The organism is Actinoplanes sp. ATCC 53533 (assembly GCF_003947245.1).
The window spans coordinates 170,270-227,940 of record NZ_QHHV01000046.1; the positions used below are offsets into that span (position 1 = coordinate 170,270).

Annotated in this window: 41 protein-coding genes and 2 pseudogenes (2 of these 43 running past the window's edge); 27 read left to right on the forward strand and 16 right to left on the reverse strand. The window is 70.1% G+C overall.

All coding sequences use genetic code 11. The features are described 5' to 3' along the window. The 5 genes from DMB66_RS16705 to DMB66_RS16725 all read left to right on the forward strand — a co-directional run. Positions 1 to 123, forward strand: the 3' end of a protein-coding gene (locus DMB66_RS16705; protein WP_125804994.1) for a sugar ABC transporter ATP-binding protein. It extends 1,419 nt beyond the left edge of the window; only the last 123 of its 1,542 coding nucleotides appear in the window; its start codon lies beyond the left edge, outside the window; its stop codon occupies positions 121 to 123. After that, entirely contained in the window at positions 116 to 1,075 is a 960-nt protein-coding gene (locus tag DMB66_RS16710; RefSeq protein WP_125804995.1) for an ABC transporter permease, read from the forward strand. Before DMB66_RS16705 ends, DMB66_RS16710 begins: the two co-directional genes overlap by 8 nt. Positions 1,076 to 1,160: 85 nt before the next feature. Further along, positions 1,161 to 2,165 carry an ABC transporter permease gene (locus DMB66_RS16715; protein WP_125804996.1) on the forward strand — a complete coding sequence of 335 codons (1,005 nt, stop codon included), beginning with the start codon at positions 1,161 to 1,163 and terminating at the stop codon, positions 2,163 to 2,165. Beyond that, positions 2,162 to 3,205: a Gfo/Idh/MocA family protein gene (locus tag DMB66_RS16720; RefSeq protein ID WP_125804997.1), complete on the forward strand. Its 1,044-nt coding sequence runs from the start codon at positions 2,162 to 2,164 to the stop codon at positions 3,203 to 3,205. The genes DMB66_RS16715 and DMB66_RS16720 overlap by 4 nt, the downstream gene beginning before the upstream one ends. 473 nt (positions 3,206 to 3,678) lie before the next feature. Further along, a complete protein-coding gene (locus DMB66_RS16725; protein WP_125804998.1) occupies positions 3,679 to 4,689 on the forward strand; it encodes a glycoside hydrolase family 11 protein in 1,011 nt (336 codons plus the stop codon). A gap of 76 nt (positions 4,690 to 4,765) precedes the next feature. On the opposite strand, the gene DMB66_RS16730 is transcribed toward DMB66_RS16725, so the two are convergent. Then, positions 4,766 to 5,815, reverse strand: a complete 1,050-nt coding sequence (locus DMB66_RS16730) for an LCP family protein (RefSeq protein ID WP_199752411.1) — start codon at positions 5,813 to 5,815, stop codon at positions 4,766 to 4,768. On the opposite strand from DMB66_RS16730, the gene DMB66_RS16735 reads away from it, so the two are divergent. The 3 genes from DMB66_RS16735 to DMB66_RS16745 all read left to right on the forward strand — a co-directional run bounded on the left by DMB66_RS16735 (position 5,814) and on the right by DMB66_RS16745 (position 8,583). Beyond that, positions 5,814 to 6,251, forward strand: a complete 438-nt coding sequence (locus tag DMB66_RS16735; RefSeq protein ID WP_125804999.1) for a hypothetical protein — start codon at positions 5,814 to 5,816, stop codon at positions 6,249 to 6,251. The two genes, DMB66_RS16730 and DMB66_RS16735, sit on opposite strands and share 2 nt — an antisense overlap. Positions 6,252 to 6,458: 207 nt before the next feature. Continuing rightward, the gene (locus DMB66_RS16740; RefSeq protein WP_125805000.1) at positions 6,459 to 7,049 is read left to right on the forward strand and encodes a hypothetical protein; all 591 of its coding nucleotides are present in this window, start codon (positions 6,459 to 6,461) and stop codon (positions 7,047 to 7,049) included. Positions 7,050 to 7,239: 190 nt separating this feature from the next. After that, on the forward strand, positions 7,240 to 8,583 hold the full coding sequence (locus DMB66_RS16745; protein WP_125805001.1) for a jacalin-like lectin: 1,344 nt from the start codon (positions 7,240 to 7,242) through the stop codon (positions 8,581 to 8,583). A 25-nt stretch (positions 8,584 to 8,608) separates the two neighbouring features. On the opposite strand, the gene DMB66_RS16750 is transcribed toward DMB66_RS16745, so the two are convergent. After that, complete coding sequence (locus DMB66_RS16750) at positions 8,609 to 9,964, reverse strand: ferric reductase-like transmembrane domain-containing protein (protein WP_125805002.1); 1,356 nt, start codon at positions 9,962 to 9,964, stop codon at positions 8,609 to 8,611. A gap of 376 nt (positions 9,965 to 10,340) precedes the next feature. Here DMB66_RS16750 and DMB66_RS16755 point away from each other — a divergent pair, with 376 nt between their 5' ends. Beyond that, complete coding sequence (locus tag DMB66_RS16755) at positions 10,341 to 11,003, forward strand: response regulator transcription factor (protein WP_125805003.1); 663 nt, start codon at positions 10,341 to 10,343, stop codon at positions 11,001 to 11,003. A gap of 21 nt (positions 11,004 to 11,024) precedes the next feature. On the opposite strand, the gene DMB66_RS16760 is transcribed toward DMB66_RS16755, so the two are convergent. From DMB66_RS16760 to DMB66_RS16780, 5 genes are read right to left on the reverse strand one after another with little or no spacing between them, the layout of a single operon-like run. Then, positions 11,025 to 11,876 carry a sugar phosphate isomerase/epimerase gene (locus DMB66_RS16760; protein ID WP_125805004.1) on the reverse strand — a complete coding sequence of 284 codons (852 nt, stop codon included), beginning with the start codon at positions 11,874 to 11,876 and terminating at the stop codon, positions 11,025 to 11,027. A 3-nt stretch (positions 11,877 to 11,879) separates the two neighbouring features. After that, positions 11,880 to 13,064 carry a substrate-binding domain-containing protein gene (locus tag DMB66_RS16765; protein WP_233624605.1) on the reverse strand — a complete coding sequence of 395 codons (1,185 nt, stop codon included), beginning with the start codon at positions 13,062 to 13,064 and terminating at the stop codon, positions 11,880 to 11,882. A gap of 9 nt (positions 13,065 to 13,073) precedes the next feature. After that, entirely contained in the window at positions 13,074 to 14,057 is a 984-nt protein-coding gene (locus DMB66_RS16770) for an ABC transporter permease (protein ID WP_125805005.1), read from the reverse strand. A 2-nt stretch (positions 14,058 to 14,059) separates the two neighbouring features. Next, a complete protein-coding gene (locus tag DMB66_RS16775; RefSeq protein ID WP_125805006.1) occupies positions 14,060 to 15,034 on the reverse strand; it encodes an ABC transporter permease in 975 nt (324 codons plus the stop codon). Beyond that, on the reverse strand, positions 15,034 to 16,545 hold the full coding sequence (locus DMB66_RS16780; RefSeq protein WP_233624608.1) for a sugar ABC transporter ATP-binding protein: 1,512 nt from the start codon (positions 16,543 to 16,545) through the stop codon (positions 15,034 to 15,036). Before DMB66_RS16780 ends, DMB66_RS16775 begins: the two co-directional genes overlap by 1 nt. A 441-nt stretch (positions 16,546 to 16,986) precedes the next feature. Between DMB66_RS16780 and DMB66_RS16785 the strand changes: the two genes are divergently transcribed. Genes DMB66_RS16785 through DMB66_RS16795 form a run of 3 tightly spaced genes read left to right on the forward strand, consistent with a single transcriptional unit; the run spans position 16,987 to position 23,433 of the window. Further along, positions 16,987 to 20,526: a ThuA domain-containing protein gene (locus DMB66_RS16785; RefSeq protein WP_125805007.1), complete on the forward strand. Its 3,540-nt coding sequence runs from the start codon at positions 16,987 to 16,989 to the stop codon at positions 20,524 to 20,526. A gap of 31 nt (positions 20,527 to 20,557) precedes the next feature. Beyond that, positions 20,558 to 22,060, forward strand: a complete 1,503-nt coding sequence (locus tag DMB66_RS16790) for an arabinofuranosidase catalytic domain-containing protein (RefSeq protein WP_125805008.1) — start codon at positions 20,558 to 20,560, stop codon at positions 22,058 to 22,060. Between the two features lie 29 nt (positions 22,061 to 22,089). Continuing rightward, positions 22,090 to 23,433 carry a ricin-type beta-trefoil lectin domain protein gene (locus DMB66_RS16795; protein WP_125805009.1) on the forward strand — a complete coding sequence of 448 codons (1,344 nt, stop codon included), beginning with the start codon at positions 22,090 to 22,092 and terminating at the stop codon, positions 23,431 to 23,433. A 540-nt stretch (positions 23,434 to 23,973) separates the two neighbouring features. On the opposite strand, the gene DMB66_RS16800 is transcribed toward DMB66_RS16795, so the two are convergent. From DMB66_RS16800 to DMB66_RS16815, 4 genes and pseudogenes are all read right to left on the reverse strand, one after another. Beyond that, a complete protein-coding gene (locus DMB66_RS16800) occupies positions 23,974 to 26,829 on the reverse strand; it encodes a glycoside hydrolase N-terminal domain-containing protein (RefSeq protein WP_125805010.1) in 2,856 nt (951 codons plus the stop codon). Positions 26,830 to 26,874: 45 nt separating this feature from the next. After that, positions 26,875 to 28,575, reverse strand: a complete 1,701-nt coding sequence (locus DMB66_RS16805; protein ID WP_125805011.1) for a ThuA domain-containing protein — start codon at positions 28,573 to 28,575, stop codon at positions 26,875 to 26,877. A gap of 124 nt (positions 28,576 to 28,699) precedes the next feature. Next, on the reverse strand, positions 28,700 to 29,839 hold the full coding sequence (locus DMB66_RS16810) for an RCC1 domain-containing protein (protein WP_233624610.1): 1,140 nt from the start codon (positions 29,837 to 29,839) through the stop codon (positions 28,700 to 28,702). 460 nt (positions 29,840 to 30,299) lie between these two features. Next, a pseudogene (locus tag DMB66_RS16815) lies at positions 30,300 to 30,896 on the reverse strand (non-reducing end alpha-L-arabinofuranosidase family hydrolase); the annotation flags it as partial. A gap of 50 nt (positions 30,897 to 30,946) precedes the next feature. Here DMB66_RS16815 and DMB66_RS65885 point away from each other — a divergent pair. Next, a pseudogene (locus tag DMB66_RS65885) lies at positions 30,947 to 31,213 on the forward strand (aldehyde dehydrogenase family protein); the annotation flags it as partial. A gap of 110 nt (positions 31,214 to 31,323) precedes the next feature. Further along, positions 31,324 to 31,941, forward strand: coding sequence for an NAD(P)H:quinone oxidoreductase (gene wrbA, locus DMB66_RS16825; protein WP_125805013.1), 618 nt, complete (start codon positions 31,324 to 31,326; stop codon positions 31,939 to 31,941). Positions 31,942 to 31,948: 7 nt separating this feature from the next. Here the strand turns inward: wrbA and DMB66_RS16830 are convergent, their stop codons facing one another. Further along, complete coding sequence (locus DMB66_RS16830) at positions 31,949 to 33,721, reverse strand: RICIN domain-containing protein (RefSeq protein WP_125805080.1); 1,773 nt, start codon at positions 33,719 to 33,721, stop codon at positions 31,949 to 31,951. A gap of 580 nt (positions 33,722 to 34,301) precedes the next feature. On the opposite strand from DMB66_RS16830, the gene DMB66_RS16835 reads away from it, so the two are divergent. Further along, positions 34,302 to 36,935: an RICIN domain-containing protein gene (locus DMB66_RS16835; RefSeq protein ID WP_370318593.1), complete on the forward strand. Its 2,634-nt coding sequence runs from the start codon at positions 34,302 to 34,304 to the stop codon at positions 36,933 to 36,935. A 25-nt stretch (positions 36,936 to 36,960) separates the two neighbouring features. Here DMB66_RS16835 and DMB66_RS16840 read toward each other — a convergent pair whose 3' ends face one another. Next, positions 36,961 to 38,085, reverse strand: a complete 1,125-nt coding sequence (locus DMB66_RS16840) for a sensor histidine kinase (protein WP_125805014.1) — start codon at positions 38,083 to 38,085, stop codon at positions 36,961 to 36,963. A gap of 257 nt (positions 38,086 to 38,342) precedes the next feature. Between DMB66_RS16840 and DMB66_RS16850 the strand changes: the two genes are divergently transcribed. Continuing rightward, complete coding sequence (locus DMB66_RS16850; protein WP_125805015.1) at positions 38,343 to 38,912, forward strand: MBL fold metallo-hydrolase; 570 nt, start codon at positions 38,343 to 38,345, stop codon at positions 38,910 to 38,912. A 15-nt stretch (positions 38,913 to 38,927) separates the two neighbouring features. Here the strand turns inward: DMB66_RS16850 and DMB66_RS16855 are convergent, their stop codons facing one another. Further along, complete coding sequence (locus tag DMB66_RS16855; protein ID WP_125805016.1) at positions 38,928 to 39,683, reverse strand: TetR/AcrR family transcriptional regulator; 756 nt, start codon at positions 39,681 to 39,683, stop codon at positions 38,928 to 38,930. A 129-nt stretch (positions 39,684 to 39,812) separates the two neighbouring features. Here DMB66_RS16855 and DMB66_RS16860 point away from each other — a divergent pair, with 129 nt between their 5' ends. Genes DMB66_RS16860 through DMB66_RS16885 form a run of 6 tightly spaced genes read left to right on the forward strand, consistent with a single transcriptional unit; the run spans position 39,813 to position 46,991 of the window. Next, entirely contained in the window at positions 39,813 to 41,516 is a 1,704-nt protein-coding gene (locus DMB66_RS16860) for an amidohydrolase (RefSeq protein WP_125805017.1), read from the forward strand. A 58-nt stretch (positions 41,517 to 41,574) separates the two neighbouring features. Further along, positions 41,575 to 43,239 (forward strand): ABC transporter substrate-binding protein, encoded by a 1,665-nt coding sequence (locus DMB66_RS16865; protein ID WP_158647257.1) that lies wholly within the window; start codon positions 41,575 to 41,577, stop codon positions 43,237 to 43,239. A gap of 14 nt (positions 43,240 to 43,253) precedes the next feature. Continuing rightward, the gene (locus tag DMB66_RS16870) at positions 43,254 to 44,198 is read left to right on the forward strand and encodes an ABC transporter permease (RefSeq protein ID WP_125805019.1); all 945 of its coding nucleotides are present in this window, start codon (positions 43,254 to 43,256) and stop codon (positions 44,196 to 44,198) included. Beyond that, positions 44,195 to 45,106: an ABC transporter permease gene (locus DMB66_RS16875; protein ID WP_199752413.1), complete on the forward strand. Its 912-nt coding sequence runs from the start codon at positions 44,195 to 44,197 to the stop codon at positions 45,104 to 45,106. Before DMB66_RS16870 ends, DMB66_RS16875 begins: the two co-directional genes overlap by 4 nt. Then, positions 45,103 to 46,191 (forward strand): ABC transporter ATP-binding protein, encoded by a 1,089-nt coding sequence (locus DMB66_RS16880; protein WP_199752415.1) that lies wholly within the window; start codon positions 45,103 to 45,105, stop codon positions 46,189 to 46,191. Before DMB66_RS16875 ends, DMB66_RS16880 begins: the two co-directional genes overlap by 4 nt. Next, positions 46,188 to 46,991, forward strand: a complete 804-nt coding sequence (locus tag DMB66_RS16885) for an ABC transporter ATP-binding protein (RefSeq protein ID WP_125805020.1) — start codon at positions 46,188 to 46,190, stop codon at positions 46,989 to 46,991. The genes DMB66_RS16880 and DMB66_RS16885 overlap by 4 nt, the downstream gene beginning before the upstream one ends. 231 nt (positions 46,992 to 47,222) lie before the next feature. On the opposite strand, the gene DMB66_RS16890 is transcribed toward DMB66_RS16885, so the two are convergent. Next, complete coding sequence (locus tag DMB66_RS16890) at positions 47,223 to 48,734, reverse strand: cellulase family glycosylhydrolase (protein ID WP_125805021.1); 1,512 nt, start codon at positions 48,732 to 48,734, stop codon at positions 47,223 to 47,225. Between the two features lie 229 nt (positions 48,735 to 48,963). Here DMB66_RS16890 and DMB66_RS16895 point away from each other — a divergent pair, with 229 nt between their 5' ends. Further along, complete coding sequence (locus DMB66_RS16895; protein ID WP_125805022.1) at positions 48,964 to 50,223, forward strand: ROK family protein; 1,260 nt, start codon at positions 48,964 to 48,966, stop codon at positions 50,221 to 50,223. Between the two features lie 4 nt (positions 50,224 to 50,227). Here DMB66_RS16895 and DMB66_RS16900 read toward each other — a convergent pair whose 3' ends face one another. Continuing rightward, positions 50,228 to 52,699, reverse strand: a complete 2,472-nt coding sequence (locus tag DMB66_RS16900) for a glycoside hydrolase family 2 protein (RefSeq protein WP_125805023.1) — start codon at positions 52,697 to 52,699, stop codon at positions 50,228 to 50,230. Between the two features lie 271 nt (positions 52,700 to 52,970). Here DMB66_RS16900 and DMB66_RS16905 point away from each other — a divergent pair, with 271 nt between their 5' ends. The 4 genes in view from DMB66_RS16905 to DMB66_RS16920 are tightly spaced (at most 12 nt apart) and all read left to right on the forward strand, a layout consistent with a single transcriptional unit that may run on beyond the window. After that, entirely contained in the window at positions 52,971 to 54,650 is a 1,680-nt protein-coding gene (locus DMB66_RS16905; protein WP_199752417.1) for an ABC transporter substrate-binding protein, read from the forward strand. A 12-nt stretch (positions 54,651 to 54,662) separates the two neighbouring features. After that, complete coding sequence (locus DMB66_RS16910) at positions 54,663 to 55,652, forward strand: ABC transporter permease (RefSeq protein WP_125805024.1); 990 nt, start codon at positions 54,663 to 54,665, stop codon at positions 55,650 to 55,652. 10 nt (positions 55,653 to 55,662) lie between these two features. Continuing rightward, complete coding sequence (locus tag DMB66_RS63750; RefSeq protein ID WP_125805025.1) at positions 55,663 to 57,462, forward strand: dipeptide/oligopeptide/nickel ABC transporter permease/ATP-binding protein; 1,800 nt, start codon at positions 55,663 to 55,665, stop codon at positions 57,460 to 57,462. Further along, a protein-coding gene (locus tag DMB66_RS16920) for an ABC transporter ATP-binding protein (RefSeq protein ID WP_125805026.1) crosses the window boundary here: on the forward strand, positions 57,459 to 57,671 show its 5' end (the start). 687 nt of this gene lie beyond the right edge of the window; 213 of the gene's 900 nt are visible here — the first part of the coding sequence; the start codon lies at positions 57,459 to 57,461; the stop codon falls past the right edge of the window. The genes DMB66_RS63750 and DMB66_RS16920 overlap by 4 nt, the downstream gene beginning before the upstream one ends.

Sequence of the window (57,671 nt, forward strand, 5' to 3'; positions counted from 1 at the left end):
GTGCTCGTGCTGCGCGACGGTGCCGTCGTCGGCATGTTGCGCGGCGACGACGTCAACGAGGACCACATCATGCACACGATCGCCCAGGCGTCCGGGGCGCCGGAGGACAATGCCGATGTCTGACACCGTCACCGTCCGGCATCGCCGCCCGGACATCGTGGGCCTGCTCCAGGCCGGCGGCGTGTATCTCGCGATCGCCCTGCTGCTGCTCTTCAACCTCGCCTTCACGCCGCACTTCGCCACCGTGGCCAACCTGCGGCTGCAGCTGGTGCAGGTGGTGCCGGTGGCGATCGTCGCCGTCGGCATGGCCCTGGTCATCGCCACCGAGGGCATCGATCTCTCGGTCGGCTCCACCATGGCGATCAGCGCCGCGCTGCTGCCGCTGTACCTCGGCTACGGCACCTGGCCCGCCATCGCGATCGCCATGCTGGCCGGTGCCGCCGTCGGAAGCGTCAACGGTTCGCTCGTCGCGTTCGCCCGCATGCAGCCCATCATCGCCACCCTCGGCACCCTGGTCGCCTGCCGCGGTCTGGCCCTGGTGCTCGCCGACGGCCGGCTGACCGAGATCTTCGACCCCGTGCTCGGCGCGCTGGGCAGCGACTCGGTCCTCGGCATCCCGATCAGCGTGCTGCTGGTGCTGGTGGTGACCGGCGCGGCGGCGGTCGCGGTGCACCGGGCCGCGTTCGGGCGGCGGCTGCTGGCCGTCGGCGGCAACCGCGCCGCGGCCACCATGGCCGGCCTGCCGGTCAGACGCACCCTGGTCACCGTGTACGTCATCAGCGGGGTGCTGGCCGCCGCCGCCGGGGTGATCAGCACCGCCCGGCAGGGCGCCAGCGATCCCTCGTTCGTCGGGCTGCTCATCGAGCTCAGCGCGATCACCGCCGTCGTCGTCGGCGGCACCCCCTTGTCCGGCGGCCGGGTGCGCATCCTGGGCACGCTGATGGGAGCCCTGTTGATGCAGCTGATCACCGCCACCGTGATCCAGCACGACCTGCCGGACTCGACGGCCCGCATGCTCCAGGCGGGCATCATCGTCGCCGCCGTGTACGTCCAACGTGGACGGAGCAGGGCATGACCGCCTGCACCGAGCGGCAGCCAGCCGCACCCGCCCACGGCCTCGCAGGCAAGGGCCAGAAGGGCATGCCAAAGGAGGCACTGCCATGACCGCCCTCGAGGACACCACCGCGACCAGGGTCGAGCCGAGAACTGCCGCCCGCTTGCTGTGGTGGTGGCGGCCCGACCGGGCCGGCACGCCGATCGTGCTCGCCCTGGTGCTCCTCGCCGGTTCGCTGATCTTCGGTGACAGCTTCGCCAGTGGCCGCAACCTCGGCAACATCGCCCTGGACAGCTCATACCTGCTGCTCATCGCGACCGGCATGACCTTCGTCATCCTCAGCGGCGGCATCGACCTCTCGGTCGGGTCGCTCCTCGCGCTCAGCGGGGTGCTCACCGCGTACGGCTCCCGGTGGGGCACCCTCACCGCGGTGCTGCTGCCCCTCGCCGTCTGCGGCGCCATCGGGCTGGTCAACGGGCTGCTGATCGGCCGGGCCCGGATCGCGCCGTTCATCGTCACGCTCGCCACCCTGCTCTTCGCCCGCGGCCTGGCGTTCGCCGTCGCCGACGAGGGCAACAAGGTGTACATCATCCCGGCCGACCTGACCCTCACCCAGCTCGGCCAGGCCCGGTGGCTCGGGCTCAGCGCGCCGGTCTGGTTCGCGCTGGTGGCCTTCGCCGCCGGTGTCCTGGTGCTCAACCGGACCCGGTTCGGCCAGGCCACGTTCGCCATCGGCGACAGCCAGGAGGCAGCCGAGTTGATGGGGTTGCCGGTGGCCCGGGTGCGGGTCCTGGTCTACGTGCTGAGTGCGCTGCTCACCGGCGTCGCCGGGGTCCTGGTGGCCGCGCAGACCCAGTCCGGCCTGCCGACCATCGGCGAGGGCCGCGAGTTGGAGGCGATCGCCGCCGTGGTGATCGGCGGCACGCTGCTCACCGGTGGCGCCGGCTCGCTCAGCGGGACCCTCGCCGGGGTCCTGCTGCTCAAGGTCATTCAGAACCTGATCAACCAGATCGGCACCCTCACCACCTACTACCAACAGGTCGTCAGCGGCACGTTCCTCGTCGTCGTGGTGCTGATCCAGTCCCGTCTCACCCGCCGGAGGATGCGATGAACGCCGCCGCACGATACGCACCGGGCGTCGTCCGGCCCCGCAGCTCCCCGGACACCGCGCCGGTGCGGGTCGCCGTCGTCGGCACCGGCGAATGGTGGGGCCGGCAGCACGCGGAACTGTTCGCCGGCCGGGCCGACACCTGCCTGGTCGCCGTCGTCGGCCGGGATCCGGCCCGGACCGCGGCCCGGGCCGCCGAGTTCGGTACGGCCCCCTACGTCGACCTCGACGAGATGCTCGAACAGAGCCGGCCCGACCTGGTCTCGGTCTGCCTGCCGAACGAGCACCACTACGAGCCGACGCTGAAGCTGATCCGCGCCGGGGTGCCGCTGCTGCTGGAGAAGCCCCTCGCGTTCGCTCTGGACGAGGCCGACACGTTGATCACCGAGGCGGCCCGCACCGGCCTGTTCGTCGGGATCAACTTCAATCACCGGTACGCCAAGCCGGTCCGTCTTGCCCTCGCCGCGATCAACCGGGGTGAGCTCGGCCGGCTCACGTTCGCGACCTGGCGCTTCGGCGGCGAACCCGGCACCAGCCGGCACCCGCACGCGAACCTCATCGAGACCCAGTGCCACGGCCTGGACCTGCTGGAACACCTCTGCGGCCCGATCGAGTCGGTGGTGGCGCAACTGGCCGAGCCGAGCGGGCACGGCTGGTCGACGCTCGTCGTGGGAGCCCGGTTCGGCAACGGCGCGGTCGGCAGCCTGGTCGGCTCGTACGACTCGTCCTACGCCTACCAGGACACCCACCGGGTCGAGCTCAACGGCACCGCGGGACGGATCCTGATCGACGACACCGTCCGCCGCTACAGCTTCCAGCGCGCCGAGAACGAGACCGCCCAGGTCTGGCAGGCCGGGTACTTCAACGACACCGACCGCAGCTTCCACGCGACCTTCGACCGGCACGTCGACGACCTGCTGGCCGCGCTGCGAGCGGGCGGCCCGCCGCCGGTACCCGTCAGCGCCGGGCGGCGGGCGCTGCTGCTCGCCGAGGCGGTCATCAGCGCGTACGAGAGCGGTTCCCGGGTCTCGACGGTGGAGTGACCGGCCGGTGGCGGGCACGTGCCGGCGGGTCGTGCCCGCCCCCGCCGGCCGTGGCGGGCAGGTGCCGGCCGGGTCGTGCCCGCACCGCCGGCCGGATCCGCCGTCCGGAAGATGTCCGGATCTTTCGCGACCACTCATCGGATCTCTGGCCGTCATCCGCGCTTCCGATGCGATCGCCTCGGATCTCGATCGACCGGACGGACTACTGGCCTGGCTCAATACTCGGCGTGACGGCCACCGTCGCGGCCAAGTTTCCGGAATGTTTCTGAAAGTTTTTGACAAATCGACGGATGCCCCCCTACCGTCGCCATCGACGCGACTCATACTCGTCGATGCCACCCACCGCGACCCACTCCCCTTCGGTCGTGCAGGACGACCGGCCCCACCGTCGCCGTGTGGTACGCCACCGACACCCCCAGGGTCGTGCCGCGCTGCTGGCCTCCCGCCAGCTGTCATGAGGAGGAAGCAATCTCATGAACGACATCCCCACCGAACCGAGGAGGCGCGGCCGCATGCGGCTGCTCCTCGGCGCAGTGTGCGCCGCAGTGCTGGCCGCCGGCGGCACGCTGATCGCCGCCCCCAGCGCGTACGCCGAGGCCGACCGGACCGTCAGCTCGAACACCACCGGTACGCACAACGGGTACTACTTCTCGTTCTGGAAGGACAGCGGCAACGCCAGCATGACGCTGCGCGCCGACGGCCGGTATTCCAGCAGCTGGGACCGCAGCACCAACAACTGGGTCGGCGGCAAGGGCTGGGCCACCGGCTCCCGCCGGACGGTCAGTTACTCGGGCACCTACAACCCGGGCAACAACAACACCTACCTCGCCCTGTACGGATGGACGCGCAACCCGCTCATCGAGTACTACGTCGTGGAGAACTTCGGCAGCTACAACCCAAGCAGCGGCGCCACCCGGCTGGGCACGGTCACCACCGACGGCGGCACCTACGACATCCTGCGCAGCCAGCGGGTCAACCAGCCCTCGATCGACGGCATCCAGACGTTCTACCAGTACTGGAGCGTCCGGCAGCAGAAGCGCAGCTCGGGCACCATCACCACGGCCACCCACTTCGACGCCTGGGCCCGGGCCGGCCTCAACCTCGGCACCAACCACGCCTACCAGGTCATGGCCACCGAGGGCTACCAGAGCAGCGGCAGCTCCGACATCACCGTCAGAGAGGGCGGCGGCAGCCCCACCACCGGCCCGACCTCGAACCCCGGCAACTGCACCGCGACGCTGTCGGCCGGCCAGCAGTGGAGCGACCGGTTCAACCTCAACGTCGCGGTCAGCGGCACCAGCAGCTGGGTCGTCTCCCTGGGCCTGGGCGGCGGCCAGAGCGTGCAGAACAGCTGGAACGCCGCCGTGAGCGGCACGAGCGGAACCGTCACCGCCAGACCGAACGGCAGCGGCAACAACTTCGGGGTGACGATCATGGCCAACGGCAACTGGAACTGGCCGACGATCACCTGCCAGACCGGCTGACACCTCCCGACACCGCACCTGGGGCGCGACGACCGAGGTCGCCGCGCCCCAGGCGGTGCGGGTGGGCCGGATGCGGCTATTCGACGGTGGCGGCGATCTTCGCGACGTCGTCGCGGCGGACCGCGTCGAAGAGCACCTTGGCCTTCGCCCGGTCCGGCAACACGACGCTCTGGTTGCCGCGGGTGGCCGTGCCGGTGGTCGGGCTGGTGTAGAAACTCAGGTTCTCGCCGCGCAGATCACGCAGGTCACTGGCCATGCTGAAGATGTTCAGCGTCTTGTCCACGGAGACCGCGTCGGCGGTGGCCCGCAGGAACGAGTTGAGCCGGCCGGGGCTGGTCAGGACGCCGCCGGACGAGGCCTTGCTCAGGATCGCCTTGATCACCTGCTGCTGGTGCCGGATCCGGGCGAAGTCGCCGTCCTTGAACGCGTACCGCTCGCGGGCGTAGTCCAGTGCGGTGGCCCCGTCCATGGTCTGCGGCCCGTCCTTGAACTTGCGGACGCCGCCCGGGCTCAGGGAGTGCGTCGAGGTGAACGGCTCCTCGACGTCGATCTCCACGCCGCCCAGCGCATCCACGATGTCCTTGAAACCGGCGAAGTCGACCATCAGCACGTGGTCGATCCGCACACCGGTGTAGTCCTCGACGGTCTGCACCATCAGCGGCGTGCCGCCCCAGGCGAACGCGGCGTTGATCTTCGCCTCCGTGTTGCCGCGCCGGCCGTCGGCGCTGCGCGGTACGTGCACCCACGTGTCCCGGGGGATGGACACCAGTTGGGCGCTGGAGCGCTCCGCCGGCAGGTGCAGCAGGATGATGGTGTCGCTGCGCGAGCCGCCGGTCGTCTCGGGGTCGCGGGTGTCACTGCCCAGGATCAGGAAGTTCATCGCGTCGCCGGCCGCCGTCTCCTTGGCCGGACGGGCCTCCTGGGGAACCTGGTCGAATGCCTCGATCCGGGCGATGTCGCCGTCGATGTCCCGCGCGTACAGCGTCACCGCGAGCGCGCCGCCGCCGGCCAGCACCACGAAGACGATGAGGAGAATCAACAGGTTTCGCAGCCGCCGGCGCCGTTGGGGCGCAACGGCCGGCTGCTGACTCGCAGCATCCGCTGCGGGTTCAAGGTCGACGGGCATGGCGGTGATCGTAGTGGTCCGGGAAAGGATCAACATCGGCCGGCCGGATCATCCCGCCCGGCCGAGCAGCGGCCCGCGGGTGATGGCCGCCACTTTGGACCTGGCCTGCGCCGAAGCCGCCCTTCGACGGCGCCGGCGCCTCGCACCGCCCCGGTATCCTCGGCATCCGGACCGCACCCCCAACGATCGGAGCGCGCCCGCGATGACCGCCAGCGACAATCCCGCACCACCGCCCAGCACCGCGGCTGCCGGCCCGGCCCCACAGCGCGACGACCTGGAGCACTGGCTGTCGGACCTGCGCACCGAAGTGGCCGAGAACCCGTCCGACTGGATCGACACCGAGCCCGACGGCGAAGACCCGGCCGCGCGCCCGCCCGGCGCCGCACCGGTGGTCTCCAGGCCGGCCAGCGTGGGACGACACCGGTCCCCGGACTGAGACGCACCCAGCGACCCCGCGCGAGGCCGGCACGTCAACCGCGTCACTCGGGCCCCGGGCGTCACCTGGTGTCACCGCCCGCGGGTTCCGCTGCCCGCAGGAGCGAAGATTTCGACCGGGATTCCGGAGATCCGGGATGTGTGATCGCCGACCCGGGCACGATGACGGTGATCGCAGTAACCCGGATCGGCCGGCAAGGAGCGCCGAATGGTTCTCGTCCCCGCGGGCAGCTCGCTGACCCTCCGCCGAAGCGACGGAACCGCGGTCACGATGGTGACGCTCGCCGACATCTCGGCCAAACTGCTCTGCGATCTGCCGGCCATCCCCGTGATGAGCCTCGAAGACCCGGCGGCACGCCACGCCGGCCTGGTCGAGCTGGTCTGCACCAGCGGTGCGGCCTGGGCCGAGGCCGAGCTTCGCGGTGACATGCTGCGGCTGATCGGCGACGCCTCGGACACGCTCGTCCAGCGCCGCTCGAGCCACCGTCGTCACGAACGTCGACCGTATGTCGGCGTCGCCGAGTTCGCCGGAGACCCCACCGGTCGCAGCATCCCGTTCGGCGGGCAGGTGCTCAACGTCTCGGCGTCGGGAGTCCTGCTGCGCGCCGTCCCGGAGACCGGCAGTCACTGCCTTCCGGCCGGAGTGACCACGGTGACGATCGAGGCCGACATGCCCTGGGGGATGCTGCCCGCCACCGTCCGCGTCGTCGACCAGCGCTCGGAATTCCTGCGAGGCGAGTTCACCTCGCTTCCACCGTCCGCCGCGGACGAACTGAGCCGCTACTGCAAGGGCCGATAGCCGGCACCCCACCGCCATGCGCGGCGCGTGCCCCCGGCGTCGGTCCGGAGGTGTTTGAACGTGGACCGCCGCTGCGCCTGGCGTCGCGGTCGATCAGGCGGTGCGCGGCACCGACCGAGGACAGTTCTGAGAAAAATTCACTTACCTTGATAGCCTCCCCTCGCGATCCCCGAGCCGTCAAGGAGACCAGATGAAGCCTCTCCGCCTGTTCCACTCGCCGGCCGTCACAGTCGGCGTCGCGGCAGCGATAGCCGCAGTCGCCGTCGCGGTCCCCGCCGCGCCGGCGGCGGCCGGTCCCGCCTCCAGCGGAACCTTCTCGGTGCTCAGCTACAACATCGCCGGCCTGCCGGAAGGCCTCTCCAGCGGCAGCCCCCAGGCGAACACGCCGATCATCGCCCAGCGGATCAGGCCGTACGACGTCGTGCACGTCCAGGAGGACTTCAACTACCACGCCTCCCTGTACGCCAACGACACCCATCCCTTCCGTACGCCCACCAGCGGTGGTGTCCCCTTCGGCGACGGCCTGAACACCCTGTCCGACTACCCGTACTCCGACCTCACGCGCGACAAGTGGAACGCCTGCAACGGCACCGACTGCCTCACGCCCAAGGGCCTCACCTGGTCACGGGAACGGATCGCCGAGGGGGTCTTCATCGACTTCTACAACCTGCACCCCAACGCCGGCACCACCAGCGCCGACCTCGCAGCCCGGCGCGCCAACATCACCGAGATATCGACCTTCATCGCGGCCAACTCGGCCGGCAACGCGGTCGTCGTCGCGGGCGACACCAACACCCGCTACACCCGCGCCGACGACAACATCCGCGAGCTGCTCGCCACCAACGGACTGACCGACGCCTGGGTCCAGGAGGAACGCGGCGGGGTGCCGCCGGCCGCCGGCAGCCCCACAGTGGGATGCGACGACGCCGCCGTCACCGACGCCTGCGAGGTCGTCGACAAGATCCTCTACCGCGGCAACCGGTACGTCACCCTCGCCCTCGACTCCTACCGCAACGAGAACGCCGCCTTCCGCACCACGGACAACAAGATGCTCTCCGACCACTACCCGATCGCCGCCGACTTCCGCTGGTCCCTCAACCCCGGCCTCTCGCTCAGCGACACCTTCGGCGGGCCGCACGGCACACCGTTCACCGACGTCGCCGTGGTGCCCGCGGGCCAGCGGGTCAGCCAGTTGCGCCTGCGCGCGGGATCCCGAGTGGACGGTCTCGGGCTCACCATGGCGAACGGGGTGTCCTACGACCACGGCGGCCAGGGCGGCACGCCGAACACCCTGAATCTGGGCGCGGGCGAGCACCTCACCTCGGTGACGCTGCACACGGCGCAGCGCAACGGGCACACCCGCGTCTTCTACGCCCGCTTCGGGACCGACCTCGGGCGCACCCTGGCCGGCGGCACCACGACGTCGAACACGGTCACCTACACCGCACCCACCGGCTGGCAGATCAGCGGATTCCACGGCAGGTCCGGCGCGGAGATCGACCAGCTCGGCGTCATCTACACCCCAATCCCGTAGCCCTGCCGGGCCGTTCCCCGATCCCTCAGCCGGCCAGCCGGAAGGTCTCGGCGTGCCGCTGCCGGGCCGGGACCTTCAGCTCGCGCAGGCTGCGCAGCACGGCGCCGGTCATCGCCGCCGGCCCGCAGACGTACACGTCGCGTTCGGTGATGTCCGGGACCAGGTCGCGCAGGCTCTCCGGGCTGAACGGCTGGTTCGGCGGGGAGCCGCTGCCGGTGCGGCCGGTGAGCAGGTGCAGGCGCGCTCCCCGTACGGAAGCGAGGTTTTGCATCTCGCTCAGCAGGACCGCCGACTCCGGCGTGGACACCCGGTAGAGCACGACGATGTCGCCGGTGAGGCGCTGGTCCTCGAGCAGGGCACGGATCGGTGTCACGCCGATCCCGCCCGCGATGAGCACGGTGGACTCGCGGGTGCGCCGGCCGGCGGTGAAGGCGCCGTACGGGCCCTCAGCGAAGACCCGGGTGCCGACCGGCAGGGTGCGCAGGCCGGCGCTGGTGGCGCCGATGCCCTTGGCGGTCAGGCGCAGCGAGCGGCCGTCCGGGGCGGCCGACAGGGAGAACGGGTTGACCTGCCACCAGCGGTTGTGGCCGGGAAAGCGCCAGAGGAAGAACTGGCCGGCGCTGGCGTTCAGCCGGTCGAGGCGCCGGCCGGTGATGTGGACGGAGACGACGTCGCCGGACTCGGGCACCACCGCGGAGACCCGCAACCGGTGGCGGGCGTTGCGGACGATCGGGACGAGGAAGCGGCCGGCGAGCAGCGCGCCGATCGCGAAGGTCCACAGGCCCCACCAGTACAGCTGGGTGAACGCGTTGGTGGTGAAGGCGCTGCCCTCGTAGACCTGGTGCACGAGGCCGAGCACGATCACGGCGTAGACCAGCAGGTGGATGGTGTGCCAGGCCTCGTAGGACAGGCGGCGCCGGGCGGCCCGCGCGGAGAGCAGGGCGACGACGACGATCAGGCCGGCGGCGATCAGGCCGATCACGACGGGAAACTGGCCGCTCAGGTTGACGGCCACGGTGCCGAACGAGACCTTGTCGAACCGGGCGAAGCCCAGGATGACGAACGTGGGGTGCAGCAGGGCCAGCCAGAAGATCGTGAAGCCGGTCCAGCGGTGCCAGCCGGTGAGCTTGTCCATGCCGATCCGCCGGTCGAGGAACGGCAGCCGGGCGATCAGCAGCAGCTGCAGCGCCATCGCGAAGGCCAGGTGCATGCCGAGGAACCGGCCGAGCGCGTGCAGCGGGTTGTACGCGGGGTTGACGACGGTGGCCAGCATCAGCTCGACGACGGCGAGGTTGGCGATCAGGAAGATCCAGAGTGTCACGTGAGCGGTGCGGGCGGTGGTAGTGGCGGTAGGTGCCTGGGGCCGAGTCGCGGCGGTCATCCGAATCTCCACGCTGTTCGCGGTGCTGGCGGTGCCATAGAGGTAGCCGAAGAAAGATCAGCGCGCAACAACCGGACGACACCCGGTCCGGGTGGGATTCCCGAGCGTGACGGGCCGCGGCGGAGCTGCGGATCGCGCCGCACGGCGAACGGTGGCAGGGCTTTGAGCAGGGCGACTTCGGTCAGGGCGGCCGACAGCCGGCCGGCCGGACACGGTGCGGCGGAGGCGGCCTCGGCCGAGGGCATCCCGCCGGTCCGGGGGTGCCGGCACCCGCCGGTCGGCGGGGTACTTCTGATCGGCCGGCCGGAGCCGACCCCGCCGGCCGGGGGGAGATGATCGCCCGCACGGCCGGTCGGTGATCTGGTACGAATCACGGATGATCCGAGTACTGGTGGTCGACGACGAGGCCCTGATCAGGACGGGCTTCCAGCACATCCTCGATGCCGCGGACGGTATCGAGACCGTCGCGGCCGTCTCCGGGGGCCAGGCCCTGCAGGCCGTGCGGGAGCTACGGCCCGACATCGTCCTGCTCGACATCCGGATGCCGGACGTCGACGGGCTGACCATCCTCGCGGGCATCCGGCAGCTGCCCGCACCGCCGGTCGTCGCCATGCTGACGACGTTCGACACCGACGAGTACGTGGCCGCCGCGCTGCGCGCCGGAGCGGCCGGGTTCCTGCTCAAGGACACCGACCCAGAGCAGTTGGGGCATCTCGTCCGGACCCTGGCGACCGGCGACACCGTGCTGTCGTCGAAGGTCACCCGCACCGTGGTCGACGGCTTCCTGGACGGCGGCACGGACGAGTCCGCGGTCCGCGCCGTGGCCCGCCTGACCGAGCGCGAGCGGGAGGCGCTGATCTTGCTCGCCGAGGGACTCTCCAACGGCGATATCGGCGGCCGCATGTTCCTCAGCGCCGGCACCGTGAAGGACCACGTCAGCACGATCCTCACCAAGCTCCGCGTGGACAACCGGGTGCGGGCCGCGCTGATCGCCGAACGCGCCGGCCTGCTGCGCCGCCCCCGGAACGGCGACCGGTGAACCGGCGCGCGACAGGCCGGGTTACCGGACCACTCCCCGGAGATACGTCAAGCCATCCAGCGCCAGCAGGTCCTGCGACGGGGCGAGGGGGCGCCAGATGGCGGCGGCGGTGGCGATCGTCTTGTTCAGCGCGGTGAACGACTCGATGCAGAGGGCACCGCTGTAGCCGGTCGTGCGCAGGGCAGCGAAGAAGCGGGGCCAGTCGAAGTGGTCCTTGCCGGGTGATCCCCGGTCCGTGCCGCTCACCTGGACCTGTTTGATATGGGATCCGGCGAGCTCGAGGGCCGCGTAGGGGTCGGACTCCTCGATGTTCATGTGATAGGTGTCGATCATGAGACCGACGTTCGGTGGCAGGCCGTCGATCAGGTCGAGCGCCTGCGCCACGGTGTTGACGACGCTGGTCTCGTAGCGGTTGAGCGCCTCCACGCCGATGCTCACGCCCCGCTCGCCGGCGTAGTCGGCCACCGGCGACAGGGCCTCGCGGAATTCCCGGTAGCAGGCCACCCGGGCCGCCGGCGACATGTGCCAGGTCCTGCCCACCGAGGCGTAGACGGGACCGCCGACGCTCGGCGCGCCGAGAACGGCGGCGTTGTCGACGCAGGTCCTCAGGTACGCCACGGTCGACGCGACCACGGCGGCCGGGGCGGCGACGAGCTCGCGCCCGGGTGGGGTGACCGCACAGACCCCGGCGGCTACCAGGTGATGGGAAGCCAGCAGGTCGCGGGTGCGGACCGGGTCCCAGTCGCCGGGCTGCTCCAGCGGCAGCTCGACCGCGTCGAAGCCGAACCCGGCGATCCGCGGGATCAGCTCGGCCAGGGCCTCGTCGTCAACCGGCGAAGCCCACACCCACGGGCTGACGCCGATGGCGTACACGGACTATTTCCAGCGCTGCGGATAGCCGGGCAGGTCCGCGCAGCCACACATCGCATAGTGCAGCGGCGGCATGGTCGCATCGATGTACTGCTCCAGGTTGTCCTGTGTGATGGTCGGCTGCGGCAGCTTCCAGGGGCTGGACACCTTCTCACCGTTGAGGATGCGCAGCGCGGCGATGATCGGCGTACGCCACTGATAGGTGGGATAGGTCGGGGCGATCGCGGTGAGCTTCTTGTCCCGCCACAGCCGCAGGAAGTCCAGTTGGTCCTCGCCGTTGATCGGCGGCACCGGCCGCCCCGCGTCGAGAAACGCCTCGACCGCCGCGACCGCGACCGCCCCGGCGTCCATCCAGACCCCGTCGATCGTGCCGTACCGCTGGATGTAGTCGTCGACGATCTTCTTGGTCTTGGCCGGGTCGCCGTCGGTGAACTCGACGCCCACCACGTTGACACCGGCCTTGTCGAACGCGGCCTTCGCCGCGGACCAGCGCGTCTCCAGCACGTCGACGCCGGGCAGGATGCGCAGGGCGAGCACCTTGCCCCCGGCCTTCATCTGCTGACTGACGAACTCGGCCGCGACGTGGCCGAAGCCGTAGCCGCCGATCGGGTTGATGAAGGTCACCGGGCAGGTGGAGTCGACGCCGCGGTCGAAGACGATGACCGGCAGGCCCTTCCGGCAGGCGGCCTCGACGGCCGGGGTGAGGGTCGCGGTGGTGTTCGGCGACACGATGAGCGCGTCGCACCCCTTGCCGAGCAGATCGTTGATGTCCGCGATCTGCTTCTGGTCCTTGCCCTCGGCGTCGACGTGGACGAACTGCTTGATCTGGCTCCGGGACGCGTCGACCTGGGCCTGCATGGTCTTGAAGCCGACCTGCCGCCATGGGTTGTTCAGGCCCGCGTTGGAGAAGCAGATCTTGTACGGCCCGGGCTTCTTGAATTTCGTGGTCTCCACCACCGCCGGGCTGAGCGCCTGTTCCCAGGGCTTGCCGGCCGGCCCGGCCGGGGTGACGCCGAGGAGCGCGAGCTCCTTGTCGTAGTCGGCCCGCACGAAGAACTTCGACTGCTCCCCGGTGCCCGATCCGGCGGCCTCGGACGCGGCGCTCGATGCGGCGGTGGTCGGTTCGTCGGTGGCACAGCCGGCGAGCAGCAGCAGAGCGCAGAGCGCCGGGGCGGCGATGGAAGGTCTCACGGAATCCCCTTACCTTGACGAGGAACGCACGGACGAGACCGCCACGGCGAGCAGGATGATCGCGCCCTGGACGGTCGATTCGAGGGCGCCGGAGACGCCGTAGAAGTTCATGAGCGCGAAGAGCGTCTCGAGGGTCAGCGCGCCGAGCATCGCGCCGGCGACCGAGCCCCGGCCGCCGCCCAGAGCGACGCCGCCGAGGACCACGGCGGTGATGGCGCCGAACTCCAGGCCGGCGCCGGCCTGGAAGGAGACACCGCTGTATCCGCCGATGAGAATCGCCGCGAGCGCCGCCGCCAGTCCACTCAGGACGAAGGCGAGGGTCTTGGCACGCCGGACCCGCACGCCGCTCAGCTCGGCGGTCCGCGGGTTGCCGCCGACGGCCACGAGGGTACGGCCGAAGTCGGCCCGGGTCAGCAGCACGGCCAGTCCCGCCGCGGCCAGCAGGACGAGCAGCGCGTACGGAATGCGGCCCACCAGGGCCACGTCCTCGAACGCCCGGCGGCCGAACCGGCGGAACTCCTCGGAGAGCCCTCCCTTCGGGGCGCCGTCCGACCACAGATACACGGCGCCGACGAGGATCAGGAACATGCCGAGGGTGGTGATGAAGGAGGGCACCCGCAGCCGCGTGGTGACCAGGCCGTTGACGAGGCCGGTGGCAGCGCCGAACCCGAGCAGCAGCAGGATGACCGGCCAGGTGCGGGACGGCTCGCTGTCGATGAGCCGGGCGGCGACGACGACCTGCGCCGTGACCAGGGAGCCGACCGAGAGGTCGAACTCGCCGGCGACGATCACGAAGTACTGGCCGGCGGCGAGCAGGATGATCGGCGCGGAGCGACCGAGGAACGACATCAGCGACGGCGGCGAGAGGAAGCCGGGCTGGCGGAGGCCGAGCAGAACCAGCAACACCGCGAGGACCACGAGGATCGGTACGACGCTGCCGGGGTGGACCCGCGGGAACCGCAGCGCGGGCCTGCGGCCTTCGGCGGTCCGCATGGCTAGGACCCCGCCTTTCGCAGGGCCCGGCGGGCGTAGACGGCGACGGCCGCGATGATGATCACGCCGCGGATCACCTGTTTGAAGAAGGCGTCGACCTCGAGCTGGTTGAAGATGGCGTCGACGCTGGCGAGCAGCAGCACGCCACCGACCGTGCCGGCGACGCCGCCGCGCCCGCCGGCCAGGGCGGTGCCGCCGAGGACCACCGCGGCGATCGACTCCAGGTCGTACAGCCCCTCGGTGCCCACCCGCGGCGCGCCCGAGCCGAGCCGGCTGGCCAGATAGATGCCGGCCAGCCCGGCGCAGAGCGAGCAAAGCACATGGGCGGTGACCAGCACGCGGTCGTTGCGTACGCCGGAGAGCCGGGCGACCTCCGGGTCACCCCCGACGGCGATCAGATGGTGGCCGAACCGCGTCCGGGCCAGGACGAACCAGGCCGCGGCGGCGACGGCGAGCAGCAGGAGGAACGACAGGGGCACCGGGCCGAGGCGCTGGTAGCCGAGGCTCTGCACGAGGGCCGGTGCGGTGTTGCCGGCCGGGCCGTCGTAGCCGTTGTCGAGGTAGCCCTTGAGCAGCAGCCCGACGCCGACGGTCGCGATGAACGCGTTGATCCGTGCCTTGGTGACGAGCAGGCCATTGACGAACCCCACCGCGGCGCTGACCGCGAGCGCCAGGCCGGCACCGGGCAGCAGCGCCCCGTCGCTGCCGGCCATGGCCTCCGCCGCCACCAGCGTGCTGAGGCTGATCACGTACGCCACCGACAGGTCGAGCGAGCCGCCGATGATGACCAGGGTCTGGCCGACGGCGACCAGCCCGAGGCCGGCGGCGACGTGCAGCAGGCTCACCGTGGTCGGCTGGCTGAACAGCTGGCCGCCGTCGATCGTGACGACCAGCCAGCCGGCGGCCAGGGTGAGGACCAGGGCGACGAACACGCCCGGCGCGGTCCGCCTGGCCGGCAGGGTGAGCGCGGTGCTCATCAGGCCGCCTCCGGCACGGCACCGAGGGCCAGCCTGAGGACGTCTTCCTCGGTCGCGCCCGCGGGTAGTACGCCGGCGATCCGGCCGTCGCGCATGACGATGAGCCGGTCGCTCATGCCGAGCAGCTCGGGCAGCTCGGACGAGATCATCAGCACGGCCGCGCCGTCGCGGGCCAGCCGGCGGACGAGATCGTGGATCGCCGACTTGGCGCCCACATCGATGCCCCGGGTCGGCTCGTCGAACAGCAGGACGCCGGGGCCGAGCGCCAGCCATCGGGCCAGCACGACTTTCTGCTGGTTGCCGCCGGACAGGAAGCGGATCTCCTGGTCCTCCCCGGCGGCACGCACGTCGACGGCGGCGAGCAGCTCGCGGACCCGGGCGGTGCGGGCACCGCGGCCGCGCCAGGCGGGAACAACGGCACGGCTGGCCAGCAAGGCGTTGTCGAGCACCGAGCCGCCGCCGACGATGCCCTCGCCCTTGCGGTCCTCGGTGACGTAGGCGACGCCGGCACGCATCGCGGCGCGCGGCGAGCGCAGCCGGACCGGCGCCCCGTCGACCGTGACGTCTCCCGTGGTGAAGGGTGCGGCGCCGAACAGGGCGCGCGCCAGCGCCGACCGCCCTGAGCCCTGCAAGCCGCCGACGCCGAGCACCTCACCGGCGCGCAATCGCAGGTCGACGCCGCGCAGCCGCCGGTTGCCCGCACCGCGGACGGTGAGCCGGACCGGGCCGAGCTCGTCCGGCCTCGCCCGGCCGGGGTAGTAGCTGGACAGCTCCCGGCCGACCATGTGCCGGACGAGCTGGTCGGCGCTGGCGTCTGCGGCGTCCAGGGTGGTCACCCGGCGACCGTCCTTGAGGACGGTGATCCGGTCGGCCAGGTCGAGGACCTCCTTGAGCCGGTGCGAGACATACAGCACGCCGATCCCCCGCCGCTGCAGGCGCCGCACGAGCGCGTAGAGCTGCTCGACCTCGTTGCCGGCGAGGGCCGCGGTGGGCTCGTCCATGATGAGCAGCCGCGCGTCGAGGGCGAGCGCCTTGACGATCTCGACGACCTGCTGCCGCGCCACGCCGAGGTGTCCCACCCGGGCACCGGGTGGCAGCGAACCTTCCCGGATCGAGGCCAGCAGCGCCGCGGTGCGGCTGAGCATCGCCTTGCGGTCGACGAGCCCACGACGCACGGGTTCGTGGCCCAGATACACGTTCTCCGCGACGCTGCGCTCGGGCAGCAGGTTGAACTCCTGGTGCACGATGCCGATGCCGGCCCGCTGGGCGTCGCGCGGGCCGCGAGACGTCCGCGCCGCGCCGGCGAACTCGATCATGCCCTCGTCGGGCGCGTACACCCCGGACACGATCTTCATGAGCGTGGACTTGCCGGCGCCGTTCTCGCCGACGATGGCGTGCACCTCACCCGGCTGGACGTCGAGGTCCACCCCGTCGAGGACGCGCACGCCGAGGAACGACTTGCCGATGCCCCTGAGCGCGAGAAGCGGCGATGACGGCGCGTCTCGCATCATGAGGCTCCTACGGTGCGTAGTCAGCAATGATCAAACCGCCGGGTGTCGAATCGGTTGCGCGGGCCGTGAACAGTGGAGATTCCGGCCGTAATATTTCCTGTTCGTGATGAAACCATTGCCAGGAGCGGTCTGGCAATCCCGTCGGTTCCCCCAGATCACCGAGATTTGGTTGCTGGAAATGTGTAATCGAATCGATCCCACCAGGGTCGTATTGACATCCGGCGATGCGCGGTCGCATGCTAGCCGGGCAGACCACGGGATGGAAGCCACTCTATGTGACGCTGTGTTAAATCCCGGAGGGACCTGACTGCCCGTCTCGGCGGACGGCATGACGATCTGACCGGCGCACGCATGTCTTCGGCACGCCTGGCGCGTCCGAGGTGCAGTCCCGCGTGCCCGTGGTCTCAGCCTCGTTGTCCCCCCGCCGACAGAGGAGACGGCATGCGTCGCAGCACATTGATCATCGGTGCGATCACGGGCCTGTTGCTGTCGCTCGCGATCGCCGTACCACCGGCGGCAGCGGCCCCAGCGTTCCGCGCCCTGTTGTTCACCAAGACCTCCGGCTACCGCCACGACTCGATCCCCGCCGGCGTGGCCATGTTCTCCGAGCAGGCCGCCGCCAACAACTTCGAAGTGGTCCACTCCGAGGACGCGAACGTCTTCACCCCGGCGAACCTGGCCACCTTCGACGTGCTCGTCATGTTCCAGACCTCGGGCATGGTGTGGACCACCGCGGCCCAGCGCCAGGCGGTAGAGGGATTCCTGGCCGGCGGAAAGGGCATCGTCGCCATCCACAACGCGACCGACATGGGTATCGAGGCCGAATACCCGTGGTGGGACCAGACCGTCAACGCCGGCGCGCACATGCCCGAGCACTCGCCCGGCGTGCTGGCGGGCACCGCCATCGTCGCCGACAAGAAGCATCCGTCGACGGCCGGCCTGCCGGACCGCTGGAACCGCAGCGAGGAGTGGTACAACTTCGACCGGAACCCGCGCGGCAACGTCCACGTCCTGGTCACCGCCGACGAGCGCACCTACAACCCCGGGCCCCGCGCGATGGGAGCCGATCACCCGATCTCCTGGTGCCGCAACACCGGCGGCGGCCGGGTGTGGGCCACCGGCATGGGCCACGCGATCGCGTCCTACAGCGAGACCAACTTCCGCAACCACGTCCTGGGCGGCGTCAAGTGGGCTGCCGGCAACGAACCCGGGGACTGCGGCGGCACCGTGTGGAGCAACTTCGAGAAGCGCACGCTCGACGACAACACCGCCGACCCGATGGCCCTCGCCGTCGCTCCGGACGGGCGGGTGCTCTACGTGCAGCGAGGCGGCCAGGTGAAGATCTTCAAACCGGCCACGAACAGCACCGTCACCGCCGGCACGCTGAGCGTCTACACCGGCGGCGAGGACGGCCTCACCGGGCTGGCGCTCGACCCCGACTTCGCCAGCAACGGCTACGTGTATCTGTATCACTCGCCGGCCAGCAGCGCGACGGACATCAACCGGGTGTCCCGGTTCACGCTCACCGGTGACACGCTGACCATGTCCAGCCAGGTCACCATCATCGACATCCCAGCGTACCGGGACCGCACCTTCCCGGAGCCGGGGCACACCGGTGGATACATCGAGTTCGGACCCGACGGGAACCTCTACATCGGCACCGGCGACGACACCCCACCCAACCTCGACGCCAACTGGCAGGGCTACGCCCCGCTGGACTGGCGGTCGGGCAAGGCCAATCTCGATGCCGCCCGCACCGCCGGCAACACCAACGACCTGCGCGGCAAGCTGCTGCGGATCCGGCCCTCGGCCGGCGGCGGCTACACCGTACCGGCCGGAAACCTCTACCCGCAGGGTACGGCGCAGACCCGCCCGGAGGTCTACGCGATGGGCTTCCGCAACCCGTTCCGCTTCTCCATCGATCCGGCCAACGGCTGGGTCTACCTCGCCGACTACGGCCCCGACCGGGGCGCCCCCACGACCAACCGCGGCCCCGAAGGGCTCGTCGAGCTCAACGTCATCAAGACGCCGGGCAACTACGGCTGGCCGTTCTGCCACGGCGACAACCAGCCCTACGCCCCGTTCAATCCGGACACCGGCGTCGTCGGCGCGAAGTTCAACTGCAACGCGCCGGTCAACAACTCGCCCAACAACACCGGCCTGACCAGCCTCAAGCCGATCGTCGCCCCGAACATGTGGTACGGCTACGGCACCTCACCGACGTTCCCCGAGCTCGGCGTCAACGGCGCGGGCCCGATGGGCGGACCGGTCTACCGCTACAACGCCGCGAACCCGTCCGCGACGAAGTTCCCGCCGTACTACGACGGCGTCCACCTCTTCTACGAATGGACCCGCAACTACATCAAGGAAGTTCACTTCGACTCCGCGACCGCGGTCACCCGCACCAATCCGTTCCTGCCCGCGGGCAACTTCGTCAAGCCGATGGACATGGAGTTCGGCCCGGACGGCTCGCTGTACCTGCTCGAATGGGGCTCGAACTTCGGTGGCGGCAACAACGACTCCGGCCTCTACCGCATCGACTACATCCACGGCGGGCGGGCTCCGGTGGTCCGGGCAACCGGCACCCCCAGCACCGGGAACGCGCCGCTGACCGTGCAGTTCAGCAGCGCCGGCACGTCCGACCCCGACGCGGGTAACACCCTGAGCTACCTGTGGACCTTCGGCGACGGCGGCACGTCCACGGCGGCCAATCCGGCACACACCTACACCGCCAACGGCAGCTACACAGCACAGCTGAAGGTCACCGACAACACCGGCCGGTCCGCTTTCGCCAACGTGCAGATCACCGTCGGGAACGTCGCGCCGGTGGTCACCATCACCGCCCCGACCGACGGCGCCATGCTCAACTTCGGCGACCGCGTCCCGTACACGGTGACCGTCTCCGACCCGGGCGGCGCGCCCATCGACTGCAACAAGGTCCTGGTCAACCCCGCCCTCGGCCATGACGACCACCAGCATGAGACCACCGACTACCGGGGCTGCTCGGGCACCATCGACACGGAACTGCTCGGCGGGCACCCCGACGGCGCCAACCTGTACTACGTCCTCAACGCCCGTTACACCGACGACGGCGGTCCCGGCGGCACCGAACCGCTCACCGGGTACGACCGTGCGACCCTGCAGCCGAAGCACAAGCAGGCCGAGTACTACACCAGCCAGTCCGGGATACGGGTCGTCGACCAGGCCGCCGCGGAGAGCGGCAAGCGGATCACCGACATCTCCAACGGCGACTGGGTGGCCTTCAACCCGATGAGCCTCTCCGGCGTCTCCAACGTCAGCTACCGGGTGACGTCGACGACCAGCGGCGGATCGATCGAGCTCCGCGCCGACTCACCGACCGGCACACTGCTGGCCACCACACCGGTGCCCAACACCGGCGGCGCGGACACCTATCAGTCCACGCCGGCGGTCAACACCGCCGCCCTCTCCGGAACTCACACGCTGTACATGGTGTTCAAGGGCTCCTCGGCCAGCCTGTTCGACCTCGACTCGTTCGTCTTCGGCGGAACCGGCACGCCCGATCCGGGTGACGTGGCCGGCCGGACCTGGACCGTCACGGCCCAGCACAGCGGCAAGCTCATGGACGTCAGCGGCGTGTCCACCGGCGACGGAGCCCAGGTCGTCCAGTGGGCCGCCACCGGGGGCAACAACCAGAAATGGCAGGCCGTCGACGCGGGTGGCGGCGCGGTCTACCTGAAGGCCCTGCACAGCGGCAAGTGTGCCGAGGTGATCGGCGGCTCCACCGCCCAGGGCGCGTTCCTGCAACAGTCCACGTGCAACAACGGCAACCCGCAGAAGTTCCTCGTCACCCCGACCACCACCGGCGTGTACACGGTCAAGAGCGTCCCCAGCGGGCTGTGCGTCGACGTCAACGGCGGCGCGACAACCGACGGCGCACGCCTCCTGCAGTGGGGCTGCCACAGCGGAACCAACCAGCAGTGGCGCTTCACCCTGGCCTAGCCCGCTCCCCCACGTCAACGAAAGGCCGACCATGGTCGTTTCGAAACGCCGGCGCAGCCACTTCAGGCGACTGTTCGCCGTGGGCGCCACCCTCGTCCTCGCACTCGTCGCCGGCACCGCGGTGGCGGCGACCATCCAGCCGGGGCAAAGCGCCCCGATCACGGGCAGCCAGTCCGGGCGCTGCCTGACCGTCCCCAATTCCAGCACCAGCAACGGCACGCAGACCCAGCTGTGGGACTGCACCGGAGCCGCCAACCAGACCTGGACCTACACCTCGTCGAAGCAGCTCATGGTCTATGGCAACAAGTGCCTGGACGCCTCCGGGCAGGGCACGGCCAACGGCACCGCGGTCATCATCTGGGACTGCAACGGCCAGGCCAACCAGCAGTGGAACGTCAACTCCGGCGGCACCATCAGCGGTGTGCACTCCGGTCGGTGTCTGGACGCCAACGGGCAGGGCACGGCCAACGGCACGAACGTCATCATCTGGGACTGCCACGGCCAAAGCAACCAGCAGTGGAACTCGCCGGACACCCCACCGACCACGCCACCGCCGACGCCGCCGACCGGCGCCGGGCCCTGCGACATCTACGCCTCCGGCGGCACACCCTGCGTCGCCGCCCACAGCACGGTCCGCGCGCTCTACGGTTCTTACAACGGCAACCTCTATCAGGTACGCCGCTCGTCCGACAACACGACCAGAAACGTCGGTGTCCTGACCGCGGGAGGCACCGCCAACGCCGCGACCCAGGACTCGTTCTGTGCCGGCACCACCTGCGTCATCACCGTCGTCTACGACCAGTCCACCCGCGGAAACGACCTCTGGTACCAGGGATCGACCGTCGTACCCGGCTCGACCCAGAGCCGACCGGCGACCGCAACCTCCGAATCGCTGGCGGTCGGGGGCAACAAGGCTTATTCGCTCTACATCAATCCCGGCAACAGCTACTGGCGGGACGGTCACCTGACCGGCGTACCGACCGGCAGCGCACCCGAGGGAATGTACGCGGTGCTCAGCGGCACCCACGTCAACAACGGCTGCTGCTTCGACTACGGCAACAGCGAGACGACCCGGGCCGCCGACGCCGCCGGCGCTATGGACGCCATCAACTTCAGCACCCAGTGCTGGTTCGGCGGATGCACCGGCACCGGCCCGTGGGTCCAGGCGGACCTCGAGTGGGGACTCTATCCCGGCGGCAGCCAGTCCTGGAACCCGAACCAGCGGGCCTTCACCAGCAAGTTCGTCACGGCGACGCTCAAGAACAACGGAACCTCCCGCTTCGCCATCAAGGGCAGCAACGCCCAGTCCGGCAGCCTCTTCACGCTCTGGGACGGCGCCCTGCCGCCCGGCTACAGCCCCATGAAGAAGCAGGGCGCCATCATCCTGGGCAGCGGCGGCGACTGCTGCAAGCCCGGCGGCGGCGCCAACCTCAGCGCCGGCACCTTCTACGAGGGAGCCATGGTCGCCGGCTACCCGTCCGACGCGACCGAGAACGCGGTCCAAGCCAACATCATCGCGGCCGGCTACCGATGATCCGCCGTACCACAAGGAATGGAGCACCCATGCGACAAGGCACCCATCGTCACCGGTGGCGGACGTTACTCGCGGTCACCGCGACAGTTGTTCTCACTGCCGCCGGTCTCGCCGGCATCCGGATGGCGTACGCGGCCGTCGGCGCCGTCACCCTCGCGGCGACGGCCGGATGTGGCAAGTCACCAGGGTTGAACAGTGGCACACACACGATCCAGAGCAACGGAAAGAGCCGCACCTTCATCCTGCGGGTGCCCGCCAACTACAACAACAACAACCCGTACCGGTTGATCTTCGGATTCCACTGGCGGGGTGGCACCATGAACGACGTCGCCTCCGGCGGTAGCAGTGGAAGCACCTGGGCCTACTACGGAATGCAGGAGCAGTCGAACAACAGCGCGATTCTCGTCGCGCCGCAAGGCTTCGGCAATGGCTGGGCCAACTCCGGCGGCGAGGACGTCACCTTCGTCGACGACATGATCCGGACGATCGACAACGCCCTGTGCGTCGACACGACGCAGCGCTTCGCCCTGGGCTTCAGCTACGGCGGCGGCATGAGCTACGCACTCGCCTGCGCCCGGGCCACCGTCTTCCGGGCGGTCGCGGTCTACTCCGGTGCGCAGCTGAGCGGGTGCAGCGGCGGCACCCAGCCGATCGCCTACTTCGGCATGCACGGCATCTCCGACAACGTCCTCAACATCTCCCAGGGACGGTCGCTGCGTGACACGTTCGTGCGCAACAACGGTTGCGCCGGCCAGAACCCCCGCGAACCGTCGCAAGGCAGCGGAACCCACGTCACCACCCTCTACTCCTGCCGGGCGGGCTACCCGGTGCAATGGGCCGCGTACGACAGCGGCCACGGCCCAGGCCCGGTGGACGGCTGCTCCGGCTGTGAGGACGGCGCCCGGACCTGGACCAAGGGAGAGGTCTGGCGGTTCTTCGCGCAGTTCCAAGGCCCTCCGCCGACGCCGGATCCGACCACTCCCCCGCCCGACCCGACCGGCAAGCGGCTGCGGGGTGAGGCGTCCGGCCGGTGCCTGGACGTCAGCGGGGCTTCCTCGGCCAACGGGGCACAGGCGCAGATCTGGGACTGCCACACCAACGCCAACCAGCAGTTCAGCCAGAACGGTGCGGCCCTGCAGGTGATGGGCAAGTGCCTGGACACGCCCGCCAACGCGGCCGCCGGCACCCGGGTGCAGATCTGGGACTGCCACGGCGGCGCCAACCAGCAGTGGAACCTCAACAGCAACAGCACGATCAGCAACGCCCAGAGCGGGCTGTGCCTGGACGTCAACGGCGCCGGCACCGCGAACGGCACCGCCGTGGTCGTCTGGAACTGCCACACCGGCGCGAACCAACGCTGGGCGCGCGCGTAGCCACCTTCCTGCCGGGGACGAGGCGGCCTCCACCCTTCGGCGGAGGCCGCCATCACGCGACTCCCCCGCCGCCGTTCCCCGCTACCGCCGGGCCGGCCGGCGGGGGTGTGGTGGTTGCTCCCTTCGCTCTGCTTCCCCCATGGGAAACACCGGGCGGCAGGTGGGACTCTGCCTTCAGCTGCCGCAGGGCATCGGAGGCCGCCATCACGCGATTCCGTCGCCGCCGTCCCCCGCTACCGCCGGGCCGGCCGGCGGGGGTGTGGTGGTTGCTGCCTTTGCTCTGCTTCCCCATGGGAAACACCGGGCGGCAGGTGGGACTCTGCCTTCGGCTGCCGCTGAGCATCGACCGGCGAGTGTTTCCGATAGGGAAGCAGAGCAAAGCGGCGTTGGGGGTGGTCCGTCGCTGGGCGGCGCGAGTCGGCGGCAGTGCCCGGCGATCGAGGCGAGCTTCGATCTAGCACCCGACACCCGACACCGGGCCGGGGCCGGGGCCGGGGCCGGGGCCGGGGCCGGGGCCGGGGGCTACGAGCCGCTGGAGCACTAGCTGCGTTGGAGGCCGAATCGCTGGTTGGTGCTGCCGGTGGTGGTCCACTGGGTGATCCGGGCGCCGTCCGCGGTTGATGCCTGCCACACGTCCATGGCTAGGCCGCTCTGGCGGTTGACCAGACTGATCACCCCGCCGCCGTGGTCGACCACCCGCCATTGCTGGCCGGTGGCGTTGACGTCGCGCTGCTGGGTGATGTCGGCGCCGTTGCTGTCGGCGGCGGCCTGCAGGACCAGACCGCTGTGCCTGGCCCGGATCCGGTAGTGGCCGCCGTCCGCGGGAACGAACTCGAATTGCTGGTTGGCCCCGCCGGCGGGCTGCCACTGGATCAGCTGCGCGCCGGCGACGGTGGACGCGCCGCTGATGTCGGCGGCCTTGCCGCTGTGCTGCGCCACCAGCCGGTAGGTGGCGCCGGCCTCCACCGGGCCCGACGCCACGGCGGACGCGCGGTAGGTGTGCCCGGGCTGACCCGCGAACTCGACGAGATCGGCCTCGAGCCGCGTCGGCTGGACCGGGGTGCCGCTCGTGTCGTCGCGCAGCTCGAAGTCGCCGGCGAAGACCCTGCTGCGGACCCGGATCGCGCCGGCGCGGTCGGGCGTGATGACGATTTCGGTCCGGCTGCTGCTCCACGTGGCGCCGACCGTGTATCCGCCGGCACCGCGCAGACCCGCGACGCTGCCGGCCGGCCAGGCCGACGGCAGCGCGGGCAGCAGGTGCAGCTCGCCGTTGTGGCTCTGCAGGAGCATTTCCGCGATGCCCGAGGTGGCGCCGAAGTTGCCGTCGATCTGGAAGGGCGGGTGCAGGTCGAACATGTTCGGCGCGAGCCGGTCCGTTCGGACCAGGTCGCGGAGGAGCTTGTGCGCGCGGGTGCCGTCCTCCAGCCGGGCCCAGTAGTTGATTTTCCAGGCGAGCGACCAGCCCGTCCCGTCGTCGCCGCGCAGTTCCAGTGTCCGGCGCGCCGCCTCGTGCAGCTGGGGGGTTCCGCGCTTGGTGATCTGGTTGCTCGGGTGCAGGCCGTACAGGTGGGAGACGTGCCGGTGGTTTCGCTCGGTCTCCACCCAGTCGGCGAGCCATTCCTGGACGTTGCCGCGGGAGCCGACCCGCGTCGGTGCCAGCCTGTCCCGGGCCGCCAGCACCTGGCTGCGGAAGGTCGCGTCCACGCCGAGGACTTCGCTCGCCCGCGCGCAGCCGTTGAACAGGTCACGCAGGATCTGGTTGTCCATGGTGGGGCCGGCGCACACGGAGGCGTTCGCGTGGTGGGGCAGCTCCGGCGAGTTCGACGGGTTGGTCACCAGGTAGCCGAGCGACGGGTGGACGACCAGGGTGTCGAGGAAGAACTGCGCGGCGCCCTTCATCGCCGGGAAGTTGGCGCGGAGAAACGCGAGATCGCCGGTGAACTGGTAGTGGGCCCAGATCAGGGTGGACAGCCAGGCGCCGCCGGTCTGCCACATGCCCCACACGGCACCGTCGACGACCGACGCGCCCCGCCACGCGTCGGTGTTGTGATGGGTGACCCAGCCGCCCGCGCCGTACTGCGCCTGGGCCGTCCGGGCACCGGTCACGGTCAGATCCTTGATCAGGTCGAAGACCGGCAGGAAGCACTCGGCGAGGTTCGTCGTGTCGGCCGGCCAGTAGTTCATCGGCAGGTTCGCGTTGATGGTGTACTTCGAATCCCACGACGGCGCCATCTCCTCGTTCCAGATGCCCTGCAGATTCGCCGGCTGGGTGCCCGGCCGCGAGGAGGAGATCAGCAGGTAGCGGCCGTACTGGAACAGCAGCGCGGAGAACTGTGGGTCGTTCGCGCTCGCGTGCTGCGCGATCCGCACGTCGGTGGTCTGGTCGGCCGCCGCGGTGCGGCCCAGGTCGATCGTCACCCGGTTGAAGAGCGCCTGGTGGTCGGCCACGTGCCGGGCGCGCAGCTGGTCGAAGCCGACGGTACGGGCGGCGTCGAGGTGGCGCCGCGCGATGCCCTGGTAGTCGCCGTTGACAGTGCGGAAGTTGACGTAGCTGGAGCCGATCGACACCAGCAGGGTGACGCTGGTAGCGCCGGCCACCCGGAGCGTGCCGCCGGAGCTGCTGACCGTCCCCCCGGTGACGGCGGCGTTGGCCAGGGCGAGGAACCGGACCGAGCCGGCGATGCCCTCCATGGTGCCGGAGATGCCGTCGAGAGCGATGGTCGCCGAGTCCGGGCTGGACACCGTGGTCCGCTGTGGGCTGTCGAACGTGGCGCCGAAGGTGATCGAGTTGGCCCGGTCGGCGGTCAGCCGGACGACGATGACCTGATCGGGTGCGCTCGCGAACACCTCACGCTGCTGCCGTACGCCGTTGAGCACGAACGATGTGGTGGCCGTGGCGGTGGTGAGGTCGAGCGTCCGGTTGTATTGCGAGGCCCCGCCGCCGCCGCCGAAGGCGAGCCGCAGGTTGCCGACGGGCTGGTACGCCAGCTGTCCGGCGGGGCTGCCGAGCATCGCCTGGTTGATCAGATCCTGCGCCTGGGTCCACTGGTCGGCGAACACCCGCCGCCGGATCTCCGGCAGGGCCGCCGCGCCGCGGGTGTTGGCGGAGTCGTACGGGCCGCCTGCCCACACGGTATCCTCGTTGAGCTGCAGCCGCTCGGTGTCGACGTTGCCGAACACCATGGCACCGAGGCGCCCGTTGCCGATCGGCAGCGCCCGCAACCACTCCGTGCCCGCCGGCTCGTCGTACCAGAGCGCCAGGTCGTCGGCGGCCAGCACCCGCGCCGGCACCGCCGGGGCGGCCACGGCGTTCGCGGTCCACCCCGTCGGCAGCAGCGCTGCTCCGGCCCCGGCCGCCCCGGCCGCGAGCAGCTTCCGTCGGGTCACTTCTGTCATTTTGCTCCTCCAAAGGGACATCCGGCGGGAAGGACAGCGACGTCGCTACGGAAGAGTCCAGCGTTGGTTGGTGCCACCGTGGCACGCCCAGATGATCAGCTGGGTGCCGTCGGCGGAGCTGCCGCCGTTCGCGTCCAGGCACCTGCCTGACTGCGGGTTGACCAGGGAACCGTTTGCTCCGGGCGTCCAGGTCTGCCCGCCGGCGCCGGTGCAGGTCGACAGCTGCACCAGGCTGCCGTTCGCGGTGCCACCGCCGGCGACGCCCATGCACTTGGTGAGCGCACGCAGCGTGTTGCCGCCGACCGTCCACTGCTGGTTGGTGCCGCTGTGGCAGGTCCACAGCTGGATCTTCGTACCGTCGGCGGAGCTGGCACCGCTGACCTCGGCGCACTTGCCGGCGGCCCCGGTGATCGGGCCGACCCTGGGCACCGTGCCGCCCAGCTCCTTGATCCGCACGTTGCGGAAGGACACGTCGTCGCCGGTGCCGTGGTTCTGGATGCCGATGTAGCCGGAGCTCAACGACCGTACCGGGTCGGCGTTGGTGAAATCGTTGATCTTGACGCCGTTCAGGAAGACCTGCAGCCGCTCCCCCTCCACCAGCAGTTCGTAGGTGTTCCACTCGCCGGGTGGGTTGAGCGCGGCGTCGCGGGCGGGGATGTCGGCCGACTTGAAGCCGTACACCGCTCCGGTGGTCTTGTCCGGGGTGTCGGTGGCGTCGATCTGCACCTCGTACCCGTTGTTCAGGGCGGCGTCCGGGTCGTTGCCCGCGGGGAAGCCGAGGAGCACCCCGGAGTTGTCGTCGCCCGGCATCATCCAGTCCAGCTTCAGCGAGTAGGAGCGGAACTCCTTGGTGCTGTACCACAGCATGCCCAGCCCGCCGGACGACGTCAGCGTGCCGTTGCTGTTGCTGAACCCGCCGGGCCCGGCCTGGGACCAGCCGGTGGTGGCGCCGTCGTAGAGGGTGGTGTAGCCGGTTTCCGGCCGGCAGTCAGCCTTGGTGCGGTTGGCCGCGTACCGGATGCCGCCCAGGATCAGCGACCGGAAGCCCGGCTCGGTGTAGCTGGCCTGGGTATGGCCGGCCCCGGTGTAGAACGAGCGCCCGCCCTGGAGGGTCTTGCACCAGGTGTGCGGGTGGTCGGCGCCCATCGAGCCACCGGAATAGCTCGACTCGTCCAGGACGGACAGGACCCGCGCCGACGAGCGGGGGTTGGTGCGGAAGTTGTACCACTCGTCGGTGCGTACCAGGGCCGGATTCAGCCCGGCCGTCGCCGCGTGCGCCCGGTTCTCCACCCGGGTGGTCGCCTGCTGGATCGCCGGGTGGGAGGCGAAGTACGCGCCGGCCAGCTCGCCGTAGAACGGCCAGTCGTACTCGGTGTCGGCCGCCGCGTGCACGCCCACGTAGCCGCCGCCGGCCCGGATGTAACTCTCGAAGGCGGTCTGCTGGCCGGCGTTCAGGACGTCGCCGGTGGTGTTGAGGAAGACGACCGCCTCGAACCGGGCCAGGCCGGTGGCGTTGAACTGGGTCGAGTCCTCCGTCGCGGTCACCGTGAAACTGTTGGCCGCGCCCAGATCACGGATCAGCTGGATGCCGGCCGGGATCGCGTCGTGCCGGAAGCCGGCGGTTTTGGAGAACACCAGCACGTCGTATGGCTGGTCCGCGGCGCTCGCCGGCGTGCCGCCGATGCCCGCGAGGATCACCAGCGCCGTCGCCGCGACGCTGAGCAGGTTGCGTAGTGGTCGGCGCATGGCCGGGTCCTCTCCGGGCAGGGTTCGGGCCCCGCCATGGAAGGTCAGAGTTTCATGGTGCTCGCAGCATCATCAGACGTCATACGTTATAGAAACCATAGGTGACGGTCAATACGTTCGGCGCTCAGCGGGCCAGGCGGGTGGTGGTGTCACCCAGTTGCCCGTTGGCGTTGTTGCCCCAGCACCGGAGGCTGCCGTCGGCCCGGTAGGCGCAGATGTGATAGCCGGCCGCGAAGTCGTTCGTCCAGGTAGCCGCGGTGCCGATCCGGGTCGGGGCGTACCGGTGGGTCGTGGTGCCGTCGTCGAGCTGTCCCGCCGAGTTGTTGCCCCAGCACCACAGGGTGCCGTCGGTGCGGAGCGCGCACGCCGTGTCGAAGCCCGCCCCGACCCCGCTCCAGGTGGTGGCGGCGCCGACCCGGATCGGTGCGGTCTGGTGGGTGCCGCTGACCCCCAGTTGCCCGTACCCGTTCTCGCCCCAGCACCACAGGGTCCCCTCGGCGCGGACCGCGCAGGCGAAGGCATAGCCGGCCGCCACGCCGGTCCAGGTGGTCGCGGTGCCGACCTGCGCCGGAGTCGCCCGGTAGCTCAGATCGCCGACACCGAGCTGCCCATCCGTGTTGTTGCCCCAGCACCACAGCGTGCCGTCGGTGCGGACGGCGCACGTGTGCGCGAAGCCCGTCGTGACACTCGCCCAGGTGGTCGCCGTGCCCACCTGCACCGGGGCGGTCGCGTAGTAGGGGTCGGTGCCGATGCCCAGCTGCGCGAAACGGTTGAAGCCCCAGCACCAGAGGGTGCCGTCGGTCCGGGTGGCACAGGTGTGACTGTCGCCGGCGCTGACGCCGGCCCAGGTGGTGGCGCTGCCGACGCGTACGGGGGCGGTCCGCTTCGTGGTGGTGCCGTCGCCGAGCTGGCCCCGGAAGTTGCTGCCCCAGCACCACAGCGTCCCGTCGGTCCGGATCGCACAGGTGTAGCTGGTGCCGGCGTCGATGCTGGCCCAGGTGGCGGCGTCGCCGACCCGTACCGGGCTGGTCCGGTTCGTGGTGGTGCCGTCGCCGAGCTCGCCGCTGTAGTTGCTGCCCCAGCACCACAACGTGTCGTCGGCGCGGATCGCACAGGTGTGTCCGTAGCCCGCGGCGACGCTGGAGACCGCCGGGGCACTCAGCGCGGCAGGGCCGGCGCTTGCGTCCGCCGCGCCGGGCAGGGCACCGACGGTCAGCGCGGCGAAGCCGATGACCGTCGCGGCCACGGTGACGACGCGTCTCACAGAGCTGCGCCAGCGAGCACCGCGCCCGACTTTCGAACCACCGGACGCTTGCTGAGATGCGGCCCTTGAGACGCGTTCCATTTGTCCTCCTTGCTGTGCTTGCCAGGCTGGGCGGTGCGCCGTCAACGGCCGCACGCACGTTGTTGGTCACCGCCGAGACGGAAACTCGGCGTCGGTGCGCGCGATAGCGCGGTCACGGGGATGCAGCGAAGGCTTCGGCGCCTCAATTCCGCAGGTTGCCAGAATGTTTCCGGACATTCAAGGGGGAGCCGCTCGTGCGAAATTCCGACCTGGATGCCCGGCGCGCCATAACACTTTTACGGTGGCGGGACACTTCAAATAGATTCTCGCCACATTGCCGGCAGTCGATGGGAAACGGATGATTCCGGCTCCCTGCGCGAAACGGCGGGCCCGGCCCGAAGGCCGAGCCCGCCGGGTCAGCGGAGCTGTGTCATGCCACTCAACGCTGCCGGGTCAGCAGACCCGGCCGGTACGGCAGGCGGCCGTAGTCGCCACCGGAGTTGGGGGCCCGGCCCTGGTAGAGCAGCTGCAGGTTGCAGGGGTCGACGGTCATGGTCTGGTCGGCGGTGGTGCGGATGAGCTCGCCGTGGCTGATGTCGTTGGTCCAGGTGGCGCCGCTGTTGGCTTTGCCGGCGAAGGGGCTGCCTTCGGTGGCGGCCTGCGGTGTCCACGAACCGCCGAGGCTGGTGGCGGTGAAGGAGCGGAAGTAGCGGCCGTTGGCGCCGATGGCCTCAACGATCATGAGGTATTGGTTCTGGCCCTGGACCTTGTAGACCTGGGGCGCCTCGAAGAGGTTGTTCTTCGTGTCGCTCATGACGGTCGTCGAGGTCGAGCCGAAGGTGCCCGGGAAGTTTCCGATGGGCATGCTGGCCCGGTAGATCTTGCCGTTGTCGCCGGCGAAGAACAGGTACATGTTCGTGCCGTCACCGATGATCGCCTGGTCGATCGGGCCGGTGTCGGAGCCGGTGATGCTGCCCGAGAACAAGGGCTTCGCGGCCGACCAGCCGTTGGGGTTGGTGGGGTCGCTGGAGGTGCGGGGCGCGGCTGGTCACCGGGGGCGGCTGCCCCGAGCGCCGCGGCTACTTCGTGGAGCCGACCCTGTTCGCCGGCGCGTCGAACACGATGACCATCGCCCGCGACGAGATCTTCGGCCCGGTCGGCACCATCATCGCGTTCGGCGACGACGACGAGGCCGTCGCCATCGCCAACGACAGCGACTACGCCCTCGCCGCGACCCTGTGGACGACCGACCTGAGCCGTGCGCACAGCATCGCCCGGCGCGTCGAGGCCGGCGCGGTCGCGGTCAACGGCTGGTCTCCGCTCGACCCGCGGCTGCCCTGGGGCGGCTCGAAGCTCAGCGGGCAGGGCCGCGAACTGGGCCGGGCGGGCATCGAGGCCAACACCTCGGAAAAAAACGATCACCATCATCCTCTGACCCCGTCGCCCCACCGGAAGGCACTCATATGTCCGCACGCGTCCTCGTCGCCTACTACAGCGCCACCGGCTCGGTCCACCGTCTCGCCGAGGCAGTTCAAGCCGGCGCCGAGGCGGCCGGGGCCACCGTCCGATTGCGGCGCGTCGCCGAACTGGCCCCGCAGGAGGCGATCGCCTCGAACGCGGCCTGGGAACAGCACCTGAAGGACACCGAGGACGTAGCCGTGGCGACCCTCGACGACCTGGAGTGGGCCAACGGCTACGCCTTCGGCACGCCCACCCGGTACGGCGCTCCGGCCGCCCAGCTCAAGCAGTTCCTCGACGCCGCCGGGCCGCTCTGGCACGAGGGCAAGCTCGCCGACAAGCCGGTCACCACCTTCGTCTCATCGGCCGAGCAGCACGGTGGCCAGGAGTCGACAATCCTGTCCCTCGCCAACGTGTACTACCACTGGGGCTGCGTGATCGTGCCGCTCGGCTACACCGACGATGTCGTCTACGCCGCCGGTGGCAACCCCTACGGCACCTCCTGGCCGGCGGGCTTCCCTTCCACGATGCCGGACGCACCGGTCCTGGAGTGCGCCCGCTACCAGGGCCGTCGCCTCGCGCACTTCGCCAAGGCCCTCGCACCGGTCCCCGCCGAGCCCTGACCGGAGCTCAACCGCGCAGGCTCCATAGCTGATTGGCTTGGCCGCCGCAGGACCACAGGACGATCTTCGTGCCGTTGGCGGTGCCGGCGCCGGTGGCGTCCAGGCACCGCCCGGACTGCTGACCGGTGATGGTGCCGTTGGCGTTGACGTTCCACTGCTGGTTGGGCTGGCCGTTGCAGTCCCAGATGATGATCTGGGTGCCGTCGCCGGTGCCGGCACCGCTGGCGTCCAGGCACTTGGCGCCGCCGTGCACTGTCAGCTGCCGGCCCGCGGTGTAGGTCCACCGCTGCCCGGTGGCGGAGCCGCAATCCCACAGCTGCACCTGCGTGCCGTTGGTGGTCGTCGAGTTCGGCACCTCCAGGCATCGTCCGGACTGACCACCCACGATCTGCTGGCCGACCGGCGGCGGCGTCTCCGACGGCGGCAGCACGGTGACGGTGAACGTATCGTCGACGGCGGTGTGCGGCAGATTCACGGTGGCGGCGTTGTTCGCGAGCGTCACCACGGAGTCCTGCACGGTGACCGGGCCGGTCACCGCCCCGCCGCCGTTGTACGGAACGCGCTGAACCTGAATCCGCACCTGATTGTTGCGGACGACATCGGTGACGGCGTCGATGCGCTGCAGGGTGACCGCGATGTTGCCGGTCGTCCGGCCGCCGCCGACGAGCACCTTGGCCAGCCCGGTGTCCCTGGTGGCGAAGGCGTCGTAGTTGGCGCTGGGTGTCACCGACGCGGTCTGACCGGTCTGCGAGGCGTAGTAGTTGTAGACCCACCACTCGCCCTTCGGCTGGTACCGCCCCGCCGCGTCGCGGACCAGCAGGTTGCCCAGGTCGTTGTGCAGGTTGGTGCCGCCGGCCCAGTTGGCCCGCAGGCCGTCGGCGCCGGCCCGCTCCAGGCGCGCGATGTACCAGGCACCGTCGGCGGGGTTCTGCTCGTTCGAGGCGCCGTACTCGTTGATCTGGTAGGGCCGGGGATGTGGGATCCCCCGGGAGTCCAGGGTGGTGTTCGCGGTCGCCACGTTCGCCACCGGGTCGCCGGGCAGGGAGTGCCAGCTGATGATGTCGGGAACGACGTTGTTGGCCTTGACGTAGTCGAGGTACTGGGTCCACCACCCCCCGGTCGACGGGACGCAGGCGCAGCTGGGGCCGACTACCAGGTGGGTGGGGAACGCCGCCCGGATCCGCTGGTACGCGCGCCGCCACATCTCGAAGTACTGCGACTGAGTGCGGTTCCAGAACAAGGTGATGTTCGGTTCGTTCCAGATGTCCCACTGCACTGGGACTCCCGTGGCCGCCACGTCGTTGATGAGCCGGGTGAGGAAGTTGTCGTAGTCGGTCCAGTTTCCGTTGTCGCCGGGAAACCGCGAGATCGCGGCGCCGTCGGCGCCCCACAGGTCGTGCGGCAGCAGGATGAACTCCCCGCCCAGCGACCGGGTGCGCAACAACTGGGCTCGGGTCGAGTTCCAGCGGCGGTCGTAGCGGCCGGCCACCCAACCGCCGGGGCTGTCCAGCTGTGCCCCGCCGGCCCGCATGTACCGGAACTTCACATCGGTGAAGAACTGGTCAGGCGGGTTCGTGCCGTTCTCGGTCATCCCGTAGATCCACCCGGAGGCCCGGTAGGTGGGAGCACCGGCGGCCGTCGAGAAGTTCACGCTGATGGACTCATCGGCGGCATACGCCGGCTGGACCCCGGTGAGCAGGGCCGAACCGGTCACCATGGCGGCCGCGAGGATGGCGGCCAGGAGGCGGCGCACCGGGTGGCCACGTCGTGCGATGTCCATCATTGACACTCCTCTGCTAGCGAGCCGGGTCGGTCGGCAGCGGGGACGGTCCGCCCGCCCGTGCACCCGGTGATCCGCAGCGATTCCCGCGACTCAGAGAATCGGTTCGACGCACGTTACCACCGCCTGAGGCATCTGAATAGTTCGATGTCTCGGTCCAGGTTCCCGCAGCGTGGCATGGTTCACCCGGCACAAGCGAGCACCGCCTGGGTGCGCAAAAAGTGCAGCCCTCGCGAGAAGTCTCGAATCGATTCGCCATCGCTTGATTCTCCCCGGACCGATCTGGCAGGGTCAGGCATATCGACCATCGCCAATGGCGACGCCCCCCGATACGGCTCCCGTGGTCCCGGTGCGCACCGTCCTGCGCGGGGCCGGTCTGGGCAGTGGCTCCCGCCGCGGCGTCAACGCCCGAAGGCCGACGGCCCGGCGACGGGAGAACCCGGTGCGACGGACGAGGGCGGCGCGGCGAATTCGGCGACCAGCCCTGTTCGGCAGCAAGCGAAAGGAACAGCCCGTGAAGGCAGCCGTTTCCACCACCGGAAAATCGCTGCTGGCAGTCGCGGTGCTCGCCTGCACCGCGATGACGGCCGCAGTCATCAAGGAGGCGCCGGCCCTGGGCGCTGCCCAGCAGACCTACTATGTCGCTCCCGACGGCGACGACTCCAGCCCGGGAACGATCACGTCACCCTTCAGAACCCTGCAACGCGCGCGGGACGTCGTCCGCACCCGGAACACGAACATGACCGGCGACATCCAGGTATTCCTCCGGGGCGGGAACTATCCGGTAGCCGGCACGATCGAGTTCGGGCCGGGAGACTCCGGAACCAACGGCTACCGGGTCGTCTACGCCGCTTACCCGAACGAGACACCGGTCCTCGAAGCCGGCGTTCAGGTGACCGGATGGACCCAGCACAACGGCAACATCTGGAGGGCCCCGCTCGACCGCGGCAACAAGCTGCGTGCACTCTATGTCAACGACAAGCGGGCCTATATGGCGTCGAAGACGATCAACTCGGCGGGATGCCACGGAACGTACAACATCACAGCAGGGCAAGCCGCGTGGGCGTGGGAGTCCGGGTCACAGTGCGACGGCGCCAAATACAGCTTGGCCGACTTCCCGGCGGTTGCCCGCAACCAGGACGACATCGAGATCGAAACTGCGACGACCTGGACCACGGCCATTGTGGGAGTGCGCCAGGTGACGACGAGCTCCGACGGGGCCAATCGAGTGGCGTTGTTCCAGCAACCCGGCGCGGCTATCTCCCAGGGCGCGTACAACGGCAACGCGCAGGTCGGCGGCTCCCACAAGGTGATGAACGCCTACGAGTTCCTGGACACGCCGGGCGAGTTCCACTTCGACAAGAGCAGCCGGACGCTGTACTACTACAAGGCCGGCTCCGAGAACATGTCAACCGCGTCGGTCTTCGCGCCGAACAACGTGTCCACGGTGCTTTGGGTCGCCGGCACCTCGACGAGCAGCCACGCACGCAACATCACCTTCACCGGTCTCGCGGTGCAGCACTCCGACTGGAATCTGGTCAACGTGGCCGGCTCGGCATTCAAGCAGGCGCAACAGGGCAATCTGGGCGCGTCCGCTTACGCCAAGGGGAACTTCCACGTCTACCACTACCGCAACGTCGATGTCACTCCCGGCATCATCAACATCGAGAACGCCGATCGGATCCTCCTCCAGCGCAACCGGATCCAGCACACCGGTGCCGACGGGATCAACATGGTCAACGATGTCCAGGACACGCAGTTGATCGGAAACCACACCAACGACGTCGCCGGGTCCGCCGTCACCGTGGGCCATCCCCAGCATGTCTACATCGGAGACCACACGTCGGCCAATCGCGAGAAGTATTCACCTCAAGTCGAGGGACTGCCCCGGAACATCGAGATCAAGAACAACTACCTCTACGACAGCGCGGTCCTGTTCAACGGGCACAGTGCCATCTCGGCATACTTCGCCGACACGCTCACGGTGCAGCACAACCGGATCGAGAAGACCCCGTGGTCGGGCATAACGCTCGGCTGGGGATGGTGGAACTTCGACGGGTCCGCGGGCTCGATCGTGCCCAACCGGCCGACGACGACCGCACGAAACAACACCATCAGCCACAACCACATCATCGACACGGTGCAACGCCTCAGCGATACGGCCCCCATCTACACGCTTGGCAGTCAGCCCGGGACGACCATTACCAACAACTATCTTCAAGGCGTTCCGGCCGGCCACAAGTACGGACTTCACCCGGACGAAGGCTCGGCGTACATCACCTTCCGCGACAACATCCTGAGCGTGGACAAGAACGTCACCTGGCTCATCAACTCCGACGACTTCGGGCGCAAGCACGATCTGAGCATCACGCAGGAATACGGTCCGATCAACAAGGTCTCCAACAAGAACCTGCCGAACAGCACGATCCACGACATTCTCGTCTATTCCGATTATGTCTGGCCGGCGCCGGCGCACAACATCGCCGTGGACTCCGGACTCGAAGATCCGTTCCGAGACCTCATCCCGTCAGGAAATCTCGCCCTGCCGGATTATGTCCTCCCGGCCAGCACGTTCGTCAGCAGCGGGACCTCATCGATTCGGATCCGCAGCACCGGCGACGCGACCAAGACGGTCTGGTTGGCACCCGCCGGCACGACGACCTTCGCCGTCGGCCCGACCATGACCAGGGCAGACGGCACCGCCACAGCCATATCCGTGCCCACGTCGCAGGCCGAGTACCGGCTCTACGTCCTTGACGCCAACGGCAATCGATCAGCGGAGTCCCGATCGATCGTCAGGCGGCAAGGCACCGGCGGCGGTCAGCAGAACGCGACGATCGTGGGCGGCCAGTCGGGTCGCTGTGTCGACGTGCCCGACGGCACGACCACCAACGGCACCCAGGTCCAGCTGCGGGACTGCACCGGCGGCACGAACCAGCGGTGGACCCAGACCCCCGGCAAGCAGCTGACCGTCTACGGCAACAAGTGCTTGGACGCCTCGGGGGCGGGCACGGCCAACGGCACCATGGTCATCATCTGGGACTGCCACGGCGGGCTCAACCAGCAGTGGAACATCAACGCCAACGGCACCATCACCAACGCCCAATCCGGGCTGTGCGTCGATGCCAACGGTGCCGCCACCACGAACGGCACGAAGATCATCATTTGGTCGTGCAACGGCGCCGCGAACCAGCAATGGAGTTTGCGCGACTGACCGGCGGTGCGGAAGGCGACTCGGGTCAGCCGGCACCGTTGGCCGGCAACCGCAGGGAGAGCCGGAAGCCGTGGTCCTCGGTCGGTTCCGCCCGCAAGGTGCCGCCCAGCAGTTCCGCGCGCTGTCGCAGGCCGGCCAGGCCGTGCTCGCCGCTGGGCAGCCGCAGGACCGGCCGGGTGGCTGCCGTGTTGGTCACCGTGGTGTGGATGGCGCCGTCGTCCCAGCGGATCTCGACCAGCACCGTGGATCCCGGGGCATGCTTGCGGACGTTGGTGAGTCCTTCCTGGACGGTGCGGTAGACGGCCCGCTGGACCGGCGGCGGCAGTTCGGCCTCGGCGGGCAGGACGACGTCGAGCCGGGCGTCGACGGCGCTGCCCGCGACGAGGTCGGCCAGCTGGGCGAGGGTCGGCTGCGGGGTCAGCTCGGTCGGCCGACTGCCGGAGGCGCGCAGGACGTCGACCATGGAGCGCAGTTCCTCCAGGGTGCGCACACTGAGCTGCCGGATGGTGGTAGCGGCCTGTCTGGTCGCCGGATCGCTCGAGCTGACCTGCAGGGCACCGGCCCGTACCGCGATCAGGCTGACCTGATGCGAGACCACGTCGTGCATCTCCCGGGCCAGCTGGGCCCGTTCCTTGGCCAGCACACCCTGCATGGTGAGCAGTTCCTCGTGCGCGCGCGCCTCGGTGATCTCGGTGAGCCGAGCGGCCAGGTCGCGCCGCGCCAGGATCAGCTGGCCGAGGAAGACCGGTGCCGCGGCGGTGGCCAGGCCGTACAGGAGCACCAAGAGATTGGTGCCGTCGTACAGGTCGACGAGCAGGCCGTCCAGTTTCGACACCGGCCACGGAATCACGCTGCAGACGGCGCTCGCGAGCACGCAGCCGGCCAGCAGCTTCCGGTTGCGACTGCGGGTGGCTAGGGAGTACAGGGCGATCAGGTTCGCGTACACGGCCCAGGTGAAGAGCACCGCGGGCAGGGTCGCGGCGAAGACCAGCAACGGCAGCCGGCGCCGGAACATCAGCACGGCGGAGGCGGAGAGAGCCCAGACCGGGCCGAGCCGGTCCACGAATCCGGGCTGGATCCAGACGTCCAGCAGAGCGACCCCCACCAACCCGAGGTCGATCAGCGGCGCCGGAACCGCGCGTCTCCTCACCGGGCGCCGGGTCGGTGGTGGTTCAGGAGGGTGGCGCAGCCCATCCCGATCAGGGTCTCGTCGTCGACCATCAGCACTCGGATCACCCACGATTCGTACCAGATCATCCGGCGGCCGAGCGGGGAATCCTTCCCCCGGAACGGCGGGGCCGGGACCCGCCGACCGGCGGGGGTCCGGCCTCTTGAAGCACTGTTGTCAACGTTGGTGACAGCGGCGTAGCGTGAACCCGCCCCCGCACCCGGCCCGACGGAGGACTCATGCCCGCGCGACTCGACGTCCTGACCGTCGGCTACGCCGACGACCGTGTCGCCGGCACCGTGGTGGCCATCCGCGACGGCGATCTGGTCGCCGTCGTCGACCCCGGCATGGTCGCCGACCGGCGCCGCATCCTCGATCCGCTGTCCGCGCTCGGCGTCCCCGCCGAAGCCGTGACCGACGTGGTGTTCAGCCACCACCATCCGGACCACACCCTCAATGCCGCCCTGTTCACCAGCGCCCGGTTCCACGACTTCCAGGCGATCTACCACGACGACGTCTGGCAGGACCGGCAGTGGACCGGCGACACCAGCCACCTGTCCCCTTCGGTGCGGCTGCTGCGCACCCCCGGCCACACCGCCGAGGACGTGTCCACAGTCGTGGACACCGCGGACGGCCTGGTCGTCTGCACCCACCTGTGGTGGACCGCGGACGGTCCCGCCGACGATCCGTTCGCTCCCGACCGCGAGCTGCTGCGCGCCTCGCGGGCGAAGGTCCTCGCCCTGCGGCCCGCGCTCGTCGTCCCCGGCCACGGTGCGCCGTTCACGCCGTCGGCCGGCACGCCGACCTGAGCCTCGCGGTGGCCGTCAGTCGCGCAGCGCCTCCTCGATCAGCGCGATCACCGAGTCGGTGACGGCCGCGAAGATGGCCCGCTCGGTCACCTCGGCGAGGTGGGTGGCGTGCGCGCGGGCCGCCGGATACTGCTGCTGCGGGAGGATCGCGTAGATCCTCGTCCAGGCGCTGGTGTCCTTCTCCCGCAGCTGCGGATCCAGGCTCTGCGAAGCCGCCTTCATCCCACACATCGCGAGCATGGAGTCGACGTACGCCCGGTAGTGCAGGACGGCCTGCTCCGGGGAGAGCCCGGCCGCCGCGAGCGTGGACAGCAGCAGCTCGACCATCTTCCGTTCGCCCGGCCCGCCTGTGGTCCGGAAGAACGCCAGCGAATAGATGGCCGGGTGCGCCTCGCAGGACCGCCAGCTCTGGTCGGCGACCGCGCGCAGGACGCCGCGCCAGTCCGCTCGGTCGAGGGTGGGCTCGATGGCCGCGTAGGCGTTGTCGATGATCCGGTCCAGGCAGGCCAGGACCAGCTCGTCCTTGTCCCGGAAATACCGGTAGACGGCGGTCGGGTCGACCCCGAGCTCTTCCCCGAGCCGGCGCATGGTCAGGACCGCGGCCCCCTCGCGCTCGGTCAGCTCCAAGGCGCGATCCACGATCAGGTCCGCACTGAGCGAGACCGCGCGGTCTCGTCGGCTGCGTGATCCGTTCGCGGCGGCCGCCTTCCGCTGCGCGCGGGGCCGGCCACCGTCGGGCGTCCTTCCGGCCTCGGGCCGCTCTCCGGTCATGCCGCCTCCCCTGGTCGCCACGGGCGAAATCCTAGCAGGCAGCGTTGTCAACAGTGTTGACACAGGCGTTGTCAACGGATTAAATCGGCGGTGGGACGCAGGTCACACCACCAGTAGGAGGCCACGCGCATGACCCTCTCGCCCAGCCACCGGGACTCGCCGACCACTGTGTTCCGCAACGGCCGGGTGTTCACCGCGGCCGCCTCCCGGGCCTGGGCCAGCGCGGTCGCCGTGCAGGACGGCCGGATCGTGGCGGTCGGCGACCAGGACGCGGTGGCGCCGTACCTGTCCCGGGCGGACGAGGTGGTCGACCTGGACGGACGCGCGATGCTGCCGGGCTTCCTGGACGCACACGCCCACCCGGTCAACGGCGGCCTGGAGCGGGCCCGTTGCGACCTCACCGGCGCCCGCACCGCCGCCGCGTGCCAGGAGCTCACCGCCGCTTACGCCGCTCGCCACCCGGACCGGGAGTGGATCCTGGGCGGCGGCTGGTCGATGGAGTCCTTCCCGGGCGGCCGCCCGGACCGGCGGCAGCTCGACCAGGTGGTCCCCGGCCGGCCGGCGTTCCTGCCGAACCGCGACCACCACTCCGCCTGGGTGAACTCCGCGGCACTCGCCCGGGCGGGTATCGACGCGGGCACCCCGGATCCCGCGGACGGCCGCATCGAGCGCGACCCCGACGGCGCCCCCACCGGGCTGCTGCACGAGGGCGCGATGGACTTGATCACCCCGGTGCTGCCCCGGGACACCCAGGCGGAGTTCGACGAGGGGCTGCGCGTGGCCCAGCGGTATCTGCACTCGCTCGGCATCGTCGGCTGGCAGGACGCCCTGGTGCGGGTGGACGGCGCTGCGGGCGAGCCCTCCGTGCACGCCGCCTACCTGCGCGCGCAGCGGGAAGGCTGGTTGACGGCCCGGGTGTCCGGGGCGCTCTGGTGGGATCGGGCCTGCCCGGCGGGCGACATCGAGGCTCAGGTGGCCCGCTTGACGGAGGTACGCCGGCAGGTCACCGCCGAGGGGCCGGCGAACGGCAGCAGGTACCGCGTGCACAGCATCAAGGTGATGCAGGACGGCGTGCTCGAGACCTTCACCGCCGCCCTGCTGGAACCGTACCTGGACCACTGCGGCCATCCGACGGACAACCACGGGATCAGCTTCCTCGACCCGGACACGCTGCGCCGGGCCACGGTCGCCCTGGATGCCGCCGGGTTCGACGTCCACTTCCACTCCCTCGGTGACCGGGCGGTGCGTGACGTGCTCGACGCGATCGAGGCCGCCCGGACGGCCAACGGCGCCTCGGGCGGCCGGCACCTGCTCGCCCACCTGCAGGTGGTCGCGCCGCCGGACATCGGCCGCTTCCGGCGGCTGGGCGCGGCGGCCAACCTGCAGCCGCTGTGGGCCTGCCACGAGCCGCAGATGGACGAGCTGGCCATCCCCTTCCTCGGGCCGGCGCGGTCGGCCTGGCAATATCCGTTCTCGGACCTGCACCGCGACGGGGCCACCATCGTCATGGGCAGCGACTGGCCGGTCAGCAGCCCCGACCCGATCGCCGGCATCCACGTGGCGGTCAACCGGCTGGCCGACGGCGCACCGCCGGGAACAGAGCCGCTGGACGCCCGGCAGGCCCTGCCGCTGCCCGTCGCCGTCGCCGCCTACACCGCCGGGTCGGCCTGGGCCAACCGGGTCGAGCACTTGTCCGGCAGCCTCCGCACCGGCCTGCGCGGCGACCTCGTCGTCCTCGACCGCGACCCGTTCGACGGCCCCTCCGACCACATCGCGCGGGCGCGGGTCGCCCGCACCTACGTGGACGGTCACCTCGTCCACCGATCCGACTGAACCGACCCGCAGCGGAAAACCCATGCAAGTTCGCTATATGTCCCCTCGGGAGTTACTCATGGCCCAGCACCGCCGCACCGCGCGGCTGACAGGTTTCGGCCTGGCCGGCGCCGTCCTGCTCGCCACAACCGCCTGCAGCGGCAGCGGTTCAGGTTCCTCGACCCCGTCCGGCGACGCGATCTCGTCGATCGGCACGAACCAGGTCTCCACCGGTACGGCGACCAAGGACGTGGACGCCGTCACCTGGTCCGGGGACTACCGGCCGCTGCTCAGCCTCGACCCGGTGAAGGTGCCGGACTATCCGGAGGAGACGGCGATTCCGAACATCTGCGAGCCGCTGATCCGGGTGGCCCCCGACTACTCCCTGTCCCCCGGGCTGGCCGCGTCGTACACCTTCACGAACCCGACCACGCTGGTGCTCAAGCTGCGGCAGGCCGTGAAGTTCTCCGACGGCGCGCCGATGACCTCCGCCGACGTCGCCTTCAGCCTCAACCGCAACCGCGACCCGAACGTCGCCTCCGGGTACGGCTTCGCCTTCGCCAAGGTCAAGTCGATCGCCGCGACGGACCCCTCGACCGTGACGATCACCTTCACGCAGCCCTCCCCCACCTTCCCGAACACCCTCGCCACGCTGGCCGGCGCGGTGGTGCGGAAGAGCTTCGCCGAGGCCAAGGGGGCGGCCTTCGGCAGCCCGGACACCGGAGTGGTCTGCACCGGCCCCTTCAAGTTCACCTCGTACGACGGATCCACCAGGCTGGTGCTGACGCGCAACGACGACTACTGGGACACCGCTCGCAAGGCGCGCGCCAAGACGTTCACGTTCGTCTACGCCACGGACAACTCGGCTCTGGTCAACGGCCTGATGTCGGGACAGATCCAGGGCGCGTTCAACCTCCCGAGCAACCTGCTGGACCAGCTGGGCTCCGCCCCCAGCGGTAAGGTGTACCTGGGCGGCGAGGGCTCCACCCCGGTGAACCTGGACCTGCTGATGGCCAAGGACACCGGCCCGGGCGCCGACCCGCGCGTCCGGCAGGCGCTGTCGCTGGTGATCGATCGGCCGGCGATCGCGAAAACCATCTTCAAGGGCGCGTCCGACCCGCTGTACAAGGTCGTCGGCCCCGGGCTGTGGGGGTACGAGCGGGACACCTTCCGCGCGGCGTACCAGTCGATGGTGCGGCAGCCGGATGTGCCCGCCGCGAAGGCCCTGGTGGAGCAGGCGAACGCCGGCGGGGCCACCCTGACGCTGGGTTACCCGTCGGGCAACCCGCAGCTGGTCCAGGTGGCGACGGTGCTGCAGCAGGAGGCCGCCCAGATCGGGTTCACCCTCAAGCTGGTCGGCGTGCCCAACCAGCAGTACGGTTCGCTGTTCACCGACCCGGCCGCCCGCAAGCCGTTCGACCTGTTCCTCACCCTGAACTACGTCGAGTTGCCCGAGCCGGCGCTCATGGACCAGCTCTTCGGCGGCACCGGCGGCGGAACGAACTTCTCCGGCTACACCAACCCCGCCGTCGACCAGGCGCTCGACCAGGCCAACCAGGCCTCGGACCCGGCCGCCCGGGCCAGGTTCGTCCTCGAGGCCGAGGCGCAGCTCGCCAAGGACCTCCCGTCGATCCCGATCGTCCAGCCCCGCGCCATCGTCTTCCAGAACAACCAGCTCACCGGCGCCCCACTCACCTTCGCGTACATGACCTCGCCCTGGGCCGCCGCCATCGGCGGCAAGTAGCCGAGGGGCCGGGGATGCTCAGGTTCACACTCAAGCGGCTCGCCGGGCTGCTGGTCACGCTGTTCGCCGCCAGCTTCGTCATCTACTCCAGCGTCTACGTCTCCCCCGGCAGTCCCGAGTCGATCATCTTCGGCTCCCGCGATCCGGCACCGGAGGTCCGGGCCGCGGTGCGCCATCACCTCGGCCTGGACCAGCCCTTCCTCACCCGGTACGCGCGCTGGCTCGGCGAGGTGCTGCACGGCGACCTCGGCACCTCGATGGTGTCCCAGCAGAAGGTGACCAGCGTCCTGGGACCTCCGCTCGCCGTCACGTCCGCGCTGGTCGCCTACGCGGCCCTGCTCCTCATCGTCGCCGGGGTCGGGCTGGGTCTGCTGTCGGCGCTGCGCCCCGGTCCCCTGGACGCACTGATCAACCTCACCATGTCCGTCGCGACGGCGATCCCCGCCTTCGTGGCCTGCGGCGTCACCGTCTCGGTGTTCGCGGTCTCCCTCGGCTGGTTCCCCAGCTACGGCCTGGCCGACGGCGTCGGCGGCCGGCTGCACAGCCTCACCCTGCCGGCGGTCAGCCTCGCGATCATCGCCAGCGGCCTGCTCGCCCGGATCACCCGGGCCGGCGCCCGCGAGCAACTGGCGTCCGACCACGTCCAGACGGCCGTCGCCCGGGGACTGTCCCGGCCGCGGCTCATCCGCAGCCACGTCCTGCGCAACACGGCCGGCCCGGTCATCTCGGTGGCCGGCCTGCAGATCGCCGGGTTGCTGGCCGGCGCCGTCGTCGTCGAACAAGCCTTCGGGCTCGGCGGGATCGGCCAGGTCCTGCTCAACTCGGTGCAGCAGAAGGACTTCGCGGTCGTCCAGGCGACCTGCCTGCTCCTGGTCGGCGCCTTCGTCCTGATCAATCTGGTGGCCGACCTGCTGGTCGCCGCGCTGGACCCGGGACTGCGCCGGCCGGTGGTCGCGTGACCGCCCCCGCCGCCACGCCGACCGCGGACGCCCCGCGCCGGCAGTCGTGGCGCCCGCCGCGGCTGGGCGTCACCGGCTGGGCCGCGCTCGCCGTCGTCGCGGCCGTCACGCTGATGGCCCTGTTCGCACCGCTGCTGGCCCCCGCCGACCCCAACCACGGCGACCTGCTGTCCGCCTTCGCCGCGCCCAATGGCACGCACTGGCTGGGCACCGACGCCACCGGCCGGGACATCGCCTCCCGCCTGATCTTCGGCGCCCGGACCAGCCTGCTCGGGCCGGCCGCCATCGTCTTCCTCTCCCTGCTGGTCGGCATCCCGCTGGCCCTGGCGGCCGCCTGGCACGGCGGCATCGTGTCCTGGCTGATCACCCGGGCGCTGGACATCGTGTTCTCCATCCCCGGCCTGCTGCTGGCCATCCTCACCATCGCCCTGTACGGACCCGGGCTGTGGCCCGCCGTGCTGGCCCTGGCCGTCTCCTACCTGCCCTACATCGCGAGACTGACGATGACCGCCGCGGAGCACGAACGGCGCCTGCCGTACATCGACGCGCTCAGCGTCCAGGGGCAGTCCGTGACGAAGATCGCCGGCCGGCACCTCCTGCGCAACCTCGCCCCGATCATCGCCGGACAGGCCACGATCACCTTCGCCTACGCCCTCATCGACCTCGCCGCGCTGTCCTTCCTCGGCCTGGCCGTGCAGGCGCCGACAGCGGACTGGGGCGTCATGCTCAGCGACCGCGACGCGATCCTGCAGCGGCACCCGGGGCAGGTTATCGCCGCCGGAACCCTGGTCGTGGCAACGGTGCTCAGCCTCTTCGTCCTCGGCTCACGGCTGTCCGGCGACATCCCCCGCCCACGTCGCAGGCCGCGGCCGGCCCGCACGACGAGCACACCCGGAGCGGCCCCGTGAACAGTGAACCTGCCGCGGACCCGCTGCTCCGCCTGCGGGACCTGCGCCTGGACATCCTCGGCGCGGACGGCGCCGACCTGCCGATCCTGCGCGGCATCGACCTGACCCTCCGGGCCGGCGAGGCGGTCGGGATCGTCGGGGAATCCGGCTCGGGCAAGTCGATGACGCTGCGCTGCGTCGGGCGGCTCACCCCACCCGGAGCCCGGATCACCGGCGACGTCCTGGTCGGCGGGCACGACGTCAACCGCTTGCGCGGCAAGGATCTGCGCCGATACCGCCAGACCCAGGTCGGCTACATCTTCCAGGACCCGCGGGCCGCGATCAACCCGATGCACACCGTCGGAGACTTCCTGCTGGAGCCGGCCCGCGACCGTGGCGAGGACCGCACGGCCGCCGCCACCGCCGCCGCCGCGACGCTCACCCGGATGGGCATCACCGACCCGCTGCGCCGGATGCGGCAGTACCCCTTCGAGCTGTCCGGCGGCCTCCTGCAACGAGTGATGATCGCCTCGGTCCTGCTCGCCGGCCCGGCCCTGCTGCTGGCCGACGAGCCGACCACCGCGCTGGACGTCACCACCCAGTCCGAGGTGCTGGCGCTGACCGACCGGCTGCGCCGCGACCGCGGCATCGCGATGCTGTTCGTCACCCACGATCTCGACCTGGCGATGGCCGTCTGCCACCGCATAGTCGTGCTCTACGCCGGCCGGGTGCTCGAGGTGTCCGACAGCCGAACGATCCGGCGGGCCGCGCTGCACCCGTACACCCGGGCGCTGCTGGCATCCCGCCCGCCGGTGGGGATCCGGCTGCCCCGGATCCCGGTCATCCCCGGCGCGCCGGTCTCCGCCGCGGACGCCGGGCCCGGCTGCCCGTTCGCGGCCCGGTGCCCGGTCGCGCTGCCGGTCTGCGGCAGCGAGGTCCCGGCCCCGACGGCCCACCCGGGTGGAACGGTCGCCTGCCATCGCGCCGCCGAAATCGCCGCGGGAGCCCTCGACCCCCTCCTGCCCAGCGTCGCCCAGCACCCGACCGGCCTCGACCCGGCGACACCCGGGAACCCGGTTCCCGGCGGCACCGGTGAGCGAGCATGACCGCCGAACCGGTGATCCGGGTCAACCACCTGGTCAAACGGTACGGTGTCGGCGCGGCCGCGCACACCGCCGTTGACGACGTCTCCTTCACCGTGTCGCCGGGCAGGACGCTGGCGCTCGTGGGCGAGTCCGGGGCCGGCAAATCCACGATCGGCGCCATCCTCACCGGGCTGCACGCGGCCACCTCCGGCACGATCGAGGTGTGCGGCGAGGACCGCACCCGCCCGGCCCGGTCCACCCGCGTCCGCCGCCACCGCGGCTCCCAACTCCAACTCGTCGCGCAGGATCCGTTCACCTCCCTGGACCCCCGCCAGACCATCGGCAGCGCGGTCGCCGAGGCCGTCGCCCTGCACACCCACCCGCACCGCCACGAACGCCGGCGGCGGGTGCTGGAACTGCTCGACGCCGTCGGCCTGTCCGCCCGGCACGCCACGGTCACCCCCCGAGCCCTCTCCGGCGGACAACGGCAGCGGGTCGCGATCGCCCGGGCGCTCGCCGCCCAGCCCGAGGTCCTCGTCCTGGACGAGGCGGTGTCCGCACTCGACGTGTCGGTGCAGGCCCAGGTGCTCAACCTGCTCAACGACCTGCAGGCCGGCACCGGCACCGCGTACGTCTTCATCACCCACGACCTCGCCGTCGTCCGGCAGATCGCCCACGACGTCATCGTGCTGCGCCGGGGCCGGATCACCGAGCGGGGCAGCACCGAGGACATCCTCGACCGGCCGCGGGAGGACTACACCAGGCTCCTGCTGGCCGCCACGCCCCGGCCCGGCTGGACCCCGACCGCCCAGCCGTCATGAAGGTGGTGGCGAAGGTCCGCAGCGCGATCCACGCGCCGTCGACGACCTGGGTCTGGGCGGCGCTGCTGGCACACCTGGGACGGCAGACACCGCGTACGCCGGGCCAGGGAGTTTCTGCTGGAGCAGGTGACGGCAGGGCCTCCTACCGCCGGTTGCCGCAGGACACCGGCCCGGGCCGAGCCACCACGTGCTGGAGGAGGCCGGGCCCGGGCAGCCGCTGGGGGTTGTCTGTTACGGGGTCGCGTACGGGCTCTGGGTGCGGAGGTGGGCCCTGTAGCCTTCACCGACGCCGGGTTCGGGGGTGCCGTTCCAGTCCTTGATCAGGACGGCGCCGGTGCTGCAGCCCCAGGGGTTCCAGGTCCACGCCAGGTGGGACAGGCCGTGTGCGGTGGCCCAGCGCATCAGCGTGTCCATGTAGTCGTAGCCGCAGTTGTCCTGGCCGAACTCGCCGAGCACCACGGGCACCTGCTGGGCGAGGGGGGCGATCTGGGTGTCCCAGCATGACGCGGTGGCGCAGGCGTTGAAGCTGTAGGCGTGCCAGGAGGCGGCGATGTTGTTCAGTGGGTCAACCGGCTTGTAGGCCAGCCACTCCCGCATGTCGTTGGCCCACTCCAGGCCGCCCACCATGATGAGGTTGGTCGCGCCGGTTGCCCGGACGGCGTCGACCAGGTCCTGCATGCCGGCCACCTGGTAGGGCAGGCCGGCGCAGGTGCCGCCGTCGCGCAGGCACTGCCAGCCCAGGGTCTTGTTCCAGTCGCTGCCGATCTCCGGGTACGGCTCGTTGAACAGGTCGAAGACGACCGCGTCGTTGCCCTTGAAGGCGTTCGCGACGCCGGTCCAGAACTGGGGGGCGTACGCGGCGTCCGGCATCGGCTTCTGGCAGGTCGCGGTGGCTTCCTTGCAATGCCAGTCCGGCCCGTTGCTGTAGGCGCCCGTGGTCCAGTGCAGGTCGAGGATCACGTTGATGCCGTTGGCGACCAGCAGATTGACGTAGGACTTCACACCCTGCTGGTAGGTGGCGCCGTTGGGCGAGCCGCTGAGGCCGAGCCAGCATTCCTCGTTCAGCGGCAGACGCACGGCGTGGATGTTCCAGGTCTTCATGGCGTCGACCGAGGCCTGGTCGACCGGGCCGCCGTCCCATTGGCCCTTGCCCTGCACGCAGGCGTATTCGCCGCTGGAGCGGTCCACCCCGAGCAGGCGGTACGGCTTGCCGTCCGCTGTGACGATCTTGTTGCCGGACACCCGCAGCCGCGGTGCGGGACCACCGGGGTCGGGCGGAGTGCTGGTGCTGGGGGTCGGGCTCACGGTGTTGGTGGGGGTCGGCGTGGTCACCGAGCCGGTGCAGGTCGTGCCGTTGAGGGCGAACGAGGCGGGCACCGGGTTGGCACCGGTCCACGCGCCGGCGAACCCGATGGCGGTGGACGCGCCGGTGCCCAGGGAACCGTTCCAGCTCAGGCTGGCCGCGGACACGCTCGCCCCGGACTGCGTCCAGGTGGCGCTCCAGCCCTGGCTGACCTGCTGACCGGCGTTCGGGAACGCGAAGGTCACGGTCCAGCCGCTGAGCGCGGCGCCGAGGTTGGTGATCGCGACGTTGGCGGTGAACCCGCCGGGCCACTGGCTCTGGACGGTGTAGCTGACACCGCAGCCGGTGGCGGCGGCCGACGCGGGCAGCGTGGCCGTGGCGATGCTGCCCGTGAGGACTACGGCGGCGCCGGCGGCGAGCAGTGCATGACGATGTTTCATCTGATCCCCTCTGTCCGAGTGATCGATGGGATGAGTCTTTATGGGAGCGCTTCCAGCATTCTTAGTTAGAGAACTTACGGAAGTCAATGGAAAGGCGGTATCCAGGGACAACGGCAGCCACGGGAGGCGTGGGAGCGCCCCGGACGAGCGCCTGGAGACGGAGCCGTTCGTCCGGCGGGTGGGCTAAGTGAGGTAGCTTTTGGATGGCGAGGGTGTGGGAGGTGGTGAGGTGACGAGCCCAATCTGGGCAAGTCGGACGAAGACCCGCGGCATGGTGCTCGACCTGATTCGGGCGGCACGGGTGATCAGCCGGGTGGAGCTCGTAGCGGCGACCGGTTTGACGGCACCGACGATCTCCGAGGTCGTGCGTGAGCTCATGGTCGACGGTCTGATCGTCGAGGCGGGGTGGGGTGCGTCGACGGGCGGCAAGCGGCCGATGCTCGTCCAGCTCAATCCCCCGGCCCGCTACAGCGTCGGGGTGCACCTGGAACGCAACACGTGCGTGATCGTCGTGGTCGATCTGGCCGGGCGGCAGATCGCACGGACGTCGTTCAGCGGCGTGGCGTCGATGCCGCCGGAGCGTGGACTGTCGTTGGTGGCCGCGCAGGTGAACGCGTCGCTCGACACGGCGGCGGTCGATCGGAGCAAGGTGCTGGGGGTCGGCCTGGTCAGCTATGGGCCCCAGGATCGGCGGGCCGGTGTGTTACTGACTCCGCAGCCCACCGAGGAGTGGTTCGGCTACCCGGTCGCCGACCGCCTCGCCGAGAGCCTCGGCCTGCCGGTCCTGCTGGACAACGACGCGGCGGCGGCCGCGATCGGGGAGTACTGGATGGGCGCGGTGGAGCCGCGCAGCACCTACGGCTGCATCTACATGGCCACCGGGATCGGCGGTGGCGTGGTGGTCAACGGCGAGGTCTATCGCGGCAGCTCGTCGAACAGCGTGGAGATCGGTCACATCTCCATCGACGTCAACGGGGACGAGTGTCCCTGCGGCAATCGCGGCTGTCTGGAGAACTACGCCGGACCGTCCGCGTTGGTCAGACAGGCGCTGGCGACCCGGCGGCTGGCGCTCGACCCGACCGGTGACGACTTCCTCGCCGAGTTCGCCCGGCTCGCGGCCGCGGCGAACGCCGGCGACCCGACCGCGCTCGGCCTGATCGAACAGTCGGCCCGCTATCTGGGTTGTGCCGCGGTCACCATGGCCACCCTGTTCGACCTCGACATGATCGTCCTCGCCGGGCCCAGTTTCGCGGTCGCCGGTTCGATCTACCAGTCGGTGATCCAGGAGGAGGTGGACCGCCGCACCTTCGCGCGGCAGGCCCACCGGGTGCGGGTCGTGCCCTCGGTCAGCGGGTCCGACGCCGCGGCGATCGGCGGGGCGGTCCTCGTCCTGCAGAGCGAGCTGACCCTCGGACCGGGCCGCTCGGCGGACAGCACCCGACCACCACCGTCCCCCACCGGCGAAGCGCCGGCCACGACCACGGTGTGACGCGCTATCCCGACGGCGACGGCGGAACCCGCTCGGCGCTCAGGGTGTTCGCGCAGCGCAGCACGCGTGGCGAGACCAAGTCGGCCGGTGTCGGCAGTTCCGCCGCGGTGCGTACCCGGAAGGTGGCCGACTCGCCGGCGGCGAGCGACACCAGCATGTCGTCGACCGTCGCGTCGGGCGCGACCTTGTCGGCCAGCAGGGCCACGTCGTGCGCGAACGACTCCGCGTGCACGTCGACCCGGTAGCCGCCGGGCACCCGGGTCACGGTGGCGGTGAGCGGATCCGGATCGAGGGCCGCGTCCCGGTCCTCGGCGAACAGGTGACATACCCGGGCGTCCGGGGTGGTGATCGTCAAGGCTTCGCGGGCCGGTTCGGCGGGGGTCAGCAGCATCGCGGGCAACGGGATCAGCCCGACGGAGCGGGCCGCGACCGAGAACGGCAACCGTGCGGCCGCCAGCGTCTCACCGGCGAACGTCTGCCGCGTCGCCGGCGCTTCGGCCTCCCACGGGTCGTCGCTGTCGTTGACCGCCACCAGGACCAGTTCGCCGTCCCACGGTCGCAGGGTGAGCAGCCGCGGCGCGAAGGCGTGCCGCAGCGCGTAGTAGAGCGGCTTCGGCCGTTCGTCGCTGTCGATCGCCGCCCATGACGTGGCCGGCCAGCAGTCGTTGAGCTGCCAGACCAGGGCCCCGGCCGTCCGCGGCCACCAGGAGCGGAAGTGCTCCACCCCGAGGGCGACCGCGCGAGCCTGGTTGAGCTGGGTCGCCCAGTGCCAGTCCTCGAAGTCGTCCGGGACGGCGAGGTGCGGCGCCGTGCCGCGGCTGAGGTTCTCGTTGCCGTTGTACGCCTTCTGATGGGCGAGGAAACCCGGCGAACGGGGTGTCCTCGGCTCGTCGTGGATCCACCGCGTCAGGGTGGTCCACGTGGGCGGCCCCTGGAAGCCGAACTCCGCGCAGAAACGCGGGATGTGGTCGCGATAGTGGGTGTAGTCGAGCCTGTTCCACACGTCCCATTCGTGGCGGGTCCCATGGCCGGCGTCGTTGGGTGCCACCTCGCCGGGGCTGTACGGGCTGCCCGGTGCGTACGGCCGGGTCGGGTCCAGCTCGGCGAGCAGCGCCGGGAGCAGGTCCCGGTAGTACCCGAGGCCCCAGCTGCGGCCGGCCAGCCGGTCCCGCCATCCCGGCCAGTCGGTGTGCGCGACGAGGTTCTCGTTGTTGCCGTTCCACAGCACCAGCGACGGGTGCGGGGCCAGCCGGGTGATGTTCTCGCGGGCCTCGGCCTCGATCTCCCCGCGCAGCGGTTCGTCCTCGGCGTAGAAGGCGCAGGCGAACGGGAAGTCCTGCCAGACCAGCACGCCGCGTTCGTCGCAGACGTCGTAGAAGTCGTCGGTTTCGTAGATGCCGCCGCCCCAGACCCGCAGCATGTTCAGGTGGGCGCCGACGGCCTGATCCACCCGCCGCGTCAAGCGGTCCCGGTCGATGCGGGTCAGGAAGTGATCGTCGGGGATCCAGTTCGCTCCCTTGGCGAAGATCGGCGTGCCGTTGATGATGAAGGTGAACCGGCTTCCGTGCTCGTCGGCGCCGGTGTCCACGGTGACGGTGCGGAAGCCCACGCGCCGGCGATACGAGTCCACCGGCCTCCCGTCGGCCTCGAGCGTCACCTCGAGCTCATAGAGCGGCTGGTCGCCGTAGCCCACCGGCCACCACAGACGCGCCTGAGGAACGACCACGGTCAGCGTCGCCTCGTCGCCCGGGACGACCACACGCCTGTGCACCCCGTCGACGCGGACCACGATCGTGTACGCGCCGGGCCGGGCGCGGTCGATCCGCGCGCGCACCTCGACCCGTCCGGTGCGGTCCGGGCCGACGGTCACGAGCGGGCGAACCTCGGCGAGCCGCGCGGCGTCCCATCGCTCGAGCCTCACCGGCTTCCAGATGCCGGCGGTCTGCAGGTCGGGTCCCCAGTCCCAGCCGAAGGAACAGGCCATCTTGCGAATCGCGTTGTAGGGGTGCCGGTAGGCCCGCTCCCGCCAGCCGACCTCGGCCTCGATGCCCTCGGCGTAGGCCAGCGCCGACGCCACCTCCACGACCAGGTGGTTGGCGTCGCCGGGCCGCAGCGCCCGCGTCACGTCGAACCGGTAACCGCGGTGCATGTTGGCCGGGTGACCGAGCACCCGGTCGTTGAGCCGGACGGTGGCCACCGTGTCGATGCCGTCGAACACCAGCTCCACGCGCTCACCGGGCCGGACGGCCGAGGCCCGGAACACCGTCGAGTATTCCCAGTCCACCCGGTGCATCCAGGCGAGGTCGCCTTCGTGGCTGTCCAGAAACGGATCGGGGATGACACCCGCCGCGAGCAGATCGAGGTGCGCGCTGCCCGGCACCTCGGCGCCCACGGAACATCCCGGGAGGACGTCCTGCGGAACGGGGCCGCGCACCGCACGCAGGTGCCACTGGTCGGTTAGCTCTTGACGGATCACGGCGGGTCCCTTCCCCTGGCGATCTGCGGAATTCTTATTTAGGAACCGAAACTAAGTCAACATCCTCGCTGTCCGCCGCCGGCCCGCGATGACCTGAGGGCCTGCGTTGCCGCTCGAAAATATGGATGAATAGCTCATATCGCGCTACCGTTTCCGGCCCACCGCAATATATCGATGAGGGTCTTGACGTACTTACTTTAGTGACTTAAAAATGGCCGGTCAGCGCCGTGCCGACGCACGGCTCGTGATCACAGCGATGGGAGGACCAGCGATGGTCTGGAAGAAGACGATGATGCGAGCCCGTGCGACAGCGGTGTTGACCGCCGCGGTGCTGACCGCCGCGGCCTGCGGCTATTCCGGGGGCGGCAAGCAGGGCACCGATGTCACGCTCGTGGCCTACACCGGCCAGGCGAGCGACTACCAGGTCAACTTCAACCCGTACACCAGCAACATCGGCGGGATCGGAACGATCTTCGAGCCGTTGTTCTTCTTCAACGTGCTGCGGGCCGAACCACCCCAGCCGAGGTTGGGCACCGCGTACTCATGGAACGCCGACGGCACCCAGCTGAGCATCACCCTGCGCGACGGCGTGAAGTGGTCCGACGGCGAGGCGTTCACCGCCCAGGACGTGCTGTTCACGTTGGACATGCTCACCAAGCACAAGGAGGCGAACGGCGTCGGATACAGCGGCACGGCCACCGCATCCGACGACACGCACATAGTGATCAAGTTCGGCGAGCCGTCGTTCGTGACCGCCCCGAACATCCTCGGCCGGATCTACATCGTGCCCGAGCACAAATGGAAGGCCATCGCCAACCCGGCGGCCGACCCGATCAGTGCCCCGGTCGGCACCGGCCCGTTCACCCTGGCCGAGTTCAAGCCTCAGGCGTTCACCTACGCCGCCAACCCGAACTACTGGGACGGCGCACCCGCCGTCAAGAAGGTTCGCTTCCTCGCGCTGTCCGGCAACCAGTCCGGACAACAGGCCCTGCAGGCCGGGCAGCTCGACTGGCAGACGGGCCCGGTGCCGGACATCAAGAACATCGAGAAGAACTACCCCGGATACCGGGCTTCCACGGTCCCGTTGAACCAGATCGTGCTCGACACCTGCAGCAACACGGCGCTGGGGTGCACCGGACCGCAGACCGATCCGGCCGTTCGCAAGGCGATCTACCACGCTCTCAACCGCACCCAGATCAACACGCTGGCCTTCGAGAACACCTCCAGCGAGATCTCGCCCGGCTTCGCGCTCCTCAACCGCGACGACGCCGTGCTCTCCCCTCAGCTGCAGGCACGGACCGCCCCGATGCAGCCCGACGTGGCCAAGGCCCAACAGCAACTGGAGACCGCCGGCTACGTCAAGGGCGCCGACGGCATCTACGCGAAGAACGGCAAGCCACTGAGCCTCACGGCCCTGGTCGTCACCGGTTGGTCCGACTACATCACCACCCTCAGCACCGTGACCCAGCAGCTCAAGCAGGCCGGCATCAAGCTCACCGTGCAGCAGCTGTCCTGGAACGAGTGGACCCAGCAGCGGCAGAACGGCAAGTTCCAACTCATCCTGGACTCGCTCAACCAGGGGCCCGCGCCCGACCCGTACTACCTCTACAGCTACTTCTTCGCCACCAGCACGACGGCGAAGGTCGGCACGCGGGCCGCGCAGAACTGGAGCCGGTTCTCCGATCCCGAGGTCGACCGGGCCCTCGCCGGCCTCACCCGCACCGACCCCAAGGACACCGCAGCCCGGCAGCCGTATTACGACACCATCCAGACGCGCATCGAGCAGACGATGCCGTACATCCCGGTGCTCACCCAAGGCACCATCACGGAGTACCACGCGTCGAAGTTCACCGGATGGCCGACGCAGGACGACCTGTACGCCGTCCCCGCGGTCTGGCAGGCCCCCGACAACGCGGAGGTCATGAAGCGCCTCAGGCCCACGGGCAACTGAGCGACCCGGCCGATGCGGTATTACCTGCGCAAGTTCGCGTTCTATCTGGTCGCCCTCTGGGCGGCACTCACGCTGAATTTCCTCATCCCCCGGATGCTGCCGGGCAACCCCGTCGACATTCTCATGGCGAAGCTCCAGCAGCGCGGCGGCAGCCCGGACCCGGCCACCCGGCGGGCCTACGAGCTGTTGCTGGGCACCGATAGCCACGAGTCGCTCGTCCACCAGTATCTCGGTTACCTGGGCAACATGGCGACCGGCGAGTTCGGCGTTTCGGTGAGCGACTTCCCGACCCCCGTGTCGACGGTCATCGCGACCTCGCTGCCGTGGACGATGACACTGGTGGGGCTCGCCACCCTGATCTCGGTACTGGTCGGCACGGTTCTGGGCGTGGTCGCCGGATGGCGTAGCGGCAGCTGGCTGGATTCGCTGGTGCCGGCGACCACGGTGCTGTCCGCGGTGCCGTACTTCTGGTTGGCGCTGCTGCTCGTCGCGGTGTTCGGATCGTCCCTCGGCTGGTTCCCCATGCTCGGCGGGTACGACGTCACGCTGGACCAGGGATGGAACGGACCGTTTCTGGGATCCGCCCTGTACTACGGCGTGCTGCCCGCCGCGACCATCGTGATCTCCTCCGCCGGCGGGTGGCTGTTGGGCACCCGCAACATGATGGTGTCCGTCGCGGCCGAGGACTACGTGCTCGCCGCCCGGGCCAAAGGACTGCGGAACAGTCGAATCATGATCTGGTACGCGGCGCGCAACGCCGTACTGCCGACGGTGGCGGGCTTCGCCATCTCGCTCGGCTTCGTCGTCGCCGGCTCGATCGTGACGGAACAGGTGTTCGCCTATCCGGGCATCGGCGCCAAGCTGCTGCAGGCCGTGCAGAGCAACGACTATGCCCTCATGCAGGGCATCTTCCTCATCATCACCGTCACCGTGCTGGCCGCCAACCTGCTGGTAGACCTGCTGTACGGCCTGGTGGATCCCCGCATCCGGACCAGTGGCTGAGGCGGCGGCAATGACCACCATCAGCACTGAGCCGGCCGCCGCGCCAGGGCGCGCCGACTGGCGGGACATGCTGCCCCGCCGCTCCCCCAAGCTGGTCGTCGGCACCGGGATCATCGTGGCGATGGCCCTCTGGGCCGTCGCCGGGCCGGCCGTCGTCGGAGACCCGGAGGCGATCCGCGACATCGGGCTGACCGCGCCCAGCGCCGCGCACCTGCTCGGCACGACCCAGACCGGGCAGGACGTCCTGGCGCAGCTCGCCCACGCGACGCGGGGTTCGCTCTACATCGGGATCCTGGTCGGCGTCATGGCGACCCTGCTCTCGGCCCTGTTCGGCATCGTCGGCAGCTACGTCGGCGGGCTCGTCGACGAGGCGTTCTCGCTGCTCTCCAACGTGTTCCTGGTCATTCCGGGCCTGCCGCTGGTGATCGTCATCTCGGCGTTCGTCCCGGTGGACGCCCGCGGTTCCTGGACCATCGCCGCAGTGCTGGCCCTCACCGGATGGGCCGGTTCGGCGCGGGTGCTGCGCGCCCAGACCCTTTCGCTGCGCAGCCGGGACTACGTGCTGGCCTCGCGGGTCGCCGGCGAGCGGCCGTGGCGGGTCGTCGCCGTGGAGATCCTGCCGAACCTGCTACCGGTCCTCGCCACGCAGTTCGTCTTCGCGATCATCGCCGCGATCCTCAGCGAAGCCGGCCTGTCGTTCCTCGGACTCGGGGCCGCCAACTCCGCGACCTTGGGGACCATGCTCAACTACGCCCAGAACGGCTTCGCGCTGCAACGGGGCGCCTGGTGGTGGTTCGTACCACCCGGACTGATCATCGCGCTGGCCGGCTGCGGGCTCGCCCTCATCAACTTCAGCATCGACGAGATCATCAACCCTCGGTTGCGCGACCTCCACCGCCACCGGACGGCGGATCAGCCGAGGCGGGCGCGCCCTGCCACGCGTCCGGACGACGACGCCGTGCTGAGCATCCAGGGCCTCTCCGTGGCCTATCAGACCTCCCGGCCGGTCCAGGCCGTCCGCGACGTCACCCTGACCCTGCACCGGGGCGAGATTCTGGGACTGGCCGGCGAGTCCGGCTGCGGAAAGACCACCCTCGCGTACGCGATCAACCGCCTGCACCGACCGCCTGCCGAGATCACCGCGGGCACCGTCACCTTCCACGATCGCGGCGGCGAGGACATCGACGTACTCGCCCTGGAGCCGGACGATCTCCGGGTATTCCGCTGGTCACAGCTCGCGATGGTCTTCCAGGGCGCGATGAACGCCCTCAACCCGGTGCTCTCCGTCCGGGCGCAACTCGCCGACGTTCTCACCACCCACCGGCCCGGTTTGTCGCGGCAGGAGCGCCACAAGCGCTGCGCCGAGGCGCTCACTCTGGTCGGAGTCGACCCACGGCGGCTCAGCGCGTACCCCCACGAGCTGTCCGGTGGGATGCGGCAGCGGGTGATGATCGCCATGGCCCTCCTGCTCGAACCTCAGATCGTCATCCTCGACGAGCCGACGACCGCCCTCGACGTGGTGGTGCAGCGCGGGATCCTGCGCGAGTTGCTCCGACTGCGCGACCGGCTGCGGTTCGCCGTCCTGTTCATCACTCACGACCTCCCGCTGTTGCTGGAGGTCGGCGACCGCATCGCGATCATGCAGGACGGCAGGATCGTCGAGTACGCGCCGGCCGACCAGATCATCACTCAGCCGCGGCATCCCTACACCCGGAAACTGCTGGGCTCGTTCCCCAGCCTGACCGGGGAGCGCGGCGATTTCCTCCGGATCTCCGAGCCGGAGGCCGCACCGCCTGGAGGCGCCCGATGAGCACCACTCTCGAGGTTCGCGACCTGGTCAAGGACTTCCCCATCCGCGGCGGACCACTCCGGCGAGCCCGGCTCCGCGCCGTGGACCACGTCTCCTTCACGATCGCGCCCGGACGCACCGTCGCCCTGGTCGGCGAATCGGGATCCGGAAAGTCCACGATCGCCCGGATCATCACCCGCCTCGACAAACCCACCGGCGGAAAGGTCGTC

Bases quoted from the DNA above. Each gene is read 5' to 3' on its own strand.
- DMB66_RS16710 (WP_125804995.1), top strand. From the start codon at position 116: ATGTCTGACACCGTCACCGTCCGGCATCGCCGCCCGGACATCGTGGGC.
- DMB66_RS16715 (WP_125804996.1), top strand. From the start codon at position 1,161: ATGACCGCCCTCGAGGACACCACCGCGACCAGGGTCGAGCCGAGAACT.
- DMB66_RS16720 (WP_125804997.1), top strand. From the start codon at position 2,162: ATGAACGCCGCCGCACGATACGCACCGGGCGTCGTCCGGCCCCGCAGC.
- DMB66_RS16725 (WP_125804998.1), top strand. From the start codon at position 3,679: ATGAACGACATCCCCACCGAACCGAGGAGGCGCGGCCGCATGCGGCTG.
- DMB66_RS16735 (WP_125804999.1), top strand. From the start codon at position 5,814: ATGGCGGTGATCGTAGTGGTCCGGGAAAGGATCAACATCGGCCGGCCG.
- DMB66_RS16730 (WP_199752411.1), bottom strand. From the start codon at position 5,815: ATGCCCGTCGACCTTGAACCCGCAGCGGATGCTGCGAGTCAGCAGCCG.
- DMB66_RS16740 (WP_125805000.1), top strand. From the start codon at position 6,459: ATGGTTCTCGTCCCCGCGGGCAGCTCGCTGACCCTCCGCCGAAGCGAC.
- DMB66_RS16745 (WP_125805001.1), top strand. From the start codon at position 7,240: ATGAAGCCTCTCCGCCTGTTCCACTCGCCGGCCGTCACAGTCGGCGTC.
- DMB66_RS16750 (WP_125805002.1), bottom strand. From the start codon at position 9,964: ATGACCGCCGCGACTCGGCCCCAGGCACCTACCGCCACTACCACCGCC.
- DMB66_RS16755 (WP_125805003.1), top strand. From the start codon at position 10,341: ATGATCCGAGTACTGGTGGTCGACGACGAGGCCCTGATCAGGACGGGC.
- DMB66_RS16770 (WP_125805005.1), bottom strand. From the start codon at position 14,057: ATGCGGACCGCCGAAGGCCGCAGGCCCGCGCTGCGGTTCCCGCGGGTC.
- DMB66_RS16775 (WP_125805006.1), bottom strand. From the start codon at position 15,034: ATGAGCACCGCGCTCACCCTGCCGGCCAGGCGGACCGCGCCGGGCGTG.
- DMB66_RS16780 (WP_233624608.1), bottom strand. From the start codon at position 16,545: ATGATGCGAGACGCGCCGTCATCGCCGCTTCTCGCGCTCAGGGGCATC.
- DMB66_RS16785 (WP_125805007.1), top strand. From the start codon at position 16,987: ATGCGTCGCAGCACATTGATCATCGGTGCGATCACGGGCCTGTTGCTG.
- DMB66_RS16790 (WP_125805008.1), top strand. From the start codon at position 20,558: ATGGTCGTTTCGAAACGCCGGCGCAGCCACTTCAGGCGACTGTTCGCC.
- DMB66_RS16795 (WP_125805009.1), top strand. From the start codon at position 22,090: ATGCGACAAGGCACCCATCGTCACCGGTGGCGGACGTTACTCGCGGTC.
- DMB66_RS16800 (WP_125805010.1), bottom strand. From the start codon at position 26,829: ATGACAGAAGTGACCCGACGGAAGCTGCTCGCGGCCGGGGCGGCCGGG.
- DMB66_RS16805 (WP_125805011.1), bottom strand. From the start codon at position 28,575: ATGCGCCGACCACTACGCAACCTGCTCAGCGTCGCGGCGACGGCGCTG.
- wrbA (WP_125805013.1), top strand. From the start codon at position 31,324: ATGTCCGCACGCGTCCTCGTCGCCTACTACAGCGCCACCGGCTCGGTC.
- DMB66_RS16830 (WP_125805080.1), bottom strand. From the start codon at position 33,721: ATGGACATCGCACGACGTGGCCACCCGGTGCGCCGCCTCCTGGCCGCC.
- DMB66_RS16835 (WP_370318593.1), top strand. From the start codon at position 34,302: ATGACGGCCGCAGTCATCAAGGAGGCGCCGGCCCTGGGCGCTGCCCAG.
- DMB66_RS16850 (WP_125805015.1), top strand. From the start codon at position 38,343: ATGCCCGCGCGACTCGACGTCCTGACCGTCGGCTACGCCGACGACCGT.
- DMB66_RS16855 (WP_125805016.1), bottom strand. From the start codon at position 39,683: ATGACCGGAGAGCGGCCCGAGGCCGGAAGGACGCCCGACGGTGGCCGG.
- DMB66_RS16860 (WP_125805017.1), top strand. From the start codon at position 39,813: ATGACCCTCTCGCCCAGCCACCGGGACTCGCCGACCACTGTGTTCCGC.
- DMB66_RS16865 (WP_158647257.1), top strand. From the start codon at position 41,575: ATGGCCCAGCACCGCCGCACCGCGCGGCTGACAGGTTTCGGCCTGGCC.
- DMB66_RS16870 (WP_125805019.1), top strand. From the start codon at position 43,254: ATGCTCAGGTTCACACTCAAGCGGCTCGCCGGGCTGCTGGTCACGCTG.
- DMB66_RS16885 (WP_125805020.1), top strand. From the start codon at position 46,188: ATGACCGCCGAACCGGTGATCCGGGTCAACCACCTGGTCAAACGGTAC.
- DMB66_RS16890 (WP_125805021.1), bottom strand. From the start codon at position 48,734: ATGAAACATCGTCATGCACTGCTCGCCGCCGGCGCCGCCGTAGTCCTC.
- DMB66_RS16905 (WP_199752417.1), top strand. From the start codon at position 52,971: ATGGTCTGGAAGAAGACGATGATGCGAGCCCGTGCGACAGCGGTGTTG.
- DMB66_RS16910 (WP_125805024.1), top strand. From the start codon at position 54,663: ATGCGGTATTACCTGCGCAAGTTCGCGTTCTATCTGGTCGCCCTCTGG.
- DMB66_RS63750 (WP_125805025.1), top strand. From the start codon at position 55,663: ATGACCACCATCAGCACTGAGCCGGCCGCCGCGCCAGGGCGCGCCGAC.